The organism is Lysinibacillus sphaericus, assembly GCF_006864135.1.
Classification (GTDB): Bacteria; Bacillota; Bacilli; order Bacillales_A; family Planococcaceae; genus Lysinibacillus.
In genome coordinates, this window is record NZ_SADV01000028.1 from 1 (window position 1) to 56,465 (window position 56,465).

Here is a 56,465-nt window from a genome sequence, read left to right on the forward strand (position 1 = left end):
GGACGTGGGAAAGCAAAAGGTTGTGTAGCAACATTTATTGAGCGAATGACACGGTGGTATGTTGGCTTTTTGATACCAGATCGCTCAGCCCAATCAATGGAAAGAGCAGTACGTCTTCTTCATACTAAATTACCAAAAGGCACTATAAAAACAGCCACAACAGACAGAGGTAAAGAATTTAGCTGCTATAAAGTGTTAGAAAAAGACTTAAAAATTGATGTTTATTTTGCGGACGCCTATTCTTCTTGGCAACGCGGAAGTAACGAAAATGGAAATGGATTACTTCGCGAATTCTTCCCTAAGCAAACAAATTTCGATGAAGTATCACCAAAAGAACTAACAGAAGCATTAAACTATATCAACAACCGACCAAGAAAATGTCTTGGTTGGAAAACTGCAAACGAGGCATTTGATGAGCAACTGTTGCACTTAATTTGACAAATCATCTTATAAAAATACGTTAAAAGATGTGCGTTCTGACTGAACCGTAACAAGTCAAATCGCTTCAAAGGCGCTTAGTACATCAAGAGTTTAAACTGCCCGTATGCTTGGGGCGGTTTACTTTTTTGTGCTGAGAAAATATATGTAAGGATGTAGGTTAGTTTGAAGTCTTGATAAAATAGAGCTCAATTTAATGAAAAGTTTAATCCGTTGTTAATTTCATTTTTCTAAAGAAGATTTCGATTGTGTTATTCGTGTTGCTACGAAACAAGTAATTATGATAATTACTGATAAAATCAAAAATTCCTTATGTAATCCAAACGCAATGGCTTCTTTTATGCTTTGTAAATTTGAGTTTGAAAGTGAAGTATCATGGTTATTATTGAATATCTGACTAACATCTATATGTGATGTATCTTGCTGTTTACTTAGATATTTTGTTGCTTGTGTCATAGAGATAGCTGTAAATACTGCAATTCCGATTGTTTGACCTAAACTCTGCATAAATCGAAAAGATGCAACTGATATTCCTCTTAATTTCCAATCAACTTCAGACTGAACCACTACTGTATATGTTGTGGTAGCGAATCCCATTCCTGCACCAATGAACGCTGTATAAATCATAAATAACCATACAGGCGTTTCAATTGAAGCTGATGACAATCCTAAACAACCGATAAAAATAATAATCGAACCCAACAAAGTAATAAATCTAAAAGACTTTTTAGAGATAAGCCTGCCAGCTATAATGGAGCATAAAGGCCACATTATTGAGATTGGTATCATAACTAATCCTGATTCGGTTGCTCCACCACCATAAACGCCTTGAATCCATAAAGGAATGTGGAATGAAATAACAATAAACACTGAGCCTAATAAGAAAATAGCTAAGTTAGCTACTGTAATGGGACGAATCAAAAAAAGTTGTAATGGAATAAGGGGCTCTGGGGATTTACGTTCAATTATAATAAAAAGAATGAAGCATATAACACTTACAGATAAGGTTAGTAGAGTAAGCATTGATTCCCATGGCCGATTTAATATGTACAATAAAGAGATAATTGCAATGGTAAAAGTAATAATTCCGCTATAATCAATATATCGTTTTTTCTTTTCAAATGTTTCATGCAGAGAAATAAACAATAAAAACATAGAAACTATCCCAAATGGAATGTTTAAATAAAATACCCATCGCCAAGAAACATAGTCAACTAAAATCCCTCCAACTAAAGGACCGACAATTCCTGCGATTCCCCATACACTACTGAGCCAACCTTGTACTTTTGCTCGTTGCTCAAAGGGATAAATATCTCCGATGATCGTAAAGGTTATACTGGATAAAGCACCGGCTCCCATGCCTTGAAGTGCTCGAAAAATAATAAGCTGTAACATGTTTTCGGATAAGCCACATAAAATAGACCCGATTAAAAATATTGTTATTCCTATATTAAACATCATTTTGCGACCGAATAAATCCGCTAGCTTTCCGTATATTGGGGTAGTGATTAATAGGGTCATTAGATAGGCCGAAACAACCCAGCTCATCATTTCTAATCCACCTAAATCACCTACCATTTTCGGCATCGCGGTTCCTACGATAGTACCCTCAATTGCAGATAAAAAAGTGGCAATGAAAATGGCCACCGTAACATTTCTTGTATTCGTCTTTCTATTCATTAATACCCTCCTTAATTATTCCTCATGGTTTAAATGTTGAACAAGTTTGCTTAAGGTGCTGGATAAACTTTCTAATTCCTCGTCGGTTAAAACTGAAAATGAATTTCGGTTACTTTCTTCACATAATGGTTTGATTTGTCTCATAGTACCCTTTCCTTTTGAAGTCAATCTTGCTCTAGTAATCCGTCGATCTTCAGCGTCTGGAAATGTCTCGAGATACTCCCCATTTTGTAAACGTTCAACAAGCCCAGTAATTGTTTGTTTCGTAACTAACGTATCTAAGCGAAGTTCTTTTAGGGTTACTTCTTCCTCGCGCAGAATGGTCCCCAAAATCATCCATTGTTGTGCACTTTTTAAACCAACTTGTTGTGCCAATCCGCCTCCAATTCTTCTAAGTAAACTAGATGCACGAAAAACGTCTAACATAATATCCAAATACATTTCATCTCGTTCTTTTTCCATATCGTACCCTCCATAAAGTCAATATATTGACAATTGGATTGTAGCAAAGTCCAGAAAAATAGTCAATAAACGTACTATCAATATACGAACTAATAAAAGGTCTGATAATCTCTACTACCGAACTTTAACTAATGCTGTACCTATAAAAAAAGAGGTACAACATTTAAACTAGTAAGGATGAAATCAATCCTTTTGTACAACTACTTGTCTTTAGCGTTACAGGGTTGACCATTCTTTTTACCCCAATTTCTCTGTAGTATCAACTAGCAACTGCTGCAAATGTTTTTTCACTTGTGGCCATTCTTGTAAAGTAATGCTGTACATCACTGTATGACGAATCGTACCATCCTTCCGCACCATATGATTACGTAAGACCCCCTCCTTTGTTGCCCCTAAACGTTCAATCGCCTTTTGAGAACGTAAATTTTCGTGGTCTGTTTTAATTTGAACACGCTGTAAGTTGAGTACCTCAAAGCAGTATTGTAATAATAAATATTTGCAATTCGTATTAATGGCCGTACGCCAAAAAGCAGGTGTTATCCATGTAGTACCTATTTCAAGTCGTTTATGCGTTTCATCAATGTCCATAAACCGAGTCGAACCAATGATTTGTCCAGATTTTTTATCCACAATTACAAATGGAAACTCAGTTTTTTCACGTTTTGTTTTTAATGCCTTGTCCACAAAGTTATTCACATCGAGCATTTTCTCAATTGTTGTGGACATGTGGGGCCATATCTCTGGATAACTAGCTGCCTCCAATAACCCTTGCGTGTCCTGTTGTTCTAATGGCTTCAGTAATACTACCTCATTTTCTAATGCTTTAAAATCCATGTTGCTTCACTCCTTTTTACCTATTTAACGGCATTTTTGATATGATAGATAGAACCAATTTTTGAAAAATACACCGTACCAGGAGGTGCAATATTTTGGAGTTATCGATCTCATTTACTGGAGATGCATCGAAATACGTGCAAATCTACGAGGAATTAAAACAAACAATTTTAAGCAAGAAACTACTGGCCCATGAGCAATTGCCATCTAAACGAACACTTGCTAAAACGCTTGATGTTAGTGTCCATACGATTAAGGAGGCTTATGAACAATTACTAGCTGAAGGCTATATCTATAGTAAGGAACGCTCTGGTTATTTTATAGCGCCCTTTGAATTTGAATGGGAACAGCAGCAAAATCAGCACTTATCCACAGCTATAACACCAACTACATATACTATAAAATTTGATTTTAATAACGGACATGTGGATAAGGGAGCTTTTCCATTTTCGATCTGGCATAAGCTGTTGAAAAAGCACTTTAATGTGGATAATTTAACAACAAGTCCTTGGCCAGGAGAAGCTATATTACGGACGGAAATCGCTCGCTATGTTGAACGATCAAGAGGAGTTACTTGTGAAGCATCACAGGTGTTCGTTTATAGTGGTACACAAAATCAGCTTCAGGCTCTCTGTCACTTTTTTGGCCAAAAAGCACACGTTGGCTTAGAGGAGCCTGGCTTTAAAAGAGTACGTGCAACATTGCAACAATGTGGATTAATAACTCATGCTATTCCTGTTGATAACTTAGGGGTATCAATACCGAAAGCATCCATCCACATGTTATACACAACACCCGCACACCAGTTTCCGCTCGGGATGGTCATGCCGGTTGAACGGCGTGCAGAACTTCTACAATGGGCTAATTCTGCGAAGGCATATATTATTGAGGATGATTATGACTCGGAATTTCGTTATAAGGGGCTCCCTATTCCCTCTTTAGCAAAGATGGATCAGCTGCAACGTGTTATTTATTTCGGAACCTTTTCTAAAACACTTATCCCATCGCTCCGTATTAGTTATATGATTTTGCCTAAATCGTTAGTCGAAGAATTTATGCTTTTTAATCAGGAGCAAAAATCTGTTGTCTCAAAAATAGATCAGCTTGTATTAGCCGATTTTATTGCTCAAGGCTTATTTGATAAGCATTTAGCCAAAATGCGTACTATTTATCGTAAAAAGCAACAGACGTTACTAGCAGCTATTAACACCCATTTTTCTGAGGAATTCGAAGTAATTGGTGAAAAATCTGGGCTACACATCGTTATGAAGTTACCAAAAAGGCTATCTGAGCATAATGCCATTAGGCTCGCACAGGAGGTAGGAATTAAAGTCTATCCATGCTCAACCTCCTATCAGCAAGGCTCTAAACATGCTATGGTCATTATGGGTTATGGTGGGCTAACCGTTGAGCAAATTAACGAAAGCATTGCATTACTTGCAACAGTTTGGTAATCCCCATAAACCTTTTTATAGATAAAAAAAGATGACCCTGACAGTACATATCAGCGTCATCTTTTCATCATTTAGTCAATATTAATATCTACCACTACATTTTTAAGGTACTCATCAAGATTCCCTTTATTTACAGTCTGCATAATAGTTGATCGTTTTTCCCTGTTCTCTAAAGCTTCAATGATTAAATTACCAACGTTTGGGTAGTAATGCAACCAGTCGAAAAAGTCGTTCTCATTCACCGTTACTTCATTCACACCATGGAAGCTGTACACGGTACCAAAAACATCTACCATATCATTCATCCATCTACTATAAGCCTCGTAACGATTTTCATTATGCAAAATTGTCTGAAGCCGTTTGGCAGGCATTAATTCTGTAAAGACTACTAGTTCTGTATTCGGGAATGCATCTTTTATAGCTTGAAGCCTTGTTCGATAGTCGGTATCGTACATAAAAGGCTTAGCTGTCTCTGCTTTAAAATTCTTCTGGAATTTTTGCCACCCTTGCTCCATATCATCATTTGGATACGTAGTTTGAGCAATATTATGACGTGTGTAACTGCGCGCACCATCGTAATGATTTGCTTTTGAAATATCATAATTAAAAAGAGCATAATGCATCGTGCTTGCTGAAAATAAGGACTTTATTGCATAAAAAGGTGCCTCCGACGTCTCGATATAAGTTTGCGGCGGATTCGATGTACTAGGTTTGCCAGCATTCGCCGAATCAAAATATAACTCAATAAAAATTCTCTTAAACGGCTTACCATTTTTCTTTTCAGCATATTTCATGTAAGGCAAATATTCTGTAATATGCAGTCCGCTCAATGAATAGTTATAAACATTTTCTTTTGTAAAAGCCCTCTCATCAAGATACGTAATCCTGCTCGTTCCCATTAACAAACTATCATAGTTAAAATCATGGCTATTGATATAATTTGTTTTTAATTGTCTTTCATCAAAGCCAAGCTGATAGTCGTTAAAGTCATTCGCATGTGTGTAATTCCAAAGAGGGTCAATATAATAATTGAAACCCATAATTCCGAAAACAGGTAATCCTATTACTATGAAAGATGTGGCAAATAATTTTACTAACCATTTTTTCGGATCCAAGTTCATTCACACCTTTATTTAGAAATTAAAATATAAGAATATACTATTTTTTTGCATATAATAAATCGATACTAGCACTAGTGCAATCATAAATTGCGTATAAATGATTGCTCCCCAATTAAATTTCATCTTATCCATTAATTGAATAGAATTTAATGCCGTAAATGCAATAACAAGTGTGATTAAGAGTCCTACAACAATCACTATTGGATCACTGAATGATAGTCCCAAAATATTAAAAGCGCCCGCTTGCGCAAAATTCGTGTGCGGCTCCGTAAAGAAATTAGTTATAGCTGTCATGTTTGGCGTAAACATTTTGGCTATAATAGTATTCGCTTGCTCAATACTTGTTGCACGGAAATATATCCAAGCGATATTAACAAATTGGAAAGTCATAAACCATGAAAGTAAATACGGAAGCTTAATACGTGTTTTACTAAAAAGTCTCACAACTACAGACGCAAAGCCATGCATCAGTCCCCATAAAACAAAATTCCATCCTGCACCATGCCAAAATCCACTGATGAAGAAAATAATTAATATATTTATATAGGTTCTAAATGCCCCTTTACGACTACCCCCTAATGGAAAATAGACATATGTAGTTAAAAACCGGTTCAACGTCATATGCCACTTTTTCCAAAACTCCTGAATATTACGTGCTTTATAAGGAGAGTAGAAATTTACTGGCAGTTTAATATTAAATAATAATGCTAAACCGATCGCCATATCAGAATATCCACTAAAATCATAATAAAGTTGCACTGTATACGATAATGAGGTAATCCAAGCTTCTATAAAACTTAAGTTACTATAATTGGCAAAGCCTTCATTCGCCCATATGCCCACCGTATCAGCAATTACAACCTTCTTGACTAAACCAATTGCAAAAATAAATAAACCTCGTGCAACATGTTCATAAATAATTTTACGATTTCCCTTAGTATCATACTGCGGAAGCATTTCATCATGCTGAACAATTGGTCCTGCAATTAACTGCGGGAAAAACAAAATGAACAGCGCATAATGGCTAAATTTATAATGAGCTGTTCCATCACGATAACTATCAACAATAAAAGCAATTTGTTGGAATGTAATAAAACTAAGTCCTAATGGTAGCAATAAGTGCAACAGTGCAAAATTTGTACCAAATAAACTATTTATATTACCAATAAAGAAATCGGTATATTTATAGTAGCAGAGAATTATAATATTGAAGATGACTCCAATTATCATATACGTTTTTCTCCAACGACTATTGGTACTACTAATTACCCGACTTAAAGCAAAGTTCACAACTATTGAGATTGTGATGATTGCTAAATAAGTTAACTTAAAATAGCCGTAAAAAATCAAAGAGCTCAGTACCAACCAATAGATCGCATATTGCTGGTTTCTAAAACGATTTAATAAAAAATAGATAATAAATGTTATAGGTAAAAACAAGAAAATAAATTCAAAGGAATTAAAAAGCATTGCACCACTCCCCTAATAGCCATTCCTTTATATTCAAAATTTAAGACTCCTCACCACAACATTTCCGTTCCGACTAGACGCTTACCTGAAGACGTTCACTTGCGCTCCAGGGATCTCATCTTTGACGCATTTCCAAAGGCCCTACAATCAACCTAAAACACGACATACGTTTAACAAATATTTAGTGAAGAGCCTATCAAATTTAATGTTTTAATATTATATTTACATCACTTAAATTAGCCATATAACACTTTAACATTGATACACTCGTAAAATCTAAATGAAATAAATACCATTGTTATATTCATTATGTATTTAAAGAGGTCAAATATTATATTATACTAAAAAGTTAACCTAAAACAAATAACGATTTCAAAATAAGGTAGAGAAAGACAAAAACCTATATAATAATACCTCATTTTAACAATTGTTTAAAGGAAATTCCTGTTTGTTGTCGAAAAATGAAAGTTAGAATTATACCTACAAATAAAGTGGTGATTCCTAATAAGGTTTTTACTAGTTTGCTTTCATTCTATTAATGGGTGGGTTTGATTTTGAGCATCCACTCACAACAATACTTTTTTCAAGCTATAGGATCTAAAACAAAAGTAACCTCTGTATAGCGTGTTGATCACTATACAGAGGTCATTCATCTATATTTTAATTAAAATCTTTCCTTGATGCTGACGACTTTCCATCAAATCATGCGCTTTCTGCATGTCTTCTAATGCAAAAATATTAGCAATTGGTACTTGGAAACTTTCATCCTTCAACAGCGCAAACATCTCCTGTGCAACTTGTTGTAACACTTCAGGCTTGGAAGCTCGAGTCGTTCCTAAACTAAACCCTTTCACATTGCGGCAGCTACTATGCAAGTCAGATGTTTTTATATTCCCGGCTTTACCACCGCTATTGCCAAATTGCACTAGCGTACCATACGGGGCTAAACAGTTAAAACTCTCTTCCGTAATATTCCCGGCAATGGAGTCAAAAATAATGTTAACACCATGACCATCCGTATATTCATTCACTTTCGCACTAAAATTATCGTATGTCAGTACATGATGTGCACCTAGTTCAAGGGCAATAGTCGCTTTCCTCATATCACCAACAGTGCCAATAATCTTCTTGGCGCCTAGCTTTTTCGCCATTTGAATCAGCATCGTCCCTGCCCCACCAGATGCAGCATGAATTAATACGCTATCATCTGAGCTAATTGGAGCGATTTGATGTGCCAAAAGATAGGATAGAAACAAAACCGTTGGCACAGCGGCTGCCTTTTCCAAAGAAACATCATTCGGAACTTTAAAGACTAGCTGCTCATTCGCCACCACATATTCTGCATAGGCTCCATTTTTCGGGAATGCAAGAACCACATCCCCAACTTTAAAAGCGCTACTTTTAGCAAAAACCTCCTCAACTACACCAGCTACATCTAAACCGAGTATCATTGGGAAATTTGCTTTTGCTTTATTACCTTTTCTATTTTTAATATCAGCAAAATTCACACTCGTATACGTCGTACGTATTAATATTTCCCCTGCTGAAATAGTGGGCTTTGGACATTCCACATACTTTAAAACATCAGAAGTGCCAAACTCATTAATAATCACAGCCTGCATAAATTTCCCCCTCCTTGTTATAGTTAGATTATAAAATAAAAAGGAATAAATAGGAGGTATTTCCATGAAAATAAAAATGATAAAAGAACAATACAACGGAATCTCATACAAGCATCTCTTTAATAGAAGGTGCTACTATTTGCTATTGCTTTAGCATTAAACCTTCTCTAGTCATCGAATTCAGAAATATTCCTATAAAATCTAGCTTTTGACGTCTCTTTGGCATTTCTGTCGGGGCCATCCACGACTTTGGCCACTCTATCCACGATTTTGGCTGTTCTATCCATCTTCGGCTCTTCTTTCCGTCACTCTAGCTGTTCTTTCCGACCGCTTTGCCGGGGCTATCCACGATTTTGGCTGTTCTATCCACGACTTTGACGATTCTATCCATATTTCGGGTCTTCTTTCCGTCGCTCGGGGCTATCCATGATTTTGGCTGTTCTATCCACGACTTTGGACGCTCTATCCACTATTTTGGCTGTTCTATCCACGACTTTGACGATTCTCTCCGTCACTTCAGCTCTTCTTCCGTCGCTTTGACTGGTCTTTCCATCACTTCGACTTTTCTGTCCGCCACTCGACTCTTCATTCCGCCACTCTGGCTATTCTCTCCGTCGCTTTAACTCTTTTTTCCATCGCTCTGATTTTTCGCTCTAGCTACCCTAAAATAAAACAAAGTATTTTAGCTAAAGTAAAACCCGAACAAATCTGCAAGACACTCATACGGTGTTTTGCCATTGTTCGGGTTTTCTAAATATATTGCTTAATTTATTTGAAAGAATTCGGCTTTCGCAAAGAGCTTATTAGTCATGTCTCAGCCTCATAAAATATTAATACGCTAAGCCGAATAGCGCTTTAATATGTGTAAGATAGCGAATGTTAGACGCTTCTTTCATAAGTGTTGCAGGAAGACCTTTAAGTTCTGTGTTGCTAGCACCGATAGTCGCAACTGCGTCTTTACGACCTAAGCTTGCAAGTGTACCAGAGTTAATTGCAGAGAAAGGCTTCATCTCTTGGTTTTTGTATTGTGCGAATAAGTTGTAACCAGCGCACTCACCCATTTGCCATGCAACTTGAGCAGTTGGTGCATATAGCGGACGCCCGCCATCAGCTGGTAATGCAACAGATGCGTCACCGATGACGAATACATCGTCGTGAGATGTAGATTGTAAGAATTCGTTAATCGTAGCTTTACCGCGGTCAGCAGCAAGGCCAGACTCGCCTACGATTGGAAGTGGAGCTACCCCACCTGTCCAAATAAGTGTATTAGCAACGATTGGTTCGCGATCTTTAAGAGAGATAACATTACCATCAACGCCTGTTACAGGAGTACCTGTAATGAATTCAACGCCACGTTTTGTTAAGCTTTCAGTTGCACGTTGGATAAGTGCATCCGGAAGTACTGGTAAGATTTTTGGACCAGCTTCAACAAGTTTAATTTTAAGATCAGCAAAGTTAACACCGTGTTTTGCTGCGATTTTCGGGAAGTTGTCCACGATTTCACCAACAAGCTCTACACCTGTTAAACCGCCACCACCGATAACGATTGTTGCATCTGCTTCGTCTTTTGTTTGTGCATATGCTTTAATACGATCTTCGATGTGTTTGTTAATTTTATTTGCTTCGTTCACTGATTTAAGTACCATAGAGTTTTCTTCTAATCCAGGGATACCGAAGAATCCAGTTTGGCTACCTAAAGATACTACTAAAGTATCGTAGTTTAAAGTATAACCACTATCTAGGTCCACTTTTTTACTGTCTACATTGAATTTTGTAACTTTAGCGATTTGTAAATCGATATCTAAACCTTTAAAGATTTTTTTAAGTGGTAAAGCAACAGCACCCTCAGCAATAGTACCACCAGCTAAACGGTGAAGTTCAGTGATGATTTGGTGTGTTGGGAATTGGTTTACTACAGTAATTTTAGCTTCATCAGCCGATAGATACTTGCGTGCTGTTAATGCAGTTAAAACGCCAGCGTAACCAGCACCTAAGATGACGATTTCTTTTGACATGATTAATTAATCCTCCGTCCTTACGAATTGAATGTATCTCGAGTCGAGTCTTATTTAGCTTTACGTTCAGCGCTTACTTGTAAGAAAGCATTAACAAAACGGAAAACACCTTGAACTTGCGGGTCTTTTAACATTTTCATAAGACCGAATAAACCAATTACTTCTTGGCTTTCAGAAGCACGGTCTTTCGCTTCAATTGCAGTAGCTGCAAGGTTTTTAGCTGAGCCTACTACTGGGCCAGCCATTTCTGTTACCGCACCAACAGTATCATTTTTAAGTACTTCGTCAGTTGCAACAGCTTGAGCAAACTCATATGATTTTGTTAATAACGTCATCATTTCAGTTAACTTAGGTAATTGTTCAACTAAAGTTGTAAGTGATTCCTGAACCTCAGGCTTTAATAATTGATCTAGCACATCCAGTTGTTCTTGACTCACAGTTAATTGTTCAGACTGTGTTTGGTTTTTCGTTTCTGACATTTTGAACTCTCCTTTGCCATCACTTTTACTATTTTAATTTTATTGCTTCCATGTAAAAAAGACCATTAAGGCACTTCTTAACAGTCGTTACAGCGCGTATATCTTACAAATCACCAGTCCCAAGAGCTGGATAGCAATCCGTATAACTTGTTATTACAATGTTAACTTTATTTTGCAAAAAGTGCATCATAATTCCATCCTTATCTTGTCTTGGTGACATTATAAACTCCATTATAAGTCTGTTTGCACATTATTTCAATGCGCTAAATCACAATTTCGACAATCTTTTCAAAATTCATTGATTTTGTTAACAATGCATCGTATTTAAGTTTTCTTTTTGTCTCCACTATTAAAAAATACAATATTTTTGATTTCAAATTTTTAAATTGCCACTGTAAAACATTTGATTTTCAATAGTATTTAGTCTATTTAAACTTCCCCTCGATTGTTCGTATAATACTAATAAAAAAATTTATCGCCTAACTTTTTTTATTTCTCGATACCTAATCACGATTTATCGCCCAAATTGCCACATTTTTTATCAAAAAACCTGTTAGAAGAAAAATTCTACTAACAGGCCTAAAAACATAATTATTTAGTTGGTTTTTTCAAATCCATAGAAGCGGCTGGGCTTTCAATTTTTACGCGTTTTAGGAAGAACGCAAGCACTAGCGCAAGGACTGTAACACAAGCTGCTATTAAGAATGAGTGTGTAATACCATCTAATAAAGCAGTTTGCTTAATCTGATCCTGCATTTGATGCATTTGCTCAGGTGTCATCGCAACACCTGATTGCGCTGCATTGGCTTTTGCTTCTGCAATTAAATCTTCGGCTGTTGCTTTTGTACGGTTATTCATGAACGTTACCATCACGGCACTACCAATTGCCCCTGCCACTTGCTGTACAGTATTATTAATAGCTGTACCATGCGGGTTCATCGTTAGTGGTAATTGGTTTAAACCGTTTGTCATAATCGGCATCATAACCATTGACAAACCAAACATACGAATTGTGTACAAGGACACAATAAATGTATAGCTTGAATCTATTTCTAACTTTGTTAAACCGAATGTCGCAATTGTTGTAATCGTTAAACCGATAATCGCTAGTATACGCGGTCCAAATTTATCAAAAAGCTTCCCAGTAATCGGCGACATAATCCCCATTACAACTGCTCCAGGAAGCATCATTAAGCCCGCTTTAAATGGATCAATTCCACGAATCGATTGTACATAAGCAGGAGTTAAAATCATCCCAGAGAACATAGCCATTGACACGATAACCGAGATAGCTGACCCTAACGCAAACATTGGGTATTTATAAATACGTAATTCTAGTAAAGGCTGATCCATACGTAGTTGTTTAAATATGAAGATGATTAAAGCAAGAAGACCAGCTGAAATTGTGCCATATACCCAAGGACTCGACCAACCCTTATCCCCTGCAGTACTGAAACCATATAGAATACCACCGAATGCAACCGTTGATAATAGTACTGAAAGGAAATCTAAATGAATTTTACGTGTCTCCATCACGTTTTCTAATTTCCAAATGCCAAACAATAAACTAATTACAGCAAACGGAATAATCATTTGGAATAGCATACGCCAATCATGATGCTCAACAATATATCCTGATAATGTTGGACCGATCGCCGGTGCTGTAATCATGACTAAACCAAAGATCCCCATTGCCGCCCCACGTTTTTCTTTTGGGAAGCTAATTAACATTACATTCATTAAAAGTGGTGACATACTTGAAGCACCCGCTGCTTGCACCATACGACCTGCCAGTAACATACCAAAGTTAGGTGCAAAGCCAGCCATAATTGTACCGATTGTAAAGACTGACATCGCTGCAATAAATAGATGTCTATTTTTAAAGCGTGTTACAAAGAATGCTGAAGCAGGTACTAAAATACCACTTACAAGCATATAACCTGTTGCTAACCATTGTACCTTTGAATACGTTATACCAAAATCTTTCATGATTGTTGGTAATGCAACATTTAACAATGTGTTATTTAGAAAAGCAACAAAAGCACCCACAAATAAAATACCAATCATACCATAGGGTGGCTTTTGTAGTGTTTGACCACTATTCATTTATATCCCTCAATTCTTTCTTGTTTTTTTCGATAAAACTTATTTTATACTCGCAGTCTACTTTTTTCAACAATTAAGATTATAAATTTTAAAAACATTGATATATAGGCGTTTTTGATATAGAATAAGAGTATAATATTTTTAAAAAGGTGAGGTTATGAACAAAAGAAAAAGACAAATTATTACTGCTGCTCGTGCCCTATTTATTGAAAAGGGTTTCGTGGATACTTCGATTAACGACATCATTAGTGAGGCCAAAATCTCAAAGGGCACATTTTATAATCATTTATCTTCTAAAAATGAATGCTTAATCGCCATATTAGATGAAGGACGCGAGGAGGCAAGTAATCGCCGACACGAGCTTCTTTACGGCAAAGATCCTACTGATTTAGAAGTATTAACACAGCAAGTTGCAGTACTCATGTATGTCAATCGAGAACATAATTTAATTCAAATTTTTGAATCGGTTTTCCATTCTCGTGATAATGAACTGAAAAAAATTATTTTAAACTATCATTTACAAGAACTGGAGTGGCTTGCTAACCGACTTGTACAAGTCTTTGGAGAAGAAATTAGCCCAATTAGCTATGAATGTGCTGTGCAGACACTTGGTATGATTAACCTCACATTGCGTGCAGTCTTAATTGCTGACTATAAATATATAAATCGCGAAGCCATTGTACGTGTAGCATTACGCAATATTAGCGTAATTATACCCGTTATGCTTGAATCAAAAGAGATCCTCATTAGTACGGAAATGATCAACACGATACAAAACGTCGTGAACTATAGACCAGTTAATAAAGAAATAGTCATCGAGCAATTAACAGGCTTTAAAAAAGGGTTATCTAAGAATGAAACAGTGGAAGGGTTAGAGTACGTAGAATTCTTATTAGAGGAACTACAGCGCGAGAAACCAAAACTCTTTATCATTGAATCACTTCTTACACCTTTCCGTAAAGCATTCGTTGGGACCGAACACGCAGAAGAGGCACGTGACATCGCTAATAGCTTGTGGCGCTATGTAAAAATTGAACGACCATCAGAGCGCTGCATCAAGTAAAATAACCACATAAACAAAAGGAGCTATATAGAAAGTCAAACACTCATGACTTTCCATTTTAGCTCCTTTTATCAGGCTTTTATCCTATTCATTTATTATGCGCATTTGATAAACCTGTAAGTTGATTGGAGTGGAGGCTGGGCGATTCTTTGGGGATTAGCGATAGAAGTACGAAGGCTAAAAGCATCACTTCCTGTGATAACACCTTCGTGACCAACATCTGTTGTTGCTGTCGCTTCGCTTTCGCACAGACAAAACCGTTGTTGCTGTCGCTTCGCTTTCGCACAGACAAAACCGTTGCTGCTGTCGCTTCGCTTTCGCACAGACAAAACCGTTGTTGCTGTGCTTCGCTTTCGCATAGACAAAACCGTTGCTGCTGTCGCTTCGCTTTCGCGCAAAAACATCTATTGTCCCGACGCCCCTGGGAAAGCGCCCAGTCAGAACACACATTACAGTGATGAATGCATTTATTACTTAACTTGACGATCTTTCGGCCCTACCCAAAAGCCAATCCCAATGCTAATAGCTACTACAAGAAAAGGTGCATACAAAATAATAAATTGATTCATCATAGTTCCCCCTATGCATGATGATCATGTTTACCGCAAGCATAATCACGATCAAACACAAACCATTTCATTACTAAATATAGTGAAGGTATGAGTAGAACTAACCCTCCAACAAACGCTATCACTAATGCTATCGCCATTGTTTCACTTGTAAAGCTATCATAGACCGACAAATACGGATACAGTAAATACGGATAATGTGAAATACCATAGCCGAAAAATGCAAAGCCAAACTGAGCGACCATTAAAAAGACGGCTATACCATAGTTTTTCTTTTTACATAAAAGAATTAATGTTATAAGAAATAGCACACCCGAAATGGCGAAAAGCCACCATAGATTTAACATATTTTCATAATGCTCAGGCACATGTCCCTTTAACTCCACCATAATCCCTATTACACTTATTACGAGCGGCAAAGACCAACCGAGCGCATATTTTCTCATTAAATCTGAAGCATGTTCATCTCGCGCTCTTTTCCCATACCATGTTAAAAAAACAGCCGAAATATACAAAACTGCCACTATACTTAATAACACAATAGACCAAGTTAACGGATTCGTGAAAAGTTTAGCAATTTGCAAATGTGGTTCTTTATTTACAATTTTCACGAACCCTCCCTCAGATATCGTTAACACAATAGAAAGGGATGCAGGTATAAATAAACCAGTAATTCCGTACATCATTGTATAACCAATGTGTCCACCTTTTTCACTGTAGGATTCAAATGCATAATAACTCCCTCTAATTGCTACCAATATTAATGAGATACTGACTGGTACTAGCAAAATTGTGCCGTAATAATAAGCTGTTTGAGGAAAGAAACCTACCATTCCAACAAAGAAAAATACAAGAAAGACATTGGTAATTTCCCATACCGGAGATAAATAGCGCTTAATAATATTGGCTAGTATTTGGTCTTTACCAATCAAGACACTATAAGCACTAAAGAAGCCCGCTCCAAAGTCTATGGACGCAACAATGACATAGCCGAAAAGAAATAACCATAGTACTGATATTCCTAATATCTCTAAGCTCATTGCCCTGCACTTCCTTCCACTTGTTTATGTTCTTCAATTTCAAGTTCAATCGGATTGTTACGGAACATACGAATAAGTACGACGATACTTCCTATCCCTAATACAATGTACAGCCCTGCAAATAGTATTAGCATAGTATCGACTTGGCCACTTGTTGTGGCAGCTTCCGTTGTTTTCATATAACCACGAAGTATCCATGGCTGGCGTCCTACTTCCGCAAACCACCAGCCTGCCTCTACAGCAATAAGCGATAATGGACCACTTGCTACTACTATTCTCTTAAAGCTTTTTGAAGAAATAAACTTCCATCCCCGCCACTTACCTAGCACATAACTAACTGCTACGACTATTAATAAAGTTCCGATTACTACCATGATGTCAAACAAATAATGGATATAAAGTGGTGGCTGTTCATCGTTTGAAAATTGATCTAAACCTTTTACTTCAGCAAAAGGATTATTATGCGCCAATACACTTAGTGCGTATGGTACTTTAATGGCGTATTTCACTTCTTCACCATCCAGCACGCCGAATAGCACAAGTGAAGCATCCTCTTTTGTTTCAAAATGCCATTCAGCAGCAGCTAATTTTTCTGGTTGATATTCAGCTAAATACTTCCCTGAAAAGTCACCTACAACGAGTGCCGCTAGCGAAAATACTAGTCCAAGTTTCAATAAAAGATGTAAGGCTTTTTTATGATACTCATGCTTCGATCCTCGCAGCATACGATAAGCTGCAATAGAAGCTAATAAAAATGCTGCTGTCATATAAGATGTTACTAATACATGCGCTACCTTCGTTGGCATTGCGGGATTTAACATAGCCAATACCGGTTGAATATTTACAAGCTCTCCATCTACAAGGTCAAAGCCCTGTGGTGCGTTCATAAATGCATTCACAATCGTAATAAAAACAGCCGACATAGATGCACCAATAGCTACCGGGATCAATAATAAAAGATGTCTCTTTGGATTTTTGAATCGATCCCATGTATATAAATAAAGCCCTAAGAAAATTGCTTCAACAAAGAACGCGAACGTTTCCATAAACAATGGTAATGCGATTACCTGACCAGCCAATTCCATAAAGTTTGGCCATAGTAGCGATAGCTGCAATCCAATCGCAGTACCAGTGACAACTCCGATTGCCACAGTAATCACAAATCCTCTTGCCCATCTTCTTGCGAGTAATAAATAGTGTTCGTCATTATTTTTCAATCCAACCCATTGAGCAATCATGATCATTAAAGGTATACCGACGCCGATTGTTGCGTAAACGATATGGAATGACAATGTTAACTCTGTTAAGGCCCGACTCCACATTACAGCTGAATCATTCATTTTATTTCATCTCCTAGGTACTAAAAATTCTCCCAATTATCGAAAGAAACATTATTCCAGCTACTAAAAAACTTATAAGTATCAGCTTTTTCTCATGTGATTTATACGTAGCAACCTTTTGTTTTTTCATCATAGTAAATCAACCCAAATTTTAATTGCTGTCGCTAAGATGAGTATAGCTAAAATACTTTGCAAAATTTTCGTATTCATCTTTTTACCTATTTTTGCGCCAAGTGGAGCCGCCAGTAAACTTGCCACTATCATGATGACTGCAGAATAGTAATCGACTTGCCCTGTCATTAACTTCCCGACTGTTCCTCCGATCGATGAGATAAACGTAATAGCTAGGCTAGTTGCAATCGTCATACGCGTTGGAATACCGAGCACTACAAGCATTATCGGAACAAGCAAGAAACCACCTGCAGCACCAACAATCCCTGAACCAATCCCAACAATAAATGCTAAAATTGCCGCTAGTGGCTTGTTGAAAGTTACTTCATTCATCGGCATATCATCGATTTGTTTCTTAGGAACAAACATCATCACAGCTCCAATCAATGCTAAAACGCCGTATACGATATTCACACTGTTTTCAGATAAAAACTGTGATCCGTAGCTCCCAACAAAGCTACCAGCTAAAATTGCTCCACCCATATAAATAATGAGAGGCTTATTAAGATAGCCACCCTTTCGATATGCCCAAACACCTGCTATCGACGCAAAAAACACTTGTACCGCACTGATGCCTGAAACTTCATGTGCTGAAAATGCGACTAAGCCAAAAAGTGGCGGTATATAGAGTAGCATTGGGTATTTAATGATTGAACCGCCTATTCCCAACATACCGGACACAAAAGATCCAACGAATCCAATCAAGAAAATGACAATTATAAATGTTATATCCACTGTGCTTGCATCTCCTTTTATTTATGTGCTTTCAGTATAGTCCTGCTGTAATTTCAGACATATAGGGGTTTTCCACTATTAGCTTTACTCACTGTGACAATATTGCAAATTATTTTGGATAGAATCAATTGGCATAATTACTTCCAGAGTCAGTTTTGTGCTATGCTTGCAGATGTTTTTTGCGCAAAAGCGCAGCGGCAGCGGCAGATGTTTTTTGCGCGAAAGCATAGCGGCAACATGAGGGCTGACACGATGTCGGTCATTTCGGTATTGCCACAGTACGTGGCGTTCTTAGACTGAGTTTCTCTATTCCAGCAGATGTTTGGACATTTACTGAACGGAGATAAAAAAAAGACCACTCACGTCCGAGCGATCTTTTGTAACCAGTTTAATGCTTTTGACATATTATTTTTCCATTGGACATAGCACACAGCTTCTAACAACGACACGTTGTTACATATAGTTATTTGCAAGCCCATACTGAATAAGCTCAGCTTTATTACTTAAATCGAGCTTTTGCATAATATTTGATTTATGATTTTCAACCGTTTTACTACTAATATATAGCTGCCCAGCAATTTGGATATTCGTATACCCTAAAACTGTTAACCTCATTATCTCCTGCTCACGCACAGTTAAAATGCATTGATCTTCATGCCCTTTATGTTCAAATAATTTATCCATCTGCTCCTGTGGAATACCAACGTTGTAATATATGCGACCACTATATACAGCATGGATAGCCTCATAGAGAATTCCACCTTGACTATTTTTTAAAATATAGCCATGGGCTTCAACAGCAATCGCTTTTTGAATATAAGCAACTTCATTGTGCATTGTTAACATAATAATTTTGACGTTAGGCATTTGCTTATGAATTTCTTGAGTAGCCGTAAATCCATCTAACCCATTCGGAATGGATACGTCCATCAAAATGACATCCGGGTTTAATGATATTGCCTGAGTGATCGCCTCCGCTCCATCACCCGCTTCACCTACAACCTCTATATCCATATAATTTTCCAATAAAAGAACAATTCCTTTACGGATTAGCACATGATCATCTACTACTAAAACACGAATCATCTAAAGTCATCCTTCCAATTAGGTACTTGGATGCTAATTTGTGTACCTTTATTGTGAGCTGAAGTAATATTAAAAAATCCGCCTAATAATGTAATTCGCTCCTCCATATGCTTTAAGCCAAGCCCTTCTTTCTTCACTTGCTGTAGATTAAATCCTACGCCATCATCTTCTATATTGAGCGTTAAATTTGTAGCTTTCTTTTCGAGCCGAATGACGACTTTTGTTGCTTTGGCATATTTAGTAATATTGTGTAAAGCCTCCTGTACGACGCGATAAATATTGATTTCCACAGATGGATGACAACGTTCTTCAAAATCTGTTTCTAACGATATAGTAATATCAGGATGTACCTTTTGCACTGAATCGACAAGAGTGCCTAATGTAGGTGTAATCCCTAACTGATCAATGCTATGAGGGCGAAGTTGATAAGAGTACAGTTTAATATCATTCATTACTTGCTCTAGCTCATTGCGTACTTCTTCAATATACGTATTTAGCTTTTCATTGTTTTTGACATAAGATTCAATCGCTTGTAGTGCAACAGATACTGTATATAATGATTGACCAACGCCATCATGTAATTCCTGCGCTAGCCTTTTATGTTCTTCCTCTTTTGCCTCAATCAGCTTTTTAATAATAAGCTTTGAAATCCGGGCCTCTTCTTCCTTTAACTGAAGGGTCTGATCTCGCAATACTAGCAGAAACTCTTGCTCGTTTGTTTTACCGTCTGTATACATCAATGCCGTGCTCATTTCAACATCTATCTTACTACCATGATACGTCGGCATTTTCGATAAAAAATAGGGAATCTCATTATGCTCTATTAAATAACATGTATGTTCGCTTGGAGACTTTTGACGGTTTTCACAAAATGAACAAAAGGGCACTCGATCTCCTAATTTCCATCCTGTTAACCGCTCCGCCGAGGGATTCATCATTAAAATCTCACGTTTGTGATTCATAATCATAATTCCATCTTGAATATATTGAAATATTTGCTGTAAATATAGCTGTTCTTTCTCCAAGTTAAACACACTCCAGACTTAAAATTGAAAGTACAACAAGAATCAATGCATTCCTTTAAGTTTCCTTGTTACCAACCAACATACTTTGCTCTATACTTTTTCTTCTATCAAGCTATAACTCTTAACTTCATGCCCCGCTTTCCGAATGATACGAACACTCATATTTTTTTCTAACTGTGTTGATGCAATAATATGAAGGGGCTTTTTTGGTAGTTCATGTATATGACGTACTAAATAAGCAATTGGTAAATTTAATGCATTTGGTGTAAGTGATTTGTAAGAATCATTGTAATCACGTACATCCACTATCACCATTCCCACATTTAACTCTTGCGGTAAACACTCCTGTATTTGACGCACTGGGACATGGCGTTTATAAATAATTCTACCAATAATAAGAAGGAATATACTCAAACTTACAATAATCATTTTTTAACCCCTTTTAACGAGAAAAAGGTTGTCTAAATTCGTTTAACTTTTACAGACGAGTCTCATAATCCATTTTTATTAAACATAACGATTGCTACTTCTCATCTTCCAAAGTACTAAGCAAAGAAAAATAGCAGACTAGTATTACTAGTATGCTATTTTTCTTTTAGAACAACCCCTTTAAATAAAACTTTCTTTTTTAGCCATTACCTCTTGTTGCCAGGCCATGTAGCCGCCCGTTAAATTTACAATGTTATGAATGCCATTTGCTTTCAGTACACTTACAGCAATTGCAGAACGAGCGCCGCCTTGGCATTGTACAACAATTTTTTTATCTGTTTGCAATTCATCTAAACGTTTAGATAATGTACCAACCATAATATGCTGAGCGTTTTCAATATGCCCCGCATCATATTCTGTTTGATTGCGCACATCCAGCACATGAACTTTTTCATTTTCAATTAATGGTTGCGCTTCTAAAGGCGTTATATTTTCATAACTTTCTAGAGCATTAGCCTCTTCCAAAACTTTCGTCACATCCCCATAACCAACAACATTGTCGATACCAATAGAACGTAAAGCTATTAAAATATCATCCAGTTGTGAAGGATTAATTAGTAAATATAATGGTTTTGTATAATCTACTAGCCAACCAGCCCAATTTGTTAATGAATTATTGTAAGGAATGTTTAGTGTACCTGCGATAAATCCTTGTGAAAAGTCTTCCGCTGGACGTGTATCAATAACTTGCTTTCCATCCGCAAGAAGTTGAGCAACCTCTTCATAGCTTGACACGACCTTCACTGGTGATAGATTCTTAAGAAGCTCTATCCCTACTTTATTGACACGCTTCATAACAGCAAAATAATAAGGAGGTTCCGGTTGCCCATCTAGTAACGCGTCAATAAATTTTTGCTCATCATCAAATTGCATAGCCCAGTTGAATTGTTTCTCATACCCAACTGTTGAAGACGGCACAGCTCCTAATGCTTTACCGCAAGCACTACCTGCTCCATGAGCCGGCCAAAGCTGCATGTAATCTGGTAAAGCCTTAAAGCGTTCTAATGATTTAAACATTGCTTTGGCGCCCGATAATGATGTACCCTGAATCCCAGCAGCTTTTTCTAGTAAATCAGGGCGTCCAATATCACCTACAAAGACAAAGTCCCCCGTAAAAATCCCCATTGGTTTATTTGCTACGCCGCCACGATCCGTTAATAAGAAGGAGATACTTTCAGGCGTATGCCCAGGTGTGTGCATAACTTTAAAGATAAGATTACCTATACTAAATTCATCACCATCTTTTAATAATTGATGAGGAATACCTTCCAGGTTTTGATATTTCCAATCAGCATCCCCTTCATCGGAAATATACATCTTTGTTCCAACACGGTCTGCTAACTCACGAGACCCCGCTACAAAATCAGCATGGATATGCGTTTCTAATGCGCCAACAAGTTGCATCTTCTCTTTTTCTGCTAATGCAAGATAGGGTTCAATATTACGCATCGGGTCAACAATGATCATTTCACCTTTCGCCTGACATCCCACAACATAAGAAGCGTGCGCTAATTTTTCATCGTAAAAATATCGTAATAACATGTGTAAAACTCCCCTTTATACTTAGTTTTTTTCTTTTAAAATATCTAATGCCGATTGGACATAATTCAGTGTTTTTTGAACAGCAGGATCTTTCAGCCATTTAACAATTGAAAAAACATTAATATGCTGAGGCTTTTCTTCTGCTCTTTGCTGTACCATTTTTAAGAAATCCAAACCTGTCTTTCCTTTTTCAACATACGGATCGATATAGCTCTTTAAATTATTCATTGTATATTCTGTCGTTTGTTTATCCTGAAGTACTGCTTTTCCAAAATCAACGATGTTTTCTAACTGATGAATGATTTGAACAAGCTTTGGCAATTTCTCTATAAGCTGTACAATAGCTGTTATCGTTTCTGAGCCTACATTATAAGTAGTGACAAATTGTTCGTATCGATCTATTGTCTTTTCATCCGTCAATACCGCTTTTCCAAAATCCACAACATTTTCAGCTGAATCTATCGTTTGCTCTACATTCGGTAATTTATCCAACAATCGCTGTAAAGAGTGTCGAACTTCTGGTTTCTCAAGCGTTTCGATTATTCGATATAATTCTTCGCTCATACTTACCGTTGCATTAGCCATGCTTGTCGCCTCCCTTCATTTGTAATTACATTGTGCCTTTCAACATGCCATCCCAGTACATGATAGGCAGTAAATCCTTTTTCATGAAATACATACTGGATCTTTCCACTGCCTGGTTAAAAGGCATAGATTCGACAGGCTCTTTATTGTAATCAAACTCAGCTAGTATCAGTTTGTTGTAGCCTGTTACAATCGGGCAAGAAGAGTAACCATTATACATTTGTGTCATTGGCTGTTGTCGCATTAATGCAATAAGATTTTGTGCAACAACAGGCGCTTGCTTGCGTATAGCTGCACCCGTTTTGGAGGTTGGGAGATTGGCATTGTCACCTATCCCAAACACATTGCTATACTTGTTATGTTGCAAAGTAAATTTGTCGACATCTACCCAGCCACATTCGTCTGCTAATGCACTTGTTCGAATAAATGCAGGTGAACACATATAAGGTGTTACATGAATCATGTCGTATTTTATTTCTTCTAATATGCCCGTATCTAAATTTTCAAAGATAGCTATTTTTTCATCAGCCTTAATTTCAATCAAATTACGACGGAATCGAGCATCAATATTTTTCCGCTCAATTACCTTTTCAAGTGCTTCACGGTATTTTAAAACATCGAAAATTGCTGGATTGGCCGAACCAAAAATAACGTTAATATTGTCACGAACATTGACGTTATTAAAATGGTCCTCTGCTAAATGCATAATTTTCTGTGGAGCACCGCCACATTTTACTGGCGTGTTTGGATGTGTAAATAATGCTGTTCCCTCTTTAAAATTACGGATCGTTTCCCACGTATAATCCACATGCTTAAAAGAGTAATTACTGCATACACTTTTAGTCCCAAGTGCTTCCTTCAGCCCTTTAATAGCACCCCAGTTAATCTCTATCCCACCGGCGACTACTAAAAAATCATACGTGTATGTTGTACCATTTTGTGTTAGCACCTGGTTTTGATTGGGATCAAAACTACTAACAGCTTCTTTTAACCAAACAGCTCCTTTAGGAATAACGGACCTCATTTCACGTTCAGAGTCCCATTTATTTGCTGCACCACCTCCCACCAATGTCCAGAGTGGTTGATAATAATGTTTTTCTGCAGGATCTATGATGGCAATCTCCCCTTGAAGCGAATGAGATTGACGAAGTAAACGTGCAGCTACAGAAATGCCAGCAGTTCCTCCTCCAACGATGACTACTTTAAAAGAAGTCTTCATGTGTACATCCTCCTTATCATGCTGTCTTTCGTATACAACTTTTACACCTTAATAATAGGTATAAGAGAGAGCTGTTCATATAGGGGTAATCCCCTAAAAAATTACACACCAATACTCAAATAGCACAAAAAGGCAGTACAAGGTGAATGTTTCATCACTTGTACTGCCCAAATTAACAGTGTTTTCTTTACTTTATCAATCTAAAACGAGCTCATTATCATAACGCGGTGTTGATTGTTCGAGGCCAAAAAACGCCTATTTACATTTAAACTTTATGACAAACACTGTACCTTCCGCTCCCGATTGGACACTAATAGTACTATTGTGTAAATCAATTAATTGCTTAGTAATAGCCAATCCCAGGCCAGTACCCGTTGTATCATCCGTAGTATTTGTCCCTCGATAATATCGCTCAAAGAGGTTATCGAGCTCCTCTTGAGGAATTCCTGGACCTTGGTCGGCGATTGTCAGCATAATCTCCCGTCCTATATTTTGCGCTTCTACATTTACCTTTGTACCGTCAGGCGTATATTTTTTAGCGTTCGTTATGAGATTATCTAAAATGCGCTTTAATAAAAGCTCGTCCGCTTCCAACATAACATCCCCATAAACGTTTACAGACACTTGCTCATCTGCAAATTGAGGTAACCACACATTAAGTGGTATCATTACTTTTTCAAGCTTGATCGCTCTATTTTTTAATTGGTACGTATAGGTTAAGTCTTTTATAAGGGCATCCATGTACGTTGCCTTCTCCTGCATCGTAGTTGCAAAGACACGCATTTCTTCCTTCGACCACTCATAATCCTCAGAAGCTAGCATTGTTGAATAACCATAAATAGAGCTTAACGGTGTCTTTAAATCATGGGATAAGCCTGTTATCCATTCCTCACGTAATCGCTCTGCATGCTTAATTTGCCTTTCGTTGGAAGAGAGGCGTTTTGATAAGTTATTAATCGATTCATCGACTGGCTGAAATAATTTAAATTTCCTTTTTAACTTCCCTGTCTTCCGATGATGGATATTTTTATCTCTTACTTTACTGTAGTCAAACTGCGTCAGTCGCTCGATACGAGATAATACATAAACGAGTGGGCGTACAAATTGACGAGAAATGCTAATCGATAAAAAGATGATCCCTATTAACAATATAATATGCCCACCAAAGAAGACGGAAACAAATAACACCATCGCTTTATTAAAAGGCTCGTCAAATGGTTTGTACGCTGGATTCGGCATACGTACAACTAGTGTCGAGCCATCCTCTAAAGAAGTATTTCTCGACAGCTCTTTATACTCAAAAATATCGTAATTCTCTTCCAACAATTGAGGCTTATGGAGCTTCTTATGGCGTTCACCAATGACTTCTACACGATCCCACTGCTCATTATAGATTTCAACAGATGCCTTCTTATCCTGCAAACGTTGGAGCAGTTCTGAAGAAATCTCCCCTTTATCCTTCCAATCTCGAACTACTTCCTCAAAAAGCGGTTGGACAGGTAAAGCCGGAAGGAATAACAAATGGTATTTAGGAATCTCCCACGTGTGCATCCCTGGCCGTTTAAGAGTCATTATTTCGTTATCTGTCATACTACATAGTTCACATGTGTCTCCCGTGTAATCAACAATGTCCATCGATTGATTGAACAAATATAATTGCCCCAAGTTCTCCTCAGCTCGCTTCGCTAAGTAATCAGCAATCTTAATGGAATTTCCTTTTTCTACGACAGCATCATCTTTAATTTCAGAAACACTCATTATATGAATATCGTCACCGACATGATGATTAATAAAGTATGCAAAAGACACCAAACTTATAATAAAGCCAGTAATAATTAGTAAATAAAAAATGATGAAATAAGATACAAAACGAAGCGTTAATCTTCTAGCTGGCTTCATGAATGAACATCTCCAACAAGTTTATAACCAATCCCCCTTACAGTAATAATACAAGTTGGTTTACCCGGATTCTTTTCTATTTTTTCTCGTAGTTTTCGAATATGAACCATCACAGTATTATCATCAAACAAACAGTCACCCCATACACGCTCATAAATTTGCTCCTTCGATAATACTTGCCCTGCATTTTCACATAAGTATTTCAATAAGTAGAATAATCTACCGCTAATAATTTCTTTTGTACCATTTACAGTCACCTCTGCTGCATCGATATCGAATGTAAATCGACTACATGAAAATAAATGACTACCTGGAGCATCTTTTTTCTTCATATATCTGGTGAGCTGAACCTTCACCCTCGCAACAAGCTCAAGTGGATTAAATGGCTTCGTAATATAATCGTCTGCCCCGTTCATAAAACCACGAAGCTTATCTGCATCACTACCTTTTGCCGTTAAAAAGAATATTGGCGCTTCACTTTGCTCTCGAATCATATTCGCCATATCAAGTCCGCTACCATCCGGGAGCATAATATCTAATAGATAGAAATCAAAAACCTTCGTTTCAATTTTTCTTTTTGCTTCTTGAACAGTGTCGCAAAGTGTAATGTTTAAAAATCCTTCTTTTCTCAAGATAATTTCAATCATTTCTGCAATTGCACGTTCGTCCTCTAATACTAAAATCGACGCGTCTTGCATGCTATCACCTTCTTTTAAGAATACTTTAAGGTAGCCATCAGTTCACGATAAGCTTTCTCCACTACAATATGTATAAGATAACCAATTAAGGAGATAAAACGCAATGAAAACTAACCGTGTTACCTTTATTGATACAATGCGTGGTTTTAGCTTATTCGGCATCTTAATGGCGAATTTATTGATTTTCCAGTTTGGCATGTATGGTAAAGATGAACCAAAAGATCTATCCATCCTCGATAATGGAGCCTGGTATTTTGTAAAAATCTTTATAGAGGGATCATTTATGCCGATCTTCACCATTTTATTTGGCTTCTCTCTTATTAAGCTTATAGAGTCTATTCGTAGAAAAAAAGATAAGAGTCGATGGTCCATTTTACGCCGCGCAACAGGGCTAATTGCTTTAGGTTTACTACATAAAACATTTTTATGGGATGGCGATATTTTATTTTCCTACGGGATGATGATATTGTTTTTAATTCCATTTATTAATCGTAAACCGAAAACTTTATTCATTTGGGCTGGTATCTTCTTAGTACTTATTACTAGCTTATCATTTGGTTCCACAGAAGAAACGAAAAAAGAACAGCAAGAGTTAGCAACCTATGTAGAAAAAGCCGACAATGTATACGCTAACGGGAGCTACTTAGACATTTTTAATTTCCGTGCAAATGATGTACCTCCGGGTATGGATGATGCAGGATTAGTCTTTGTCTTATTAGTGTTCCTTGCACCAATGTATACTTCTGCATTGACCCTTTTCGGCATGGGGCTTGCTAAAAAGCAAGCTTTTGTGAATATGGAAGATGAAAAGAAATGGTATAAGCTCGGCGCTCTGCTTGTTCCAATTGGGCTAGCTTTAAAGAGTCTGAGTTTTATTATAGAAAGCAGTTTTTCCGGTATGCTGTTAATAGGTGGCTCTGAATTATTAGCAGTTGGCTATGTCTGCCTTGCCGCTCTAATATATAAAACTCGCCCAGTACAACGTCTCGCTCCTGCCTTTGAGAGTGTTGGTAAACTATCATTAACTAATTATCTAATGCAAACTATTATTTGTACAACAGTATTTTATGGATATGGTCTAGGCTTATACGGCAAGTTAGGCGTGTTTGGCGGTATTTTATTTGGAATCGTCGTGTATAGCTTGCAATGTGTTTTCAGCCTTGCCTATTTCAAGAAATTTAAACGTGGACCATTTGAATCTGTACTGCGTGTATGGACGAATTGGTCTTGGAACGGACAGATCAAAATAAAACAGAAAGGAAGTACTTTACATGAATAGTGGCTCCAAAGAGGACTTTACAGATACATGGTGGTTCTTAGGAATCTGTACTGCTGTAGCTGCCGTTTTAACACTATTTGCTTTTTAATATAACAATCAACTTTACTTGGGAACAACTATATAACAATATCTTGGAATTCGTTTTCGTTCGCCCCCTACTGTATACTATGACTACACATACTATACAGCTTAGGGGGCGTTTTTTTGCTACAGCGAATTATTATTACTGGCTATAGACCACATGAATTGGGCATTTTTAATGACAAGCACCCCGGCATTGCCATTATAAAAAAAGCACTCGAAAACCGTCTGCGTATATTGATCGATGAAGGTTTAGAATGGGTAATTATTAGTGGCCAGCAAGGTGTAGAAACATGGACTGCTGAGGTTATACTTATGTTAAGAGAGGAATTTCCTCATTTAAAATATTCTGTTATCACTCCTTTTTTAGAGCAAGAAAAAAATTGGCAGGAACATAAAAAAGAGAAATATCAAGCATTAATAGCTCAAGCAGACTTCGTAACGAGTGTAACGAAAAAACCATACGAGGCTCCGTGGCAATTTATCGAAAGAGACAAATTCATTATCCAAAATACAGATGGTCTGCTGCTTATTTATGATGAAGAAAATGAAGGCTCTCCGAAATATATGAAGCGTCTAGCAGAAAAATATATGGAAACACACGACTATATACTTTTGATGATTACCGCTTATGATTTACAAGTAGTAGCAGAAGAAATGCAGCAACAAGATTGGTAGGGAAAATATTGCTATAATTTTCCGATAATTATATACTTGAACTATATTAGTCTAGACTTATGGATCATCATAATAGCGTGTGGTTGATCTCCATTCCGACTGGGCGCTTTCCAGGAGTCGCCCAGTCTCACTCCAATCAACTTATATAAAAAAATATCATCCCTAACTTTAGGTGATAAGTATTAGCAATAGGTTACGTCTTTTTTCTACCCTTTAGTGCTAATTTCTAAAAAGGAGCTGCTAACATTTGAGTAAAAAAATCGAAATGGTTCTTGAGTCGTCGCCGGTGAATGTTTCTCATGATACGTACCGCAGAGAGTGCAAATATACACGCGGGATTCATATTGAAGAACAAGAGTTTAAAGCAATTTTGGATGCAATGTGCCACGATTCTCGCTTGTATTTTGATTTCCATAATCCACGCAGAGAGATTAAAAAAGGAACATATTTAAATGGACACTCTGGGTTAGCGCGTAGTATTTATAATTACTATAAAACAAATCATAACATTGAACTGACCGAGATTATAAACGGTAAAGATTTTTATGTAAAAATAATATAAAAATTTCATATTTTTAAAGTGGGTTGTTTCTTACATAACAGCCCACTTTCATGTCCGTAAAAAAGAGCTACCCTATATGAGAGTAGCTCTGTCTTTTTATAAATCTGAAACTTGAGCACCTAATTCTTTATTATTGTACATTTCAGTGTCCAATTCTTTTGTAATACGTGCTGTTGTCACACCTGCAGTCATTGAACCACTTACATTAAGTGCAGTACGGCCCATGTCGATCAATGGCTCAACTGAGATTAATACACCCGCAAGTGCAATCGGTAAATTAAGTGCTGATAATACTAGAATTGCTGCGAATGTCGCACCACCACCAACACCAGCTACACCAAATGAGCTGACAGCTACAACTGCAATAACAGTAATGATAAATACTGGATCAAGTGGATTAATCCCAACTGTCGGTGCAATCATAATCGCTAGCATTGCAGGATAAACACCAGCACAGCCATTTTGACCAATAGATAGACCAAATGAACCCGAGAAGTTCGCAATACCCTCAGGTACACCAAGACGACCTGTTTGTGTTTTAATATTCATTGGTAAAGCACCTGCACTTGAACGTGAAGTGAAGGCAAATAATAATGTTTCCGCAGTTTTCTTTAAGTACGTAAATGGATTTAACCCGCTTAAAGTAAGAATTAATAAGTGTACGATAAACACGATAATTAACGCTACATAAGATGCAACAACAAACTTACCTAGGTTATAGATTGCCCCGAAATCAGATGTCGCAACTGTACGTGCCATAATTGCTAAAATACCATATGGTGTTAAACGTAAGACAATTGTTACAACGCCCATTACTAATGCATAAATGGCATCCAAGCCCTTTTTAATAGTAGCTGCAGTGTCTCCATCCTTACGTGCTACACGTAAATAAGCAAAACCTAAAAATGCTGAAAAAATTACAACAGCAATTGTTGATGTAGATCGAGCACCTGTTAAATCTAAAAATGGGTTCGCTGGGAATAACTCAATAATTTGAGTTGGTAAATCCGGCGCAGTTAATCCAGAAGTTTTTTCCTCTAAATACGCCCCACGCTCTGCCTCTACAGCACCTTGCATAATATGTGAAGCATCTAAATGAAACACTGTTGCTGAAAAAATACCAACAGCAGCTGATACAGCAGTTGTACCGATTAAAATAACTAAAATCAGAGCTGCCATTCTCCCGAAGTTTTTACCAACCTTCATTTTCGTGAAGGCGATTAAGATAGAAATAAAAATTAATGGCATCGCAACCATTTGTAGTAATTTAACATAACCAGTACCAATAATATTGTACCAATTTGATGTTTTAGCTAACACATCAGAATCAATACCATATATTAAATGGAGTCCAAGACCAAGTACAATACCTAAGCCTAAAGCCGTAAAAACACGATTTGAAAACTTAACGTGCTTTTTATTCATAAAATATAAAATTCCAACGAATACGAGTAAGACGGCAACGTTAAGAATAATTTGTAATGTAGACAATGAAAAGCCTCCTAAGAAGTTTAATTATAATGTAATCGAATTATATACCTATAATCCCTATAATTCAAGTATGTTTTATTTAGATTAATAATTTTCTAATGTGAAAGAATTTTATTTCTTTTGATTATGCCCTAAAAACGAAATTTAATAAAAAATGCTTATTGAATATGTACATCTTCTTCGCGGAAAGCGACCATTATAAAAAAAGACTGTGGGCAAGCTTGCCTACAGTCTGACCTATTTCGCCTAATGAACGAGGTAGGTTTCTTTTTCATTGTCATGAATGAGATAACAACTTCCCGTAATTTTTTTACATTGCTTTTTTACACGTGTCACCGCATCCGACAATTGGTCAACAGATTCAAATTGCTGATATTGATTAGTCATAACCGCAATGGATAGCGTGATACAAGATAAAGGCTCTAATTCACCAGCTCTATTTTGTACTTGTAAGTATGTTAAATCCCCCACATCATAAAAGCTTAAAATAAATGCATCAAACTCATCAATAATTTTTTGACAGATTGGGGCAACCTCATAATGCGGAAGAATCGCAACGAAATCATCTCCACCAATATGTCCTAAAAAATCTTCTGTACCCACGATATTTCTTTTCAAAATATCGGTTAAATACAGTAATATCTTGTCCCCTTTATTAAAACCGTACGTGTCATTGTATGATTTAAAATGGTCTAAATCAAAATACATTAAACTATATTGCGGTAGCTGCAATGCTTCCTCTAGCTTTTCATCAATTAATTTATTGCCAGGAAGACTACTTAATGGATTTAAAAAACTAGCAATAGCTACTTGTGTGTCTACTAGCTTCAACAGTAGCTCCCGAATACTTACCACGCCGTAATATAAGTCATTCCTTGTTACAACCACATCATCATATAGGTCCTCTGAAGGTCTAGACATTGCTAATGTACTGACCTCTGTTATAGGTATATTGCGATCTACAATGAAAGGATTTTCTTTAATAATAAGCTGATTATGTCGTCCGATAAATAAATTATAGCCATACCTTGTACCAATTTTTTGATAGAAATGTGTACGTGTAATATGGCCAATTGGTTTGTCATCTCGGACAACGACAACACTACGTAATGACGGATTATTTATAAAAAGTAAATCCACCTCTTGATTTTTCACAAATTCATCAATACAAGGAACATTTTCTATGACTTCCCCTATCTTCATGGTCACCCATCCTTATTTTCCCCAAATGTATTTCCTTTGCGGGTTTCCCTACCGCATAACCTTGTGCGTAGTGGATTCCAATAGTATGTAAATACTCAAGTTCTTCCTGGCGTTCAATACCCTCTGCAATAATTTTTGTCTCAGCCTGCTCTGCGTATCTCATCAGCAATGTAACGAGCTGCTGCTGTTCGCTGTTTTTATCAATAAATTGTATTAAAGAACGGTCTAGCTTAATAAACTCAGGCTTTAAGTAAATAAGCGTTTTCAAGCTATTATAGCCTGAACCCACATCATCCACTGCAATTCGGTAGCCCTGTGATCGATAATGTGATAATACACGTTCAAACTGTGCAAAATCTACCACTGCACTACGTTCAGTGAGCTCAAACACTACCTGCTGTGGTTTTATGCCAAGCTCCTTTAATAGCTCCAAGGTTTCACCACTATGGTAGCTCTTATCTAGTAAAACATTAGGATGTATATTGACGAATACTAGAAAATCTCGATTCACCCATTCTCCGTGCAGTCGTTCTTTAAAACGCTGCAGTGAAAGATTACGACAAAAACATTCAAATAAAAATACACAGTCTGTTTGCCCAATAAATTCATAAAACTGATCGACACTATGAAACAATACGGAAGGCTCTGGACGATTTAATACCTCAAAGCCAACCGTTTGCCTCGTCTGTAAATCGACGATAGGCTGAAAATAAGTATGTAAATTCTTGTCCTGAATAATTTGTTTCAAAGCTTTTAAACGTTTTATATAGAGAGTATTGTTTTGATGCTGCCCGTATAAATACTTTAAATAAGAAAATAAATTACTTGTTTTTATGCTTTGTCTCACAACAGACTCCATTCTCGCACCTCTTAAATTGGTTATTAGGGTCTATTGTACGCTTGGATTGTAAATGTACTGTGAATAATATGTAAAAAGAGGTGGCTCTAGCACTAGAAATCCTTTTCAACCGTTGACATTGCTCTATTAAAAGTAATCTTAATTACTTGATAGAGTAGTATATTTTTCGCAATATACAATATATTCAATCAACTCATTGATATAAATTGTAAATAGTGTATGCTTATAATTAATAGTATTTTATTAACTTTTATAGGAATTTGTTATTTTTACAGTACTACACTAATTCAACCCCATAAGCAAAACGTATACCATGTATTAGTTGATTGGGGTGAAGGCTGAGCAACTCCTTGGGGATCATAGCGTCACATATGAAACCCAAGGAGCTCAAGCCTCATCGGACTCCCCCAGGGAAGATCCCAATCGGAGCGGAAATCGCCCTCACGTTATGGCAATAATTCTTTATAATAAAAAGATTTGTTCTTTATAGGGAAACTTATTTAGATAAAAACTATTTTCAAGGGAGGATCCTGTTAATGAGTTTGTCAATTCAACAATTATTGGAGAACAAAGGAATTACACCAAAGTCTGAACACCTTGAACTTCTAAAAGCGCGTTGGGAAGGTATGCAATCCCTTCGTGGTAATTTAGAAGGCATCACTATTGATGATGCTGATATCGCTATCCGTAGCATCCCTGGAGGTGACCACATTGACAACTGATTTACACTTAAAATCTGTTGAAGAATTAGCATCTTTACTTGAAACTAAAAAAATCTCCCCTGTCGAGTTGACGAAAGCAATTTTAGATTTTGCTGAAGAAAGTCAGCCTAAAATTAATTCATATATGGCTTTTTATCGTGAAGAAGCCCTAGCACAAGCACAAGTGGTAGAAAAAGAAATTTTGAATGGACAGTATCGAGGAATGTATCACGGGATTCCTATGGCATTAAAAGATAATTTGTACTTTAAAGATAAGATAACTACGATGTCATCAAAGATTCATAAGGACTTCATTTCAAACTATGATGCGACGGTTGTTGAAAAACTTCGTAATGCCGGTGTTATTTTCACGGGTAAATTAAGCATGCATGAGTACGCATGGGGCATCACGAATAATAATCCTCATTACGGACCCGTTCGCAATCCATGGGATTTGGATAAAATCCCTGGCGGTTCTAGTGGCGGCTCCGGCGCAGCAGTTGCAGCAGGGGCAAGCGTTGCATCATTAGGTACAGATACTGCAGGCTCTATTCGAATCCCTTCATCAGCCTGTGGAATTGTCGGCTTAAAGCCTACTCATGGGCGCGTAAGTAAATATGGCTGCTACCCTCTTGCTTGGAGCTTAGACCATATTGGTCCAATGACAAAGACAGTAAAAGACTCAGCTGGCTTACTTGGGATTATTTCTGGATTTGACCATAGAGACCCTACTTGTACAGACGTTCCAACAGAGAATTATGTACAGCAAATCTCGGGTAATGTGAAGGATTTAGTCATCGGCATCAACGAAGAATATTTCTTTAACAGAGTAGATTCCGATGTAGAGAAGGCTGTTCGGGCAAGTATTCAAAGCTTAGTGGATCAAGGAGCAAAGGTTGAGATCGTTCGAATTCCTTCCTTGCAATATGCAGAGTGGGCAGAGCTCGTTACTTCCCTTTCGGAGGCAGCTGCAATCCATCATTCCGATTTACAGAAAAGACCACAGGATTTCGGAGATGATATTCGTCTGTTATTTGAACTAGGTGAATTACCATCTGCGGTTGATTACCTACAGGCTCAACAGGTGCGACGACAAATAAAGCAAGAATTTACACAGATTTTTAATCAGGTTGATGTACTTATTACACCTACATTACCTGTAGTGGCAAGTGCTATTGGTGATGACTTTGCATATTTAAACGGTGAAAAAGTTGATTTAATTGATAATATCATTCGTTTTACAGGCCCAAGTAACTTAACAGGGTTACCTGCCCTTTCCGTTCCTTGTGGCTTTAAAGGTAATTTACCAGTAGGCCTCCAAATCATTGGTCCAGCCTTTAAAGAAGGTCGTATTCTTAACGTTGGATACGCTATTGAACAAACGAATCCAATGAAAAATAGAAAACCTAATATTTTCGCTAATATCTAATTTTAATAATGTGGGCGAATCTGCTTGCTTTACGGACTTTGTCTGTAGAACTTCAGCAGATTCTTTTTAATTGGTTGGTTTATCAGCGATTCGCATTGTCTTATCAGCTATTTCACTGCGCTTATCAGTTATTATAAGTAATAGAAGCTCAATCACAAGAAAGGTTGTTTGATAGCCTAATGAACGTAGAGAACTTTTTACGATTACCTATTACAAAAGATTTTACAGTTATTGCTGGTCGCAATGGTTTACATAAACCCGTTGAGAATGTGGAAATTCTAGACTTTGAATTTTCACCTGATATACAAACTGTGAGAGAAACGATTTTCACACCGAATAGTGTTGTTTTAAGCAGTTTATTATTCGCAAAGCAAAAGCCAGAATATTTATGGAATGCCGTGAAAAACCTTATTGAGCTGGGGGCAAGTGCTCTAGCTTATAAACCTGTTATCTATGAGGATTTGCCTAAGGAAGTGATCGTCTATGCGGATGAACAAAGTTTCCCGATATTGCGATTTGGCGGAGATGAATTTTTTGAAAAGATTATTTTAGAAACGATGGCCTATGCAAAAACGCAGGACTATTCATTCTTTTTAAATACGATTATGCGACGTATTATGGAGGAAGAAGTAACTGATGAACAAATAAAGTCTATTTTACAGCAAATCAATAAGCCCTTTGAAAAATATATATTTGTTGCTAATATTCAAACGCAAGATCATGCAAATAGTCAATGGATGCAATCCCTTTTCCAATTAGAGCCTCTATTGAAATCTGGTATGATTTGTACCTATAAAAAGAGCCTCTTCATTGTTATGACCCATCCATCACAGCAATTTCAATTTAAAAAAACTCTCAATGAATGGTTAACGTTGTTTGCGCTCTCGACGGATTCAATGACCTTCGGCTATAGTCGTTGTCACATAACACAAACAGAATTCCCTATTGCTGTTCATGAAGCCTTTTATGCACGCATCATGGCTGAAATTAAAACGGCTCCTATATGTCATTATGAGAACCTCGCTTCCGATTCGTTATTAATTGAATTGCATCGTAAGGACGCTAAATTTGCTATGGACTATGTAAATAGCTATCTTGGTCCCCTATTCGAGGAAAAAGTCGATCCGGACTTAATGAAAACAGCAATCACCTATGTCGTAAAACAAGGAAATATTAAAGAAGTAGCCGTTGCTCATTTCTGCCATCCAAATACAATCCGTTATCGTATGTCAAAAATACGTCAGCTAGTAGCACCTTTAGAAAATGATTATGTTTTTTATGAGCGCATAGCTGTAGCCGTTAAATTGTACTTATTACATAGCAAAACGATTGTTGAATGACAGCTTTGGAATAAGTACAAAAAAACGCCTGAATCTTTAGAATTAAAATCAAATTATTTTCTCCCATCTCATGTTATTCTATTGAAGTTAGGAGGAAGAATGATGAAACAATACATAGCTGATGGTATGCTATTAGTCACTGCAATCGTTTGGGGTAGCGGTTTTGTCATAACGGCTATTGCATTAGAATATTTAACAGCCTATCAAGTAATGGCAGGTAGATTTTTATTAGCTTCAATTATCCTGATAGTCTTATTTGGATATAAATTAAAAAAAGTTTCAAAATCAGTTATCTGGAAAGGTATTTTGTTAGGGACCATTTTGTATATTGCCTTTGCCCTTCAAACAGTAGGGCTACAATATACAACACCATCTAAAAATGCATTTTTAACCGCTGTCAATGTCATTATTGTTCCATTGATTGCGTTTGCGGTATACAAGCGCCGTATAGATGGCTATGAGATGATCGGTTCGATTATAGCTATTGTCGGCATCGGTTTTTTATCATTACAGGGCTCACTGACGATGAATATCGGAGATGCTCTTTCCTTAGCTTGCGCTGTCGCCTTTGCCTTTGATATTTTTTGTACGAACCTGTTTGTCCAAAAGGAAGATGCCATTGCTCTGACGATTATTCAATTTATCACAGCATCTTTTTTAGGCGTTTTGGTCGTAGTCAGTCAAGGTGATATTCCAACTACTCTTGAAAAAGAAGCAATCTATTCAATCGTTTACTTAGCCATTTTTTCAACTACTCTCGCCTATCTTTTTCAAAATATTGCAAATCAATATACATCTGCTACAAAGGCAGCTATTATTCTGTCTACAGAATCCTTCTTCGGCATGGTCCTATCCGTTATATTCTTACATGAAGTATTAACAGGGCAGATGGTTGTAGGGGCCGTACTGATTTTACTCGCCATATTAATTGCAGAAGTAAAGCCTGCACACCCTAAAAAACGAATGATGAAGAGCTCTCGATAACGAATTTCAAAATAGTTTCAGTCCTATACTGAAGCTATTTTTTATTAAACACGGCTAGTCATAATACTTGTAGTAATCCCTGCTACCAAAATTGTAATAATAGAAAGCAATAATGTATTAGAAGATAAAAGCAGTCCCCCTATGACGATGACGATTGAATCTATTATAAAAATAAGTATCCCGACATTAATTCCAGTTTTGTCACTTAAAAATTGGGCAATCAAATCTGTACCACCAGTGCTTGTCTGAAATCTAAGCATCAAACCAACACCAAAGCCCATAAGTACCCCTCCAAATATGGCGCTATAGATGGCATCTACATGAATAAGATTCCGGACGGGCTTTAGTAAATCGATACTTAGAGAATATGCGAATAATCCATGGATACTATTGTAAAAATACGCTCTGTATTTATACCAAGAAATAACGAAAATTGGGATACTAATAATGATGATCATTAAACCTATTTTAAGCTTATATATATAGTGTAAAATAAGCGCTATCCCTACAACGCCCCCATCTAAAATTTGATAGGGCGTTAAGAATAAGTTTATCCCTAATGCTACCGCTGCACTTCCTATAAGAATGACCAAGCCTTTCGTAAAAAAATACATACAACACCCCTTTCGAGACTTGCATGTTTTTATAGTATGAAAAAATCAATTTGAACATGTTATTGTTCACGTCTGTTGGTATAATAGTATTAATATTTTTTATCGAGCTCGGTCGCTAAATTTCTCACTTTTAACTCCTTGCAACGGATGTGACGGAATCGGAAAGAGGTCAGTAAAGAATGTTAGCAGTTATCGTGCAGTCCTAAGCACAAAGCCAATTCCGACGCATTGTTTATCTGCGCGAAAGCGTAGCGACAGCAGCACATTATACCCGGCATAATTGCTTGTGATGGTACGATGTTTCGATGGATTGTATACACAAAAAAATGCCCTTCTGCATATAGACAAAAGGGCAATGTTAAGGAAAAACTATTTATGTTTTACCTTCATTCGATCCAGTAAAAATCCACCTTTAAATGATTTAGGCTCGTACGAAATAATAAAAGCATTCGGTTCATAATGCTCAACAATTTGGAACAATTCCGTCTCACGGTTTCTCTTTGTTAATATTTCATATTTATAGCGGTTACTATCTCTCCCCTCACCAATGTAAATCGTGACCGCAAACCCTTCATTCCGAAGAAATTTCACAAGTTCTTCATTCTTATTTTGCGTATTAATAGTCGTATAAACATAGCCAATTGCTAATTTACGTTCAATTTTGGCCCCTAAAAATATACCCAACCCAAAGCCAACTGCATAAAAGACCATAGCTAACATACTTTGCTTCCCACTAAAGACGAGTGAAAGGCCAAATACATACACTAACATCTCCAGCATACCGAATATGGCGGCAAGGAAAGTAACGTTCTTCACTAAAAGTATTGTACGTAACGTTAAAAAAGGCACATAAATTAATTGAAGTATTAAAATCAGAAATATACTTTGCATTTTGTAAGAAACCTTTCAAAAGTAATTTTATATGTTTTAAATATATGTTGGGACATCGACTTGCATTCTATTAAGATGTATCTATTTTCTAGATTCCCTACCATTTAATATTTAAACATCTGCTTTTCATAAAAAAATGTCACCTACTATAGAAGTAGATGACATTTTGTTTATTATAGAAATCTTTTAAACGTCCCCATGCATCGGGTCTTCCTTATGCTTTAGCCCAATACTATTTGAGCGAGGTACTTTGTAGTCGTGGGTATTTAAAGGTCACCTCCGAAATGAAATGTCCACTTTAATGGTTACCCTTTTTAAATGACTAGCAATCCGAATTCATTGGTACTTTATTTTTTATTAGTTCGTCTATGTAATATTCTTTTAACCAAACTTCCAATTTCATTCTTTCTTCTTGACACATATGTGAATTCATAGTTACTTGTAGTTCTTCAATAACTTCTTTAGCAGTCTTTAAATTCATTTATACCCAACCTTTCCATAAGGTTCATGATATTCCATTTTAAACTGCATTACAATACCTAATTCTACCCTTTTATAGGCTAGTCTTATGAAATAAAGAGACAGCCGTAAATTTAATATTCCCCGGTAATAAAGATGAAAAAGAATAAACCTGATCAAAGCAATCTTACCATTTATTGCAATAAATCAAATAAACTTTTCAATTTATAATCAATAATCTCTAACCATATTTTTCATACACTTTCTGCCTTTTTAGCAGAATAAAAATAGTCATAACCTTGTTGTAAAGTAAAAATACAGTTTCCCCCTCATTCGGTAGCCCTCTTTCGCATAAAAAAATGTCATCTACTTTAGAAGTAGACGACATTTTTTATAGATTTCCTTTAAGCTTCTCCATGCATCGGGTCTTCCTTATGCTTAGGCCCAATCATGTTGAATAAAATATTAAGGATTATCGCTGTAACCGAACCACAGACGATACCGTTAGATGTTAGAAGAGATACACTTTCTGGTAGTGCATCAAAAATTCCAGGAACAACGGATACACCCACACCAAGGCTAACTGCAATAGCAGCAATCATGGCATTTTCCGCTGATTCATTCATAACAGGTACTAGCATGCCCATACCTTGCGTAATAACCATACCGAACATCGCTAGCATTGCTGCACCAAGTACTGGTGTTGGAATGATCGTTGTTAGTGCAGCGATTTTTGGTAGGAAGCCAAGTGCTACTAGTAAACCACCTGTGATGTAAATGATTTTACGATCTTTGACACCCGACATACGTGTAAGTCCCACGTTTTGCGAGAATGTTGTATATGGGAAAGCGTTGAAAATACCGCCGATAACAGAGGCTAGACCTTCTGAACGGTACCCACGTGATAAATCTTTTGAATCTAATTTTTTATTACAAATATCACTCAGTGCAAAATAAACCCCTGATGACTCTACTAAAGAAACCATTGCTACAAGCGTCATTGTAATGATTGCAGATAAATTAAATGTTGGCACCCCAAAATAGAATGGCTGAACCATGTGTAATACAGCAGCATCTGAAACTGGGCTAAAATCAACCTTCCCCATAAATACGCCTAGGATTGTCCCTACGACTAATCCGATTAAAATGGAAATTGCACGAATGAAACCTGTAGAAAAACGATAAACGACTAAAATAATAACCAATGTAATAAACGCTAAAGTTACATTAGAACCAGATGCAAAATCTGCTGCATCTTGTCCACCTGCCATATTGTTTAAAGCTACTGGTAGTAAAGAGATACCGATAATCGACACAACCGAGCCTGTAACAACTGGTGGGAAGAATTTTACTAACTTACCGAAAAAGCCTGCAATAATCATAACAATTATACCTGATGCAATAATAGATCCATAAATATCAGTAATACCTTGTTCAGGATTTGTACCGATTGCAATAATTGGACTAACTGCTGTAAATGTACAGCCTAGTACTACTGGCAAACCAATACCGATCATTTTACCTGAATACACTTGTAAAAGTGTTGCGACCCCACACATCATAATGTCAATCGCTACTAAATACGTCATTTGTGTTGAATCAAAGCCGATTGCCCCACCGATAATCAGTGGTACTAAAATGGCTCCTGCATACATCGCAAGTAAATGTTGAATAGCTAGCGTAGTCGATTTAACGGTATTCATTACGCATTAGCCTCCGTAGCAAATGTTACTTTGCCATCCTCAAGAGAGTTTACAATTGCTAATGATTCTACGCGAACCCCTTGCTGGCGTAATATTTTCCCACCGTCTTGGAAGCCTTTTTCAATAACAATGCCTACACCCACAACATTTGCACCAGCTTGTGCTGCGATATCGAGCAAACCTTTGACAGCTTCCCCGTTAGCTAAGAAATCATCAACAATTAGAATGTTATCATCTTCATTTAAGAAATTACGTGATACTGAAATATCATTTGTTTCATTTTTGGTGAAAGAATGTACTTTTGAAGAATACAGATTATCTGATAATGTTAGTGATTTACGCTTACGTGCAAACACTACAGGAGCACCGATTTCAAGACCTAGCATTACAGATGGTGCGATACCAGAAGATTCGATTGTTAATATCTTTGTGATGACTTGATCAGAGAATCGATTTGCAAACTCATGACCAATTTCCTTCATAAGCATTGGGTCAATTTGATGATTTAAAAATGAATCTACTTTTAATACAGATGAAGATAAAACTTTACCCTCTTGTGTAATTTTGTCGTGTAATAACTTCATTTCCTTGATAGCCTTCTTTCTTATAGTAATAGCTCTTCATGAGCAACGCATTCCGTTACAGGCAAGCGCCAGAAGCAATGCAAGTAATAAAAAACGCTGAATACTTTGATTCCAATCATCTACGAGTGGAGCAAAGCATTCAACGTAAAAACGTCGAAACGAATAGAAAACAACTTTTATGAGGTCTTCTAAAGCATTTGCTACCCATAGTCGATTTATTTACGGTAAATCGGTAGAAACTTGCGAGCCATATTCTCGCTATTATATGAGTGAAATAGTATTAAACTGTATCATCACCAAAACGTGTGGTTGATTTCCGTTCCGACTGGGCTTCCTGGGGGCGTCCGATGAGCCGCTTCACTCGCGATGCTCGCTCCAGGGTCTCATCTGTGACGCTAATCCCCAAGGAGTCGCCCAGCCTCCACTCCAATCAACTAATTTACATAGTATACATTCTAACAAAAGTCATTCTTAACTTTTGGTGATGAACCATTAAAGAAATTCCTAATATTTATCACGCTTTGGCGTCATTTCCAAAAATGGTACTTTATTCGGCATGTGCTTATTTCTCACACTAAACAAAGTCAGTATTTTCGGAATTTACTATCATTCTAGTAAATTTCAATTGTAAACGTTCGTGTTTTACAATCAACGTAATGATTATATCAGACTATTTTCGAGCTTGCTAGTCATTATTTTGATAAATGAAAGGGCACTGTCATAATGACGATATTTTTGTGAAATAATAGCGAAGCGCGAATTAATAGACTCGATTGATTGTGTAACATATGATGCCATCCTTTTTTCGGTAAAAACTGTGGAATAATAACTGTTACTTGATAGCCTGATTTCGTACATTGATGTTCAACTTTATCAATAAACTTCATCAACGGTTGTGTAATACTTCGATATGGTGAATAGTATGTTACAAGCCGTATATCTGGCTGCCAAGCTTTCCATTTCTCCTCAAACGCTTTTGCGTCCGCTTGATCGAAGGCCACATAAAAGGCAATAATTTTATCAACGTTTAATGTCTGCGCGTAATGCAAAGTGTTTTCTACTACTTTCGTAATACCAGCAACAGGGACAATGAAAACATTACCCTCCACATTCGGTAATTCCACATTATCTAATCTTAGCTGTTCACCAACTGTTTTGTAATGCTGTTTAATACGATGGAACGTCCAAATAATAATTGGTAAAAAGATAAACACTGGCCATACTTGAGGTAATTTTGTCACAAAAAACATCATGGCTACAATAAAGGAAATGATCGCTCCAACCGTATTGATCGTAAATTTAGCAAACCAACCTTTTGGCTTTTCACGCCACCATTTTCGCATCATTCCAGCCTGCGCTAAAGTAAACGGAATAAACACCCCTACTGCATAAAGTGGAATCAAATGCTCTGTTGTTCCATCAAATAAAAAGATTAAAACAATGGCAGCTAAACCAAGCATCATAATGCCATTTGAATAACCAAGTCGATCCCCGCGAATTTGGAATATTCTTGGGATAAATCCATCCTTCGATAAATTGACAGCCAGTAAAGGAAAGGCCGAATACCCTGTATTCGCAGCGAGTACTAATATCATCGCTGTTGTTCCTTGTACTATATAGTAAAAAATATTACGACCTACACTTGCCTCCGCAATTTGTGAGACAACCGTTTCTTTCGCATTTGGAGCAACTCCATAAAAATATGCTAGACTCACAATACCGATAAATAGCACTGCTAAAATACCGCCCATAGCCAGTAATGTTTTAGATGCATTTTTCGGCGCTGGATCTCTAAAATTTGGAATAGCATTTGAAATGGCTTCAACACCAGTCAAAGCTGAGCTTCCTGATGCAAATGCTTTTAATAATATAAATAAACTAATACCTGCAACTGGTGTACCGACCTTTGGATGTAACGCTGCAGGAACTTGCCCTGTTAGTACGTTATAAACTCCTACCCCGATTAACATTAGCATCACGATCACAAACAAATAAACTGGATACGCTAAAATGGATGCCGATTCTGTGACACCACGTAGGTTTAGAATCGTTAAACATATAACAAAAAACACAGCGATTACCACGTTATAGAGATGCAAACTTGGAAATGCCGAAGTAAGGGCATCTGTTCCAGCCGATACACTTACCGCAACTGTTAAAATATAATCTACAAGCAATGATCCACCTGCGACTAGACCTGCATTGACACCTAAATTTTCCCGAGAAACTACATATGCTCCGCCACCATGTGGATACGCATAAATAACTTGGCGATACGAGAAAATAAGTGCTGTCAGTAACACAACTACCCCAGCAGCAATCGGTAGAGAATACCAAAAGGCAACCGTACTTACCGTCATGAGTACAATTAAAATTTGCTCAGGTCCATACGCTACTGATGACAACGCATCAGAAGATAGTATGGCAAGTGCTTTTGTTTTACTAAGCTTTTGTTCCCCTAACGCATCAGATCTTAATGGTTTACCGATAATATAACGTTTTAATGAGGATTTCATATTCAACACCTTCTAGTTTCATAGAATGTGTTTCGCATTTCTAAATCGATTACACTTTAGCATAATCGGTTTTTGTGCCAATCACCGGGGCCTTGTTTTATAAAATGAAGATAAAAAAAATCTACAAGTCATCACTAAATAAGACTTGTAGACGCTCATTCGTCTGCCAAGCTCCACTTTTCTGCTCTTAACGCTTACGAGGTTAGCTGTCGGATTCGGGCCTGAGTAGCCCTACCCCTCAATAAATGAAGAGATTCACCCCAAGGATTACCTATGTAATCCAAAAAATTGGGTCCCCCGCGTCTAATTGCTTCAGCGATTTAGAAATTTGAAACTTTTATAATGATGTCATATTACGCCTGTATTAAAAAAAAGTAAAGATGAAAAAAACGGTTACAAAAAATTTTTTTTACTTGATATTTCGAATATTTTAATTACGTCTCACTACCATACGTGTAGTTGACTTCCGTTCCAACTGGGCGCTTTCCTAGGAAGCCGCTTCGCTATGCATTTCAGGGTCACCTCTATGAATTCCCACCGAGTCGCCTAGCCACACTCTATCATTCCTCAACTTCGACATGATTTTTTATTATTTGAAGAATAACGCTTTAACTTCTTTCAGCAAATGTTTTCTGTAGCGAAAGCAAAGCGGCAGCTACAGTAATTTTCTGTAGCGAAAGCGAAGTGTCAACTATAGACGTTTTTTGTGCCGAAAACGTAGCGTAAGGTATAGATGTTTGGACAACCGCCGAAAAGTTACCTAAACCTGCCATTCATCTTACCACCTATAGAGGAGGGAGACATTTGTAACTGCTGTCTCACTTTCGTTCCAATTGATGGAAGAAGTTAAAAGCCACCTTATAAGTATATTCCCTCTTTTAAAATGCCAAAGTACATTAATCCTTGGATCATTTTAAAATGAAGCGAATATTTTGTTATGATGCTTCAATACATTATGATACACAAACAAAATCAAAGTCCTTCACTAAATTAAAAACATTTCGGATTTAGAAAAACATTGAGCAAACTCCTTCACATTTTCTTCTTCAAGCTATAAAATAAGAATATATCATTTTCCTCTAGGAAACTTTATTTCACTTGCGATACTCTTTGAAATGAGGGAACAACATGGTTTACAAACAAATGAATAAATCGTCCGCTGAGGCGGTTTTAGATGGAGATATAAAAGGTTGGCGACGAATCTTACCGTTTCTTGGCCCAGCCTTCATCGCAGCAGTTGCCTATATTGATCCAGGCAACTTCGCAACAAATATAACAGCAGGTTCACAATATGGATATTTACTACTGTGGGTAATCGCCTTTTCCAATTTAATGGCGGTGTTAATTCAATCCTTGTCGGCAAAGCTTGGTATTGCGACAGGCAAAAATTTACCCGAAATAGCACGTGAAAATTTTTCTAGAAAAACTTCTATATTTTTATGGATACAGGCTGAATTGGTCATTATTGCAACAGACCTAGCAGAATTTATTGGTGCTGCACTAGGGCTGTACTTGTTATTTAACATTCCAATGTTGCCTGCAGCGCTTATTACCGCAGTCGGCTCATTTGCTATTTTAGAATTACAGCGCAGAGGCTTTAGAGCGTTTGAGGCAGGTATTTCTGGCATGGTGCTTATTGTCGTATTAGCGTTTGCATTCCAAACATTTTTGGCACAGCCAAATTGGGTCGATGTAACAATAGGCATGTTCACACCACGCTTTGATGGTGTAGATTCTATTTTACTGGCAACAGGTATTTTAGGAGCGACTGTTATGCCACACGCTATTTACTTACATTCTTCACTAACTCAAAGTCGTATCATCGGCCGAAATGATGCTGAAAAAAAACGTATATTCCGTTTTGAATTTATTGATATTATCATCGCGATGATTGTCGCAGGCGCTATCAATATGAGTATGCTTATTATTGCTGCAGCAGTATTCCATACTCAAGGCGTAGTAGTTGAAGACTTAGATATCGCTTATAACGGATTAAAAGCAGCGCTTGGTCCGATGGCGGCCGTGTCCTTTGGCCTTGGGCTTCTTATTGCGGGTCTTGCTAGCTCTTCAGTTGGTACACTCGCAGGTGACGTTGTGATGCAAGGCTTCATTAGAAAGAAAATCCCACTCTATTTACGCCGTGCTATTACAATGCTACCTCCTCTGGTGATCATTGCATCCGGCGTTAATGCAACATATGCGCTTGTCCTAAGCCAGGTTATTTTATCCTTTGGTATTGCATTTGCTCTTGTACCACTTGTGATGTTTACAAGTAAACGTACCATCATGGGAAGCCTCGTCAACCATCGTATTACAACTATATTAGGATGGATTGTCGTGGTGATTGTAGTCGTTTTAAATCTTTATTTATTATGGCAAACGGTATTTGGTTAATAAAATGCCAGACACAAAGACCTTCCTTTGGTTTTGTGTCTGGCATTTTTACATGTAAAGGGCTTTTTCAGAACGTGGAGTGATTTCCGTTCCAACTGGACGCTTTGTTGTTGCTGCCGCTTCGTTTCACTGCGCTTTCGCACAGTTAAAACATTGTTGCTGCCGCTTCGTTTCACTGCGCTTTCGCACAGTTAAAACATTGTTGCTGCCGCTTCGTTTCACTGTGCTTTCACTACAGAAAATAATTGCTGAAAGAAGTTAAATATCTATCTTCTCTATGTTTCGGAATGATAAATAGGCCACGCTTATACCGATAATAGCTAAAGTGATTGGGATGAAAATAATATCATACAAACTAAAGTTACCCGTATTTGATGAAACAACCGATACAATTAATATAGATGATACAATCGTTGCCGGAACGGAGTATTTTTTCATGCCAAAATACAATGGTATTAATGCGATGCATGATGCTGCAACTGCATTCATGATCACAACGGGAATTCGTTGTATTATGAAAGAGAACGACAATGGATCTGAAAGCAGTTGGAAACTCTCACTAACAGTACAAAAAACCGCTGTTATAAAAATAGTCGATAAAATAATTGCACAAAAAGTAAAAAGAACAACAATGGCTAGCTTTGAAACAATTAATTTTTTTCTACTTAATGGATACATAAATGCTACAGTGATGGTTTTATATTTGAATTCTCCAATAATGAATTTGGCGATTAACACACTAGCAAAAATAATAAACACTGCTCTTACACCAGAATCTATAAAGCCAAATGCCGCCTGATAATTTCTGAGATCTTGATCCCCTTCTACTTTAGCAATAAATATAAGCATAAATATAACACCTAGTAATATACAATTTGCAAAAACAGCTTTTTTTATATACGAACCGATATGATATTTTTTCATTTCTAGACGCATTAAATTAAGCACTAACTACACCTCCATTGATTAACTTCAAGAAATAATCCTCTAATGAGCTTGTTTTTTTGCTAATGCCCTCAATTTCAATATCATGCTCAATCAATGTTTTAGATAGCAACTTTTGTGAAGCTGCCGAATCATAAATTCGAATGCAATTGTCATCCATTAGTTTGAAATTAGTAATATTTAATTTACTTTCTATAATAAAGGCAGCCTTTTGCCCATTATTGACAATCACTTCAATATAATCTGTTTGACTACGATTGACAACGTCCATTGAAACTTCCTTAATCAATCTTCCATCTTTAATAACCCCAACTGTATCTGCCAATTGTTCAATTTCACCCAAAATATGACTAGAGATAATAATCGTAATTCCATACTCTTTACAAAGCATCTTGAATAGTTCTCGAAGCTCTTTAATGCCAACTGGATCTAGTCCATTAATCGGCTCGTCTAAAATAAGTAATTCCGGCTTAGTAATAATTGCACGCGCAATACCCAACCGTTGCTTCATCCCAAGAGAAAAGTCTTTTACACGCTTATTCTCCGTATTTGTTAATTTTACTAAATTCAGAACATGCGCAATCTCTTTCTTGTCATAATAGCCCATATATTCGCAATGTAATTCTAAGGTTTCCTTTGCTGTTAAATCTTCATAAAAAATCGGGTATTCAATAATCGTTCCCATCCTTTTCAGCACGTCGAATGAGCGGTCCATTAATTTTTCACCAAAGATTTCAACATCCCCACTCGTTGGCTTCGTAAGGTTTGTTAGCATTTTCATGACTGTCGTTTTTCCGGCCCCATTAGGACCTAAAAAACCGTATATCTCTCCCTTTTTCACTTGCATAGTCACAGCAGAAACGACTTCTTTCCCTTCAAACACCTTCGTAAGCTGATTTGTTTTTACAATATATGTCATGTAGATCTCTCCCTTAAATTTAGCTATCCTTATTATAAAAAATGAAACTCTCTAATTTATTACTTGATTCTTACAAATTTCTTAAGCGCAGAAAAAAAGCCTGTAAAGCTATAAAATTGCCCTACAAGCATGACTGCTCAATATGTCATTCGTTTTAAAGAAACTGTAAAAATGGTCTTCTCATATGGGGTACTAGAAAGCTGGATGGAACCCTCCATTAATTCTACAAGACGTTTTGTAATGGTTAAGCCAAGGCCACTCCCTTGGAAGGATTTATTTCTGGAATCCTCAAGTGTATACATTCTCTCAAAAACATTATCAATATGATATTCGTCGATCCCCTGCCCACGATCCCAGACATCAATAAAAATATTCGTATCATCATTTCTTACTGTGAGCCCAATGATGTTTCCTGCTGCCCCATAGGCAAATGCATTTGACAGTAAATTATTCAAAACCCTATCTAGCGCTTCTTCATTGCCATGTGCATATGCGGATATCTCTGGTATTGCTATATCGATTTCTAGTCCCATAGATGTGATCATATCGTAAAATGATAAAATATTTTTGCGGCAAATTTCACTTACATTAATTTTCGTCATTGGATAATCTGTATCTCCTGCCTCCAATTTTGCCAGGTCAAAAAATGTATGGATTATTTTCAATACTTCCAATGTTTTCGAATGAACGCCAGTGAGCAACCGTTGCCGCTCCTCTTCATTAAGTGATTGCTTAAGCTTAAGCATTTCCGTATAACCTAGTACAACTGTTAAAGGCGTTTTAAGATCATGGGAAATATTAGACAACATCTTTTTCATAGAGCTTTCCATTTTTCGATGTGTCGCCAGTACTTTTTGGTTGTGGTCTAGCAACGCATTCATCGCAATTAATAGCTGCTGTAATTCATGATTAGCTGTCGATACTAAAATCTTCTCGCTCGATTGTTCATTAATGATTGCTTGTAGTTTTTGATGCATGTATTTAATCATAGCGTTCTGTTGTTTTTTTGCTCTCACCTGAAAAATAATAATACCTACAAGTAACACAATTATCAGTAATAGTAATATCATCATCTGTTTATCCTTCAAATTTATAGCCGATTCCCCAAAGTGTTTTAATATATAGAGGATTGGATGGATCGTCTTCAATTTTTTCGCGTAATCTTCTTATATGTACATTAATAATATTTTCATCCCCATAGTAAGCATCATTCCAAATCAATTGATAAATTTGCTGCTTTGTAAAAACTCGGTTACGATTTGTCACGAATAATTTTAAGATGCCAAATTCCTTTGATGTGAGCTTTATTTGCTGTCCATCCTTCTCAACTGAAAAATTAACAAGGTCAATCGATAAGTTAGCTATCTCGACAATATCTTTCTTCTCCTCTACTTGACTGGAGTATTTTGTAGCTCTACGAATTGCGGCCTTAACACGTGCCGAAAATTCCAGCATCGAAAATGGCTTCGCGATATAATCATCTGCCCCTAATCCTAATCCTAACGCTTTATCGACATCACTATCCTTGGCTGACATAATGATAATTGGAAGTGATGCTTGCTCTCGTATAATCTTTAAAACTTCTAATCCATTAAGTTTCGGAATCATAATATCCAAGATCACTAAATCAAAAGAATTATTTAAACAATTTTGTAATGCTTCTTCTCCATTTTCTGCAGAGGTGACAAGGAATCCCTCCATCGTTAAATAGTTTTCCACCATTTCACGAATAGCATCGTCATCTTCTACTAGTAAAATATGCTTTTGCACTTTCATGCACCTCTTCCTAACATAAAGTAGTCTATATATGACTTGTCGCTTCGCTTTCGAACAGATAACATTCGCTACGCTCCAGGGTCTCATCTATGACGCTAATCCCAAAGGAGTCGTCCAGCCTCCACGCAATTTTATAACAAATTTATTACCCCAAATTTGGTGATGTGTTATTTATCTATCAGTTTACCATATTAAGGTTGTGCACCAAAAGTGGGGGACGATTTGACAAACTAAAGTTCCCTTTTTATTCTCTCCAGTAATTTTATCTGAAGTCTTTAAAATACAGAATTTGTAATACCGTTTATTAATTGGTATGTTTTTGGTAATAATCAAAATTAATTTAGAAAGGGCTGGAGAAATGACTTTTAGAAGGAATTACGGGTTTTTTTCTATAATATTTTGTATTATCGGGTTGTTATTGTTTTATGCTAGTTCATTAAGTCCAAATGGCATTTTCGGGATTTACTTTTATTTAGGTGCTCTACTTTGGGTAATGTGTATATATTTTGGGATATCCGGAATTCGATCAAAACAAACAGGTATTTCTAAATATTTAGGATTACTCATCATTTTGCTTGTTCTTGTCATCTACGGATCGATGATTGCAATTATGGGGATAAGAGGTTTTGGCGCTTAAAGATTAATCGGTCACTTGGTGTATTTTGATTGTACGTCTAGCATTACAAATTTATTATTTAACTAAAAAAATTGCCCTGCAAGTCATTTCTATGACTCACAGGACAGTTTTATTTTTTATTGTTCGACTTTTAAATCACAATGCTCTAATGGAAGCATTTTTGTTTTATGTTTAATTTTATAGCCAAACCATAACAGTAAAAACAGTGGAATACCGATATATGAGACAAGGACTCCGTACCAATCTATTGTTTCACCCATAAAGGCATTGTAGTTTTGTCCAATAACAACAATCATACAAACCGTAAAGGCAAATAGCGGGCCGAATGGGAATAGCCTTGCTTTATACGGCAATAATTTTGGATCTAAGCCTTGTACCTCGAATGCTCGACGGAAACGGTAATGGCTAAATGCAATACCTAACCAGGCAATGAAGCCAGACATCCCTGAGGCATTTAGAAGCCACATATAGACTACACCCTCACCAAAGAATGAAGCTAAAAATGCTAGGCAGCCTATAGCTAAAGTCGCCAGTAATGCGTAAATCGGGATACCTCGACGGCTTAGTTTAGTGAAAATTTTCGGTGCATGTCCATCTACCGCTAATTGCCAAAGCATACGTGACGATGCGTAAAGCCCTGAATTCCCTGCTGACAGCATTGCCGTTAGAATGATTGCATTCATCAATGATGCAGCAAAGGCAATTCCTAAACGATCGAACACCAGTGTAAATGGTGAAACAGCAATATCTTCTGATAATAAACGTGCGTCTGTAAAGGGAATCAGCATCCCAATTGCAGCAATCGCTAAAATATAGAATAAAAGAATTCGCCAGAAAACAGACTTAACGGCTTTCGGAATATTTTTACCAGGGTCATCCGTTTCACCTGCTGTTATTCCAAGTAACTCTGTCCCTTGGAACGAGAATCCCGCAGCTAAGAAAATACCAAATGTAGCAAGGAGACCTCCGTGGAATGGTCCATCACTAATGAAGAAATTCGTAAAGCCTACAGGAGCTTGTCCTCCTAAAATACCAAAAATCATAAAAAAACTGATGATAATAAAAATGATTACTGTTACAACTTTTATCATTGCAAACCAATATTCACTCTCACCATAGCTTTTTACCGATAATAGATTGAACGTTAAAACTACAGCAATAAATAAAACAGTCCAAAGTGCTGATGAGCTATCTGGGAACCAATATTTCATAATTAATGAGACTGCAGAAATTTCCGCTGCAATTGTAATTGCCCAGTTGTACCAGTAGTTCCAACCAAGTGCAAAACCTAAAGCTGGATCTACAAATTTTGTAGCATACGTACTAAAAGAGCCTGATGATGGCATATAAGCTGCCATTTCTCCTAAGCTCGTCATTAGAAAATACACCATGATACCGATTAATGCATAAGCGAGTAGTGCACCACCAGGGCCTGCTTGCGCAATGGCACCACCACTAGCTAAAAACAGTCCTGTACCGATTGTACCGCCTAATGAAATCATTGTAATATGACGGCTTTTTAATTCTTTTTTCAGCTTCGGTGCTTTATGATCGAGCTGATTGACTTTTATTTCACTCACGATATAGCTTCCTTCCTTTTTAAGAGGCGAAAAAAATGCCATCACATGAACGTTGCTGTGATGGCTAAGTAAATCCTCTGTTCCTTCATGATAGCTCAACACGTTGTTCAAACGTGACAGTTCTGTTCCTTTCGGAGACAGCCCCAGCATGAGGTTTTCAAGTCCCCTCACACTTCGGCAGTATTTCCTTTCAGCTAATTTCTCTAATGCTTGTCATTTCCATTAACATACTCTTAAATACCGCGACCTCTACCTCAATACAAACATGAGGCATTAAATATTAAATTTATGATGGGTATTAGTTTAACATACGACCTATGGCATTTCAATATATCGATTAATATTCTATATTTTGCGAATTTTCCACTATTTTTATTTGTATGATAAAGTGGTATAGTGATTTAATCAAAATTGTTCTACCAAGGGGGGATTTATTTGACTACTCATGAACATACCGATACTTATCCTAGCAGGAAAATTAACTGGAAAGGCACAACCTTATTACTCGTTATCGGAGTAATTTGTATTGCCTCGACATTACGGATGCCGCTAACAGTTGTTGGACCAATTATTTCCTTAATTCGTGAAGACCTCGGCATATCCAATATACTAGCAGGCTTTCTAACAACGATCCCATTACTAGCATTTGCAATCATTTCACCATTCGCACCAATTGTCGCACGTAAATTTGGACTAGAATTAACATTATTTTTATCAACTATTCTTTTAGCGGTAGGAATTGTCCTACGTTCCCTTGGCACAACTAGTTTACTCGTATTTGGTACTATGCTAATTGGTATAGCCATTTCATTCGGTAATGTACTAATTCCGGGATTACTTAAATTGAAATTTCCCTATCACGTAGGTTTACTTATGGCATTTTTCACAATGTCGATGAATTTGACAGCTGGACTCGGTGCTGGTATTAGTTATCCTATTGCCAATTCATCACTTGGCTGGCAAGGAGCTTTAGCAATCGCACTTGTTCTTGTGGTGTTAACCATTGTAATTTGGATTCCACAGTTGAAACTTAATAAGCCTGAACCGACTGTTGAGACTACGAAAGAACGTACAGCATTATGGAAATCACCTGTTTCTTGGGCAGTGGCGGGAGCTATGGGATTTCAGTCATTATTATTCTACACAACTGCCGCTTGGATTCCTGAAATATATATATCACAAGACTTAGCTGCAGATCGTGCAGGCTGGATGTTTTCCATCATGCAATTTTCACAAGTTCCAATGGCTTTAGCTGTGCCTATTTTCGCTAGTAAAATGACATCTCAACGTCCTCTCGTATTAATGTTTACGGTATTTTACTTAGTTGGCTTTATCGGAGTAGTGATGGAATGGACAAGCCTCGCTGTACTGTGGATGGTGCTACTAGGCTTAGCAGGGGGAGCTTCATTCTCATTAGCGATGATGTTCTTTACACTACGTACCCGTACAGCTTTTGAGGCAGCTGATTTATCAGGTTTTGCACAATCATTAGGATATTTATTAGCCGCAATCGGCCCAATCTTATTTGGTTATTTGCATGATTTATTCGGTGGCTGGAAGATCGCTGGTTGGTTATTTGTTATCGTAGTATTGATACTTTTCTTATGTTCATTCAGGGCTTCTAAAAATGAATATGTAAATTAAAAAAGGCAGCTCATGATCTTATTCCAGGGGATGTTTGGACACCCGCTGAAATGGATCAATTATGCCTCGGCATAATTGCGTCCGGAATCGGCTTTGTGCTTGCACAAAGAACTCCTTTCCGATTCCGTGACATCCGCCGGAGGCTTTAACTTCTTACAGCGGATGTTTGGACACCCGCTGTAAGAAGTTAAAGTGAGCTGCCTTTCTCTACTAATAAGGTGGTTTCTGATAAAAATAGTTCGGTGTATTGTAAACATTAACATAAGGTTTATGGTAAATATGAGTTGTAGCTGGTGAAAGAGGTGGAATCAGCCACGTCCAGTTGCCTGTAACCTCACGATCCACTGCTGCTTCTGTTTCTTCAAACAATTTAAATTGCTGTGCAGCTGTATGATGATCTACAATGCTCACACCCTCGTCTTTAAAGGAATGTAGAACAGCAATATTCAGCTCAACTAATGCTCGATCACGCCATAGAGAAGCCTGTTTGGTTGTATCAAGGTTGAAAATTTCCGCTATAGCGGGCAGCATATTATAACGCTCATGATCTGCTAAATTACGTGCCCCAATTTCTGTACCCATATACCAACCATTGAATGGGGCTGTCTCAAAATCGATACCTGCCATTTGGAAGCGCATGCTCGAAATAATCGGCACTGCATACCATTTTAATCCTAGCTTCTCTACTTGAGGAGATTCAGGATGACGAATCGGTACCTCTAGTACATATTCGCCAGGGATAGTAAACACTTGTGGTTCCCTTCCATCCACCTGTACAACGAGCGGAAGCACGTCAAATGCTGTTCCCTTACCTTGCCAGCCAAATGACTCACATACTTTTGTAAACTCAACAGAATGTGGATCACCAACGATTCCAGATTCCGTTTCATAGCCAGCATAACGGATTAGCTGATGATTCCATACACGAACTCGCCCCGGTGCAAAAATCGTTATTGTTGGACGAATTTTCCCATCATTCGTTGCATATTGAATATGCTCAAGCAACGCGTTGAAAATATCCTCTTCTTTTGAAATATCTCGGGCATCAACAACATGCAGCGATTGCCAAAACAATCGACCAATACACTTATTACTATTGCGCCATGCTACTCGTGCTCCAAAGATTAATTCTTCCGTTGTCGGTATATATTCGCCTGCTGTTTTAATTTGCTGTAATTTATTTTCTAGCCATGTTTTAGACTCATTTTGCTCTACTAGATAAAGTTCTAAAAACTGCTGTACTTCATGTAAATTCATATTGAATTCCTCCATCTACCCTCATATTAGAGGAATGGAACTATAATCACCACGAAAAAATCTGCTAGAAAACATACATATTTTATATATGAAATACTTTGTTCAATATTTTATATCCTTTCTTCCATGTTTCTAAAACTAAAATTATTTATGGATTAGGGTTCCTATTTGAGTAGACATTATAAAAATTAGGGGAAATTATAGAGGCAAAAACTATAGAGTATAGATTTGCTATTATAACGTTTTTTTATTCCGAAGTAGGTAATACCGAGACATTTTCAGCCACATTTGCAATTTTGTTTATCATTGTTACTACCTTCGCAGTATTAACGAATGGTGATCTTTGTTTGTCAGTATAGTTGGCATAAAAAAAAGCATGTTGCACAAACGTGCAACATGCTTGATGACCCGTACGGGATTCGAACCCGTGTTACCGCCGTGAAAGGGCGGTGTCTTAACCACTTGACCAACGGGCCTTGGCTCCGAAGGCAGGACTCGAACCTGCGACAACCTGATTAACAGTCAGGTGCTACTACCAACTGAGCTACTTCGGAATAATGGTGGGCCTAAATGGACTCGAACCATCGACCTCACGCTTATCAGGCGTGCGCTCTAACCAGCTGAGCTATAGGCCCATTATTTTTTGGAGCGGGTGATGAGAATCGAACTCACGACATCAGCTTGGAAGGCTGAGGTTTTACCATTAAACTACACCCGCAGATGGTGGGTCAGGACGGAATCGAACCGCCGACACTTAGAGCTTCAATCTAATGCTCTACCAACTGAGCTACTGACCC

48 protein-coding genes, 5 tRNA genes and 3 riboswitches are annotated in these 56,465 nt (G+C 37.2%); of the genes, 12 read left to right on the forward strand and 41 right to left on the reverse strand.

What is annotated here, in order from left to right:
* Positions 1-438: IS30 family transposase (locus C7Y47_RS21225; protein WP_142510567.1), on the forward strand; the 438-nt coding region annotated here is incomplete at its 5' end.
* Between the two features lie 222 nt (positions 439-660).
* Here the strand turns inward: C7Y47_RS21225 and C7Y47_RS21230 are convergent.
* The 3 genes from C7Y47_RS21230 to C7Y47_RS21240 all read right to left on the reverse strand — a co-directional run bounded on the left by C7Y47_RS21230 (position 661) and on the right by C7Y47_RS21240 (position 3,414).
* Entirely contained in the window at positions 661-2,118 is a 1,458-nt protein-coding gene (locus C7Y47_RS21230; RefSeq protein ID WP_142510568.1) for an MDR family MFS transporter, read from the reverse strand.
* 15 nt (positions 2,119-2,133) lie between these two features.
* Positions 2,134-2,580, reverse strand: a complete 447-nt coding sequence (locus C7Y47_RS21235; protein ID WP_142510569.1) for a MarR family winged helix-turn-helix transcriptional regulator — start codon at positions 2,578-2,580, stop codon at positions 2,134-2,136.
* Positions 2,581-2,817: 237 nt separating this feature from the next.
* Positions 2,818-3,414, reverse strand: coding sequence for a GNAT family N-acetyltransferase (locus tag C7Y47_RS21240; protein ID WP_142510570.1), 597 nt, complete (start codon positions 3,412-3,414; stop codon positions 2,818-2,820).
* A gap of 95 nt (positions 3,415-3,509) precedes the next feature.
* Here C7Y47_RS21240 and C7Y47_RS21245 point away from each other — a divergent pair, with 95 nt between their 5' ends.
* A complete protein-coding gene (locus tag C7Y47_RS21245; RefSeq protein WP_142510571.1) occupies positions 3,510-4,868 on the forward strand; it encodes a PLP-dependent aminotransferase family protein in 1,359 nt (452 codons plus the stop codon).
* 71 nt (positions 4,869-4,939) lie between these two features.
* Here C7Y47_RS21245 and C7Y47_RS21250 read toward each other — a convergent pair whose 3' ends face one another.
* The 6 genes from C7Y47_RS21250 to C7Y47_RS21275 form a co-directional block, all read right to left on the reverse strand.
* Complete coding sequence (locus tag C7Y47_RS21250) at positions 4,940-5,983, reverse strand: hypothetical protein (RefSeq protein WP_142510572.1); 1,044 nt, start codon at positions 5,981-5,983, stop codon at positions 4,940-4,942.
* Positions 5,984-6,001: 18 nt separating this feature from the next.
* Positions 6,002-7,459, reverse strand: a complete 1,458-nt coding sequence (locus tag C7Y47_RS21255) for an MBOAT family O-acyltransferase (RefSeq protein ID WP_142510573.1) — start codon at positions 7,457-7,459, stop codon at positions 6,002-6,004.
* A gap of 653 nt (positions 7,460-8,112) precedes the next feature.
* On the reverse strand, positions 8,113-9,081 hold the full coding sequence (locus C7Y47_RS21260; protein ID WP_142510574.1) for a quinone oxidoreductase family protein: 969 nt from the start codon (positions 9,079-9,081) through the stop codon (positions 8,113-8,115).
* 830 nt (positions 9,082-9,911) lie between these two features.
* Positions 9,912-11,096, reverse strand: a complete 1,185-nt coding sequence (locus C7Y47_RS21265; RefSeq protein ID WP_142510575.1) for an NAD(P)/FAD-dependent oxidoreductase — start codon at positions 11,094-11,096, stop codon at positions 9,912-9,914.
* Positions 11,097-11,146: 50 nt separating this feature from the next.
* A complete protein-coding gene (locus C7Y47_RS21270) occupies positions 11,147-11,575 on the reverse strand; it encodes a DUF1641 domain-containing protein (protein WP_049667242.1) in 429 nt (142 codons plus the stop codon).
* Positions 11,576-12,166: 591 nt separating this feature from the next.
* A complete protein-coding gene (locus C7Y47_RS21275) occupies positions 12,167-13,681 on the reverse strand; it encodes a DHA2 family efflux MFS transporter permease subunit (protein ID WP_142510576.1) in 1,515 nt (504 codons plus the stop codon).
* Between the two features lie 157 nt (positions 13,682-13,838).
* Between C7Y47_RS21275 and C7Y47_RS21280 the strand changes: the two genes are divergently transcribed.
* Positions 13,839-14,744: a TetR/AcrR family transcriptional regulator gene (locus C7Y47_RS21280; RefSeq protein WP_142510577.1), complete on the forward strand. Its 906-nt coding sequence runs from the start codon at positions 13,839-13,841 to the stop codon at positions 14,742-14,744.
* A 470-nt stretch (positions 14,745-15,214) separates the two neighbouring features.
* Here C7Y47_RS21280 and cydS read toward each other — a convergent pair whose 3' ends face one another.
* The 12 genes from cydS to C7Y47_RS21335 all read right to left on the reverse strand — a co-directional run bounded on the left by cydS (position 15,215) and on the right by C7Y47_RS21335 (position 27,142).
* Positions 15,215-15,313: a cytochrome bd oxidase small subunit CydS gene (gene cydS, locus C7Y47_RS26325; protein ID WP_400941765.1), complete on the reverse strand. Its 99-nt coding sequence runs from the start codon at positions 15,311-15,313 to the stop codon at positions 15,215-15,217.
* An 11-nt stretch (positions 15,314-15,324) separates the two neighbouring features.
* Positions 15,325-16,353 (reverse strand): cytochrome d ubiquinol oxidase subunit II, encoded by a 1,029-nt coding sequence (locus C7Y47_RS21285; RefSeq protein ID WP_142510578.1) that lies wholly within the window; start codon positions 16,351-16,353, stop codon positions 15,325-15,327.
* Entirely contained in the window at positions 16,350-17,693 is a 1,344-nt protein-coding gene (locus C7Y47_RS21290; RefSeq protein WP_142510579.1) for a cytochrome ubiquinol oxidase subunit I, read from the reverse strand. The genes C7Y47_RS21285 and C7Y47_RS21290 overlap by 4 nt, the downstream gene beginning before the upstream one ends.
* Before the next feature lie 129 nt (positions 17,694-17,822).
* Positions 17,823-18,599 (reverse strand): sulfite exporter TauE/SafE family protein, encoded by a 777-nt coding sequence (locus tag C7Y47_RS21295; protein WP_142510580.1) that lies wholly within the window; start codon positions 18,597-18,599, stop codon positions 17,823-17,825.
* A 453-nt stretch (positions 18,600-19,052) separates the two neighbouring features.
* Positions 19,053-19,685, reverse strand: a complete 633-nt coding sequence (locus C7Y47_RS21300; protein ID WP_142510581.1) for a response regulator — start codon at positions 19,683-19,685, stop codon at positions 19,053-19,055.
* On the reverse strand, positions 19,682-20,719 hold the full coding sequence (locus C7Y47_RS21305; protein ID WP_436970131.1) for a PAS domain-containing sensor histidine kinase: 1,038 nt from the start codon (positions 20,717-20,719) through the stop codon (positions 19,682-19,684). Before C7Y47_RS21305 ends, C7Y47_RS21300 begins: the two co-directional genes overlap by 4 nt.
* 81 nt (positions 20,720-20,800) lie before the next feature.
* The gene (locus C7Y47_RS21310) at positions 20,801-21,139 is read right to left on the reverse strand and encodes a rhodanese (protein ID WP_142510582.1); all 339 of its coding nucleotides are present in this window, start codon (positions 21,137-21,139) and stop codon (positions 20,801-20,803) included.
* Between the two features lie 180 nt (positions 21,140-21,319).
* Positions 21,320-22,741 carry an MBL fold metallo-hydrolase gene (locus C7Y47_RS21315; protein ID WP_142510583.1) on the reverse strand — a complete coding sequence of 474 codons (1,422 nt, stop codon included), beginning with the start codon at positions 22,739-22,741 and terminating at the stop codon, positions 21,320-21,322.
* A gap of 21 nt (positions 22,742-22,762) precedes the next feature.
* Positions 22,763-23,326: a hypothetical protein gene (locus C7Y47_RS21320; protein ID WP_142510584.1), complete on the reverse strand. Its 564-nt coding sequence runs from the start codon at positions 23,324-23,326 to the stop codon at positions 22,763-22,765.
* A gap of 25 nt (positions 23,327-23,351) precedes the next feature.
* The gene (locus C7Y47_RS21325; protein WP_142510585.1) at positions 23,352-24,545 is read right to left on the reverse strand and encodes an NAD(P)/FAD-dependent oxidoreductase; all 1,194 of its coding nucleotides are present in this window, start codon (positions 24,543-24,545) and stop codon (positions 23,352-23,354) included.
* A gap of 255 nt (positions 24,546-24,800) precedes the next feature.
* Positions 24,801-26,444: a sensor histidine kinase gene (locus C7Y47_RS21330; RefSeq protein WP_142510586.1), complete on the reverse strand. Its 1,644-nt coding sequence runs from the start codon at positions 26,442-26,444 to the stop codon at positions 24,801-24,803.
* The gene (locus C7Y47_RS21335; RefSeq protein ID WP_142510587.1) at positions 26,441-27,142 is read right to left on the reverse strand and encodes a response regulator transcription factor; all 702 of its coding nucleotides are present in this window, start codon (positions 27,140-27,142) and stop codon (positions 26,441-26,443) included. The genes C7Y47_RS21330 and C7Y47_RS21335 overlap by 4 nt, the downstream gene beginning before the upstream one ends.
* Positions 27,143-27,245: 103 nt before the next feature.
* Between C7Y47_RS21335 and C7Y47_RS21340 the strand changes: the two genes are divergently transcribed.
* The 3 genes from C7Y47_RS21340 to C7Y47_RS21350 all read left to right on the forward strand — a co-directional run bounded on the left by C7Y47_RS21340 (position 27,246) and on the right by C7Y47_RS21350 (position 29,742).
* Entirely contained in the window at positions 27,246-28,421 is a 1,176-nt protein-coding gene (locus C7Y47_RS21340; RefSeq protein ID WP_142510588.1) for a DUF418 domain-containing protein, read from the forward strand.
* Between the two features lie 204 nt (positions 28,422-28,625).
* On the forward strand, positions 28,626-29,180 hold the full coding sequence (locus tag C7Y47_RS21345; RefSeq protein ID WP_142510589.1) for an SLOG family protein: 555 nt from the start codon (positions 28,626-28,628) through the stop codon (positions 29,178-29,180).
* Positions 29,181-29,427: 247 nt separating this feature from the next.
* Positions 29,428-29,742: a hypothetical protein gene (locus C7Y47_RS21350; RefSeq protein WP_142510590.1), complete on the forward strand. Its 315-nt coding sequence runs from the start codon at positions 29,428-29,430 to the stop codon at positions 29,740-29,742.
* A 96-nt stretch (positions 29,743-29,838) separates the two neighbouring features.
* Here the strand turns inward: C7Y47_RS21350 and C7Y47_RS21355 are convergent, their stop codons facing one another.
* The 3 genes from C7Y47_RS21355 to C7Y47_RS21365 form a co-directional block, all read right to left on the reverse strand.
* A complete protein-coding gene (locus tag C7Y47_RS21355; protein WP_305067666.1) occupies positions 29,839-31,167 on the reverse strand; it encodes an L-cystine transporter in 1,329 nt (442 codons plus the stop codon).
* A 312-nt stretch (positions 31,168-31,479) separates the two neighbouring features.
* Positions 31,480-32,436, reverse strand: a complete 957-nt coding sequence (locus C7Y47_RS21360; protein ID WP_142510592.1) for a GGDEF domain-containing protein — start codon at positions 32,434-32,436, stop codon at positions 31,480-31,482.
* Positions 32,396-33,295, reverse strand: a complete 900-nt coding sequence (locus C7Y47_RS21365; protein ID WP_142510593.1) for an EAL domain-containing protein — start codon at positions 33,293-33,295, stop codon at positions 32,396-32,398. The genes C7Y47_RS21360 and C7Y47_RS21365 overlap by 41 nt, the downstream gene beginning before the upstream one ends.
* 536 nt (positions 33,296-33,831) lie before the next feature.
* On the opposite strand from C7Y47_RS21365, the gene C7Y47_RS21370 reads away from it, so the two are divergent.
* From C7Y47_RS21370 to C7Y47_RS21385, 4 genes are all read left to right on the forward strand, one after another.
* The gene (locus tag C7Y47_RS21370) at positions 33,832-34,017 is read left to right on the forward strand and encodes a hypothetical protein (protein WP_142510594.1); all 186 of its coding nucleotides are present in this window, start codon (positions 33,832-33,834) and stop codon (positions 34,015-34,017) included.
* A complete protein-coding gene (locus tag C7Y47_RS21375; protein ID WP_142510595.1) occupies positions 34,007-35,425 on the forward strand; it encodes an amidase in 1,419 nt (472 codons plus the stop codon). Before C7Y47_RS21370 ends, C7Y47_RS21375 begins: the two co-directional genes overlap by 11 nt.
* A 179-nt stretch (positions 35,426-35,604) precedes the next feature.
* The gene (locus C7Y47_RS21380) at positions 35,605-36,765 is read left to right on the forward strand and encodes a PucR family transcriptional regulator (protein WP_142510596.1); all 1,161 of its coding nucleotides are present in this window, start codon (positions 35,605-35,607) and stop codon (positions 36,763-36,765) included.
* Between the two features lie 102 nt (positions 36,766-36,867).
* Positions 36,868-37,749, forward strand: a complete 882-nt coding sequence (locus tag C7Y47_RS21385) for a DMT family transporter (RefSeq protein ID WP_142510610.1) — start codon at positions 36,868-36,870, stop codon at positions 37,747-37,749.
* 44 nt (positions 37,750-37,793) lie between these two features.
* Here the strand turns inward: C7Y47_RS21385 and C7Y47_RS21390 are convergent, their stop codons facing one another.
* From C7Y47_RS21390 to C7Y47_RS25095, 6 genes are all read right to left on the reverse strand, one after another.
* The gene (locus C7Y47_RS21390) at positions 37,794-38,363 is read right to left on the reverse strand and encodes a YitT family protein (RefSeq protein WP_142510597.1); all 570 of its coding nucleotides are present in this window, start codon (positions 38,361-38,363) and stop codon (positions 37,794-37,796) included.
* A gap of 369 nt (positions 38,364-38,732) precedes the next feature.
* Entirely contained in the window at positions 38,733-39,254 is a 522-nt protein-coding gene (locus tag C7Y47_RS21395) for a DUF2179 domain-containing protein (RefSeq protein ID WP_142510598.1), read from the reverse strand.
* An 863-nt stretch (positions 39,255-40,117) separates the two neighbouring features.
* Positions 40,118-41,416, reverse strand: a complete 1,299-nt coding sequence (locus C7Y47_RS21400) for a nucleobase:cation symporter-2 family protein (protein ID WP_142510599.1) — start codon at positions 41,414-41,416, stop codon at positions 40,118-40,120.
* On the reverse strand, positions 41,416-42,000 hold the full coding sequence (locus C7Y47_RS21405; protein ID WP_142510600.1) for a xanthine phosphoribosyltransferase: 585 nt from the start codon (positions 41,998-42,000) through the stop codon (positions 41,416-41,418). Before C7Y47_RS21405 ends, C7Y47_RS21400 begins: the two co-directional genes overlap by 1 nt.
* Positions 42,001-42,187: 187 nt before the next feature.
* A riboswitch (purine riboswitch) is annotated at positions 42,188-42,289 on the reverse strand.
* Between the two features lie 403 nt (positions 42,290-42,692).
* Positions 42,693-44,516 carry an APC family permease gene (locus C7Y47_RS21410; protein WP_142510601.1) on the reverse strand — a complete coding sequence of 608 codons (1,824 nt, stop codon included), beginning with the start codon at positions 44,514-44,516 and terminating at the stop codon, positions 42,693-42,695.
* Between the two features lie 177 nt (positions 44,517-44,693).
* Positions 44,694-44,844, reverse strand: a riboswitch (cyclic di-AMP (ydaO/yuaA leader).
* Between the two features lie 280 nt (positions 44,845-45,124).
* Positions 45,125-45,289, reverse strand: a complete 165-nt coding sequence (locus tag C7Y47_RS25095; RefSeq protein WP_185903560.1) for a hypothetical protein — start codon at positions 45,287-45,289, stop codon at positions 45,125-45,127.
* Positions 45,290-45,644: 355 nt separating this feature from the next.
* Between C7Y47_RS25095 and C7Y47_RS21415 the strand changes: the two genes are divergently transcribed.
* Positions 45,645-46,910: an Nramp family divalent metal transporter gene (locus C7Y47_RS21415; protein ID WP_142510602.1), complete on the forward strand. Its 1,266-nt coding sequence runs from the start codon at positions 45,645-45,647 to the stop codon at positions 46,908-46,910.
* Positions 46,911-47,168: 258 nt separating this feature from the next.
* On the opposite strand, the gene C7Y47_RS21420 is transcribed toward C7Y47_RS21415, so the two are convergent.
* From C7Y47_RS21420 to C7Y47_RS21440, 5 genes are all read right to left on the reverse strand, one after another.
* On the reverse strand, positions 47,169-47,858 hold the full coding sequence (locus tag C7Y47_RS21420; protein WP_142510603.1) for an ABC transporter permease: 690 nt from the start codon (positions 47,856-47,858) through the stop codon (positions 47,169-47,171).
* Positions 47,851-48,774, reverse strand: coding sequence for an ABC transporter ATP-binding protein (locus C7Y47_RS21425; RefSeq protein WP_142510604.1), 924 nt, complete (start codon positions 48,772-48,774; stop codon positions 47,851-47,853). The genes C7Y47_RS21420 and C7Y47_RS21425 overlap by 8 nt, the downstream gene beginning before the upstream one ends.
* Before the next feature lie 137 nt (positions 48,775-48,911).
* Positions 48,912-49,847 (reverse strand): sensor histidine kinase, encoded by a 936-nt coding sequence (locus tag C7Y47_RS21430; protein ID WP_142510605.1) that lies wholly within the window; start codon positions 49,845-49,847, stop codon positions 48,912-48,914.
* Positions 49,848-49,851: 4 nt separating this feature from the next.
* A complete protein-coding gene (locus C7Y47_RS21435) occupies positions 49,852-50,544 on the reverse strand; it encodes a response regulator transcription factor (RefSeq protein WP_142510611.1) in 693 nt (230 codons plus the stop codon).
* Between the two features lie 759 nt (positions 50,545-51,303).
* Entirely contained in the window at positions 51,304-52,767 is a 1,464-nt protein-coding gene (locus C7Y47_RS21440; protein WP_142510606.1) for an amino acid permease, read from the reverse strand.
* An 83-nt stretch (positions 52,768-52,850) separates the two neighbouring features.
* Positions 52,851-53,027, reverse strand: a riboswitch (Lysine riboswitch).
* Positions 53,028-53,202: 175 nt separating this feature from the next.
* Between C7Y47_RS21440 and C7Y47_RS21445 the strand changes: the two genes are divergently transcribed.
* Entirely contained in the window at positions 53,203-54,411 is a 1,209-nt protein-coding gene (locus C7Y47_RS21445; protein WP_142510607.1) for a CynX/NimT family MFS transporter, read from the forward strand.
* Positions 54,412-54,621: 210 nt separating this feature from the next.
* Here the strand turns inward: C7Y47_RS21445 and C7Y47_RS21450 are convergent, their stop codons facing one another.
* The 6 genes from C7Y47_RS21450 to C7Y47_RS21475 all read right to left on the reverse strand — a co-directional run bounded on the left by C7Y47_RS21450 (position 54,622) and on the right by C7Y47_RS21475 (position 56,465).
* Entirely contained in the window at positions 54,622-55,668 is a 1,047-nt protein-coding gene (locus tag C7Y47_RS21450; RefSeq protein ID WP_142510608.1) for a nitric oxide synthase oxygenase, read from the reverse strand.
* A 404-nt stretch (positions 55,669-56,072) separates the two neighbouring features.
* Positions 56,073-56,144: transfer RNA gene (locus C7Y47_RS21455), tRNA-Glu, on the reverse strand.
* 1 nt (position 56,145) lies between these two features.
* Positions 56,146-56,222: transfer RNA gene (locus C7Y47_RS21460), tRNA-Asn, on the reverse strand.
* Between the two features lie 4 nt (positions 56,223-56,226).
* Positions 56,227-56,303: transfer RNA gene (locus tag C7Y47_RS21465), tRNA-Ile, on the reverse strand.
* A 9-nt stretch (positions 56,304-56,312) separates the two neighbouring features.
* A tRNA-Gly gene (locus tag C7Y47_RS21470) sits at positions 56,313-56,386 on the reverse strand.
* Between the two features lie 3 nt (positions 56,387-56,389).
* A tRNA-Phe gene (locus tag C7Y47_RS21475) sits at positions 56,390-56,465 on the reverse strand.

Coding starts and splice junctions, on each gene's coding strand:
- C7Y47_RS21230 (WP_142510568.1), bottom strand. CDS start 2,118: ATGAATAGAAAGACGAATACAAGAAATGTTACGGTGGCCATTTTCATT.
- C7Y47_RS21235 (WP_142510569.1), bottom strand. CDS start 2,580: ATGGAAAAAGAACGAGATGAAATGTATTTGGATATTATGTTAGACGTT.
- C7Y47_RS21240 (WP_142510570.1), bottom strand. CDS start 3,414: ATGGATTTTAAAGCATTAGAAAATGAGGTAGTATTACTGAAGCCATTA.
- C7Y47_RS21255 (WP_142510573.1), bottom strand. CDS start 7,459: ATGCTTTTTAATTCCTTTGAATTTATTTTCTTGTTTTTACCTATAACA.
- C7Y47_RS21260 (WP_142510574.1), bottom strand. CDS start 9,081: ATGCAGGCTGTGATTATTAATGAGTTTGGCACTTCTGATGTTTTAAAG.
- C7Y47_RS21265 (WP_142510575.1), bottom strand. CDS start 11,096: ATGTCAAAAGAAATCGTCATCTTAGGTGCTGGTTACGCTGGCGTTTTA.
- C7Y47_RS21270 (WP_049667242.1), bottom strand. CDS start 11,575: ATGTCAGAAACGAAAAACCAAACACAGTCTGAACAATTAACTGTGAGT.
- C7Y47_RS21275 (WP_142510576.1), bottom strand. CDS start 13,681: ATGAATAGTGGTCAAACACTACAAAAGCCACCCTATGGTATGATTGGT.
- C7Y47_RS21280 (WP_142510577.1), top strand. CDS start 13,839: ATGAACAAAAGAAAAAGACAAATTATTACTGCTGCTCGTGCCCTATTT.
- cydS (WP_400941765.1), bottom strand. CDS start 15,313: ATGAATCAATTTATTATTTTGTATGCACCTTTTCTTGTAGTAGCTATT.
- C7Y47_RS21285 (WP_142510578.1), bottom strand. CDS start 16,353: ATGAGCTTAGAGATATTAGGAATATCAGTACTATGGTTATTTCTTTTC.
- C7Y47_RS21290 (WP_142510579.1), bottom strand. CDS start 17,693: ATGAATGATTCAGCTGTAATGTGGAGTCGGGCCTTAACAGAGTTAACA.
- C7Y47_RS21300 (WP_142510581.1), bottom strand. CDS start 19,685: ATGATTCGTGTTTTAGTAGTAGATGATCATGTGCTAATCCGTAAAGGA.
- C7Y47_RS21310 (WP_142510582.1), bottom strand. CDS start 21,139: ATGATTATTGTAAGTTTGAGTATATTCCTTCTTATTATTGGTAGAATT.
- C7Y47_RS21315 (WP_142510583.1), bottom strand. CDS start 22,741: ATGTTATTACGATATTTTTACGATGAAAAATTAGCGCACGCTTCTTAT.
- C7Y47_RS21320 (WP_142510584.1), bottom strand. CDS start 23,326: ATGGCTAATGCAACGGTAAGTATGAGCGAAGAATTATATCGAATAATC.
- C7Y47_RS21325 (WP_142510585.1), bottom strand. CDS start 24,545: ATGAAGACTTCTTTTAAAGTAGTCATCGTTGGAGGAGGAACTGCTGGC.
- C7Y47_RS21330 (WP_142510586.1), bottom strand. CDS start 26,444: ATGAAGCCAGCTAGAAGATTAACGCTTCGTTTTGTATCTTATTTCATC.
- C7Y47_RS21335 (WP_142510587.1), bottom strand. CDS start 27,142: ATGCAAGACGCGTCGATTTTAGTATTAGAGGACGAACGTGCAATTGCA.
- C7Y47_RS21340 (WP_142510588.1), top strand. CDS start 27,246: ATGAAAACTAACCGTGTTACCTTTATTGATACAATGCGTGGTTTTAGC.
- C7Y47_RS21355 (WP_305067666.1), bottom strand. CDS start 31,167: ATGAATAAAAAGCACGTTAAGTTTTCAAATCGTGTTTTTACGGCTTTA.
- C7Y47_RS21360 (WP_142510592.1), bottom strand. CDS start 32,436: ATGAAGATAGGGGAAGTCATAGAAAATGTTCCTTGTATTGATGAATTT.
- C7Y47_RS21365 (WP_142510593.1), bottom strand. CDS start 33,295: ATGGAGTCTGTTGTGAGACAAAGCATAAAAACAAGTAATTTATTTTCT.
- C7Y47_RS21370 (WP_142510594.1), top strand. CDS start 33,832: ATGAGTTTGTCAATTCAACAATTATTGGAGAACAAAGGAATTACACCA.
- C7Y47_RS21380 (WP_142510596.1), top strand. CDS start 35,605: ATGAACGTAGAGAACTTTTTACGATTACCTATTACAAAAGATTTTACA.
- C7Y47_RS21385 (WP_142510610.1), top strand. CDS start 36,868: ATGAAACAATACATAGCTGATGGTATGCTATTAGTCACTGCAATCGTT.
- C7Y47_RS21390 (WP_142510597.1), bottom strand. CDS start 38,363: ATGTATTTTTTTACGAAAGGCTTGGTCATTCTTATAGGAAGTGCAGCG.
- C7Y47_RS21395 (WP_142510598.1), bottom strand. CDS start 39,254: ATGCAAAGTATATTTCTGATTTTAATACTTCAATTAATTTATGTGCCT.
- C7Y47_RS21400 (WP_142510599.1), bottom strand. CDS start 41,416: ATGAATACCGTTAAATCGACTACGCTAGCTATTCAACATTTACTTGCG.
- C7Y47_RS21405 (WP_142510600.1), bottom strand. CDS start 42,000: ATGAAGTTATTACACGACAAAATTACACAAGAGGGTAAAGTTTTATCT.
- C7Y47_RS21410 (WP_142510601.1), bottom strand. CDS start 44,516: ATGAAATCCTCATTAAAACGTTATATTATCGGTAAACCATTAAGATCT.
- C7Y47_RS25095 (WP_185903560.1), bottom strand. CDS start 45,289: ATGGCAGGTTTAGGTAACTTTTCGGCGGTTGTCCAAACATCTATACCT.
- C7Y47_RS21415 (WP_142510602.1), top strand. CDS start 45,645: ATGGTTTACAAACAAATGAATAAATCGTCCGCTGAGGCGGTTTTAGAT.
- C7Y47_RS21425 (WP_142510604.1), bottom strand. CDS start 48,774: ATGACATATATTGTAAAAACAAATCAGCTTACGAAGGTGTTTGAAGGG.
- C7Y47_RS21430 (WP_142510605.1), bottom strand. CDS start 49,847: ATGATGATATTACTATTACTGATAATTGTGTTACTTGTAGGTATTATT.
- C7Y47_RS21450 (WP_142510608.1), bottom strand. CDS start 55,668: ATGAATTTACATGAAGTACAGCAGTTTTTAGAACTTTATCTAGTAGAG.